At 61.6% G+C, this 57109-nt stretch carries 58 protein-coding genes and 1 riboswitch (2 of these 59 cut by a window edge); of the genes, 30 read left to right on the plus strand and 28 right to left on the minus strand.

Annotated features, from left to right (window positions below):
- On the minus strand, positions 1–961 hold the 5' portion of the coding sequence (locus tag R4P64_RS12070; RefSeq protein WP_033232541.1) for a LacI family DNA-binding transcriptional regulator. 128 nt of this gene lie to the left of the window's left edge; 961 of the gene's 1089 nt are visible here — the first part of the coding sequence; it begins with the start codon at positions 959–961; its stop codon lies off the left edge, out of view.
- 138 nt (positions 962–1099) lie between these two features.
- On the opposite strand from R4P64_RS12070, the gene R4P64_RS12075 reads away from it, so the two are divergent.
- The 6 genes from R4P64_RS12075 (at position 1100) to R4P64_RS12100 (ending at position 6251) form a co-directional block, all read left to right on the plus strand.
- On the plus strand, positions 1100–2047 hold the full coding sequence (locus R4P64_RS12075; protein WP_116104123.1) for a metal ABC transporter solute-binding protein, Zn/Mn family: 948 nt from the start codon (positions 1100–1102) through the stop codon (positions 2045–2047).
- 38 nt (positions 2048–2085) lie between these two features.
- Positions 2086–2970 (plus strand): metal ABC transporter ATP-binding protein, encoded by an 885-nt coding sequence (locus R4P64_RS12080; RefSeq protein ID WP_116104124.1) that lies wholly within the window; start codon positions 2086–2088, stop codon positions 2968–2970.
- A complete protein-coding gene (locus R4P64_RS12085; protein ID WP_033232545.1) occupies positions 2967–3848 on the plus strand; it encodes a metal ABC transporter permease in 882 nt (293 codons plus the stop codon). Before R4P64_RS12080 ends, R4P64_RS12085 begins: the two co-directional genes overlap by 4 nt.
- A complete protein-coding gene (locus R4P64_RS12090) occupies positions 3845–4606 on the plus strand; it encodes a 5-oxoprolinase subunit PxpA (protein WP_317820956.1) in 762 nt (253 codons plus the stop codon). The genes R4P64_RS12085 and R4P64_RS12090 overlap by 4 nt, the downstream gene beginning before the upstream one ends.
- Before the next feature lie 39 nt (positions 4607–4645).
- The gene (locus R4P64_RS12095; protein ID WP_317820958.1) at positions 4646–5506 is read left to right on the plus strand and encodes a biotin-dependent carboxyltransferase family protein; all 861 of its coding nucleotides are present in this window, start codon (positions 4646–4648) and stop codon (positions 5504–5506) included.
- Between the two features lie 73 nt (positions 5507–5579).
- Entirely contained in the window at positions 5580–6251 is a 672-nt protein-coding gene (locus R4P64_RS12100; protein WP_033232551.1) for an LpqN/LpqT family lipoprotein, read from the plus strand.
- Positions 6252–6311: 60 nt separating this feature from the next.
- Here the strand turns inward: R4P64_RS12100 and rlmB are convergent, their stop codons facing one another.
- The 5 genes from rlmB to R4P64_RS12125 are packed head-to-tail and all read right to left on the minus strand — an operon-like array spanning position 6312 to position 10363.
- Positions 6312–7283, minus strand: coding sequence for a 23S rRNA (guanosine(2251)-2'-O)-methyltransferase RlmB (gene rlmB, locus R4P64_RS12105; protein WP_033232555.1), 972 nt, complete (start codon positions 7281–7283; stop codon positions 6312–6314).
- Positions 7284–7285: 2 nt separating this feature from the next.
- Positions 7286–8680: a cysteine--tRNA ligase gene (cysS, locus tag R4P64_RS12110; protein ID WP_033232556.1), complete on the minus strand. Its 1395-nt coding sequence runs from the start codon at positions 8678–8680 to the stop codon at positions 7286–7288.
- Between the two features lie 11 nt (positions 8681–8691).
- Entirely contained in the window at positions 8692–9168 is a 477-nt protein-coding gene (ispF, locus tag R4P64_RS12115) for a 2-C-methyl-D-erythritol 2,4-cyclodiphosphate synthase (protein WP_033232559.1), read from the minus strand.
- A gap of 13 nt (positions 9169–9181) precedes the next feature.
- A complete protein-coding gene (gene ispD / locus R4P64_RS12120; protein WP_317820961.1) occupies positions 9182–9850 on the minus strand; it encodes a 2-C-methyl-D-erythritol 4-phosphate cytidylyltransferase in 669 nt (222 codons plus the stop codon).
- Between the two features lie 24 nt (positions 9851–9874).
- On the minus strand, positions 9875–10363 hold the full coding sequence (locus R4P64_RS12125) for a CarD family transcriptional regulator (RefSeq protein WP_033232561.1): 489 nt from the start codon (positions 10361–10363) through the stop codon (positions 9875–9877).
- 264 nt (positions 10364–10627) lie between these two features.
- Here R4P64_RS12125 and R4P64_RS12130 point away from each other — a divergent pair, with 264 nt between their 5' ends.
- Together R4P64_RS12130 and radA are read left to right on the plus strand one after the other, a co-directional pair.
- Positions 10628–11260 carry an LpqE protein gene (locus R4P64_RS12130; RefSeq protein WP_033232562.1) on the plus strand — a complete coding sequence of 211 codons (633 nt, stop codon included), beginning with the start codon at positions 10628–10630 and terminating at the stop codon, positions 11258–11260.
- 97 nt (positions 11261–11357) lie between these two features.
- Positions 11358–12791: a DNA repair protein RadA gene (radA, locus tag R4P64_RS12135; protein ID WP_116104130.1), complete on the plus strand. Its 1434-nt coding sequence runs from the start codon at positions 11358–11360 to the stop codon at positions 12789–12791.
- 23 nt (positions 12792–12814) lie between these two features.
- Here radA and R4P64_RS12140 read toward each other — a convergent pair whose 3' ends face one another.
- Positions 12815–13375 (minus strand): PaaI family thioesterase, encoded by a 561-nt coding sequence (locus tag R4P64_RS12140; protein WP_045068397.1) that lies wholly within the window; start codon positions 13373–13375, stop codon positions 12815–12817.
- A 97-nt stretch (positions 13376–13472) separates the two neighbouring features.
- Between R4P64_RS12140 and disA the strand changes: the two genes are divergently transcribed.
- A complete protein-coding gene (disA, locus tag R4P64_RS12145; protein ID WP_033232701.1) occupies positions 13473–14558 on the plus strand; it encodes a DNA integrity scanning diadenylate cyclase DisA in 1086 nt (361 codons plus the stop codon).
- Between the two features lie 58 nt (positions 14559–14616).
- On the opposite strand, the gene R4P64_RS12150 is transcribed toward disA, so the two are convergent.
- Positions 14617–15348, minus strand: coding sequence for a DUF4232 domain-containing protein (locus R4P64_RS12150; RefSeq protein ID WP_045068394.1), 732 nt, complete (start codon positions 15346–15348; stop codon positions 14617–14619).
- A gap of 93 nt (positions 15349–15441) precedes the next feature.
- Positions 15442–16059, minus strand: a complete 618-nt coding sequence (locus R4P64_RS12155) for a carbonic anhydrase (RefSeq protein ID WP_033232570.1) — start codon at positions 16057–16059, stop codon at positions 15442–15444.
- 158 nt (positions 16060–16217) lie between these two features.
- Between R4P64_RS12155 and R4P64_RS12160 the strand changes: the two genes are divergently transcribed.
- On the plus strand, positions 16218–16865 hold the full coding sequence (locus R4P64_RS12160; RefSeq protein WP_317820964.1) for a TetR/AcrR family transcriptional regulator: 648 nt from the start codon (positions 16218–16220) through the stop codon (positions 16863–16865).
- 3 nt (positions 16866–16868) lie between these two features.
- Here the strand turns inward: R4P64_RS12160 and R4P64_RS12165 are convergent, their stop codons facing one another.
- From R4P64_RS12165 to R4P64_RS12175, 3 genes are all read right to left on the minus strand, one after another.
- Complete coding sequence (locus R4P64_RS12165; protein ID WP_317820965.1) at positions 16869–18425, minus strand: long-chain-fatty-acid--CoA ligase; 1557 nt, start codon at positions 18423–18425, stop codon at positions 16869–16871.
- A 67-nt stretch (positions 18426–18492) separates the two neighbouring features.
- The gene (locus R4P64_RS12170) at positions 18493–19272 is read right to left on the minus strand and encodes an SDR family NAD(P)-dependent oxidoreductase (RefSeq protein ID WP_116104133.1); all 780 of its coding nucleotides are present in this window, start codon (positions 19270–19272) and stop codon (positions 18493–18495) included.
- Complete coding sequence (locus R4P64_RS12175; RefSeq protein ID WP_317820967.1) at positions 19272–20984, minus strand: thiamine pyrophosphate-binding protein; 1713 nt, start codon at positions 20982–20984, stop codon at positions 19272–19274. Before R4P64_RS12175 ends, R4P64_RS12170 begins: the two co-directional genes overlap by 1 nt.
- Positions 20985–21086: 102 nt before the next feature.
- On the opposite strand from R4P64_RS12175, the gene R4P64_RS12180 reads away from it, so the two are divergent.
- The 4 genes from R4P64_RS12180 to R4P64_RS12195 all read left to right on the plus strand — a co-directional run bounded on the left by R4P64_RS12180 (position 21087) and on the right by R4P64_RS12195 (position 25681).
- Positions 21087–22022: an IclR family transcriptional regulator gene (locus R4P64_RS12180; RefSeq protein WP_045068383.1), complete on the plus strand. Its 936-nt coding sequence runs from the start codon at positions 21087–21089 to the stop codon at positions 22020–22022.
- Between the two features lie 66 nt (positions 22023–22088).
- Complete coding sequence (locus tag R4P64_RS12185) at positions 22089–23495, plus strand: 4-hydroxyphenylacetate 3-hydroxylase N-terminal domain-containing protein (RefSeq protein ID WP_033236366.1); 1407 nt, start codon at positions 22089–22091, stop codon at positions 23493–23495.
- A 35-nt stretch (positions 23496–23530) separates the two neighbouring features.
- Positions 23531–24514 (plus strand): NAD(P)H-dependent flavin oxidoreductase, encoded by a 984-nt coding sequence (locus tag R4P64_RS12190; protein ID WP_033236365.1) that lies wholly within the window; start codon positions 23531–23533, stop codon positions 24512–24514.
- A 15-nt stretch (positions 24515–24529) separates the two neighbouring features.
- The gene (locus R4P64_RS12195) at positions 24530–25681 is read left to right on the plus strand and encodes an acyl-CoA dehydrogenase family protein (RefSeq protein WP_317820971.1); all 1152 of its coding nucleotides are present in this window, start codon (positions 24530–24532) and stop codon (positions 25679–25681) included.
- 60 nt (positions 25682–25741) lie between these two features.
- On the opposite strand, the gene R4P64_RS12200 is transcribed toward R4P64_RS12195, so the two are convergent.
- The 3 genes from R4P64_RS12200 to R4P64_RS12210 form a co-directional block, all read right to left on the minus strand.
- Positions 25742–25993, minus strand: a complete 252-nt coding sequence (locus tag R4P64_RS12200; protein WP_033236363.1) for a WhiB family transcriptional regulator — start codon at positions 25991–25993, stop codon at positions 25742–25744.
- A gap of 25 nt (positions 25994–26018) precedes the next feature.
- On the minus strand, positions 26019–26558 hold the full coding sequence (locus R4P64_RS12205; protein WP_317820973.1) for an HNH endonuclease: 540 nt from the start codon (positions 26556–26558) through the stop codon (positions 26019–26021).
- 363 nt (positions 26559–26921) lie between these two features.
- Positions 26922–27701 (minus strand): enoyl-CoA hydratase, encoded by a 780-nt coding sequence (locus R4P64_RS12210; protein ID WP_033236361.1) that lies wholly within the window; start codon positions 27699–27701, stop codon positions 26922–26924.
- Between the two features lie 129 nt (positions 27702–27830).
- Between R4P64_RS12210 and R4P64_RS12215 the strand changes: the two genes are divergently transcribed.
- Positions 27831–28637, plus strand: a complete 807-nt coding sequence (locus tag R4P64_RS12215) for an enoyl-CoA hydratase/isomerase family protein (protein ID WP_092806076.1) — start codon at positions 27831–27833, stop codon at positions 28635–28637.
- Between the two features lie 50 nt (positions 28638–28687).
- Here R4P64_RS12215 and R4P64_RS12220 read toward each other — a convergent pair whose 3' ends face one another.
- The 3 genes from R4P64_RS12220 to R4P64_RS12230 are packed head-to-tail and all read right to left on the minus strand — an operon-like array spanning position 28688 to position 32341.
- On the minus strand, positions 28688–29782 hold the full coding sequence (locus R4P64_RS12220) for a CaiB/BaiF CoA transferase family protein (protein ID WP_045068371.1): 1095 nt from the start codon (positions 29780–29782) through the stop codon (positions 28688–28690).
- On the minus strand, positions 29779–31326 hold the full coding sequence (locus tag R4P64_RS12225) for an acyl-CoA synthetase (protein WP_317820975.1): 1548 nt from the start codon (positions 31324–31326) through the stop codon (positions 29779–29781). Before R4P64_RS12225 ends, R4P64_RS12220 begins: the two co-directional genes overlap by 4 nt.
- A 46-nt stretch (positions 31327–31372) precedes the next feature.
- Positions 31373–32341: an NADPH:quinone oxidoreductase family protein gene (locus R4P64_RS12230; protein ID WP_033236357.1), complete on the minus strand. Its 969-nt coding sequence runs from the start codon at positions 32339–32341 to the stop codon at positions 31373–31375.
- Between the two features lie 100 nt (positions 32342–32441).
- Here R4P64_RS12230 and R4P64_RS12235 point away from each other — a divergent pair, with 100 nt between their 5' ends.
- On the plus strand, positions 32442–33248 hold the full coding sequence (locus tag R4P64_RS12235) for a crotonase/enoyl-CoA hydratase family protein (protein WP_141486568.1): 807 nt from the start codon (positions 32442–32444) through the stop codon (positions 33246–33248).
- A 73-nt stretch (positions 33249–33321) separates the two neighbouring features.
- Here R4P64_RS12235 and R4P64_RS12240 read toward each other — a convergent pair whose 3' ends face one another.
- On the minus strand, positions 33322–34188 hold the full coding sequence (locus R4P64_RS12240) for a crotonase/enoyl-CoA hydratase family protein (RefSeq protein WP_116104143.1): 867 nt from the start codon (positions 34186–34188) through the stop codon (positions 33322–33324).
- Between the two features lie 156 nt (positions 34189–34344).
- Between R4P64_RS12240 and R4P64_RS12245 the strand changes: the two genes are divergently transcribed.
- From R4P64_RS12245 to R4P64_RS12275, 7 genes are all read left to right on the plus strand, one after another.
- Positions 34345–34932, plus strand: coding sequence for a TetR/AcrR family transcriptional regulator (locus R4P64_RS12245; protein ID WP_033236354.1), 588 nt, complete (start codon positions 34345–34347; stop codon positions 34930–34932).
- A 260-nt stretch (positions 34933–35192) separates the two neighbouring features.
- A complete protein-coding gene (locus R4P64_RS12250; RefSeq protein WP_045068361.1) occupies positions 35193–36272 on the plus strand; it encodes a phosphotransferase family protein in 1080 nt (359 codons plus the stop codon).
- Positions 36273–36310: 38 nt separating this feature from the next.
- Complete coding sequence (locus R4P64_RS12255; protein WP_317820980.1) at positions 36311–37537, plus strand: acyl-CoA dehydrogenase family protein; 1227 nt, start codon at positions 36311–36313, stop codon at positions 37535–37537.
- 25 nt (positions 37538–37562) lie between these two features.
- Complete coding sequence (locus tag R4P64_RS12260) at positions 37563–38921, plus strand: MFS transporter (RefSeq protein ID WP_317820982.1); 1359 nt, start codon at positions 37563–37565, stop codon at positions 38919–38921.
- 152 nt (positions 38922–39073) lie between these two features.
- The gene (locus tag R4P64_RS12265; RefSeq protein ID WP_033236392.1) at positions 39074–39955 is read left to right on the plus strand and encodes an A/G-specific adenine glycosylase; all 882 of its coding nucleotides are present in this window, start codon (positions 39074–39076) and stop codon (positions 39953–39955) included.
- Between the two features lie 276 nt (positions 39956–40231).
- Positions 40232–42832, plus strand: coding sequence for a helix-turn-helix transcriptional regulator (locus R4P64_RS12270; protein ID WP_317820984.1), 2601 nt, complete (start codon positions 40232–40234; stop codon positions 42830–42832).
- A gap of 27 nt (positions 42833–42859) precedes the next feature.
- Positions 42860–43276, plus strand: a complete 417-nt coding sequence (locus R4P64_RS12275) for an HIT family protein (protein ID WP_045068355.1) — start codon at positions 42860–42862, stop codon at positions 43274–43276.
- On the opposite strand, the gene R4P64_RS12280 is transcribed toward R4P64_RS12275, so the two are convergent.
- Complete coding sequence (locus tag R4P64_RS12280) at positions 43267–44004, minus strand: alpha/beta hydrolase (RefSeq protein ID WP_317820985.1); 738 nt, start codon at positions 44002–44004, stop codon at positions 43267–43269. The genes R4P64_RS12275 and R4P64_RS12280 overlap by 10 nt on opposite strands.
- A gap of 44 nt (positions 44005–44048) precedes the next feature.
- Here R4P64_RS12280 and mhuD point away from each other — a divergent pair, with 44 nt between their 5' ends.
- From mhuD to R4P64_RS12295, 3 genes are all read left to right on the plus strand, one after another.
- On the plus strand, positions 44049–44357 hold the full coding sequence (gene mhuD / locus R4P64_RS12285) for a mycobilin-forming heme oxygenase MhuD (protein ID WP_033236389.1): 309 nt from the start codon (positions 44049–44051) through the stop codon (positions 44355–44357).
- 74 nt (positions 44358–44431) lie between these two features.
- A riboswitch (cobalamin riboswitch) is annotated at positions 44432–44553 on the plus strand.
- A 25-nt stretch (positions 44554–44578) separates the two neighbouring features.
- On the plus strand, positions 44579–44773 hold the full coding sequence (locus R4P64_RS12290; protein WP_033236349.1) for a CbtB domain-containing protein: 195 nt from the start codon (positions 44579–44581) through the stop codon (positions 44771–44773).
- The gene (locus R4P64_RS12295) at positions 44764–45528 is read left to right on the plus strand and encodes a CbtA family protein (RefSeq protein WP_045068352.1); all 765 of its coding nucleotides are present in this window, start codon (positions 44764–44766) and stop codon (positions 45526–45528) included. Before R4P64_RS12290 ends, R4P64_RS12295 begins: the two co-directional genes overlap by 10 nt.
- A gap of 54 nt (positions 45529–45582) precedes the next feature.
- Here the strand turns inward: R4P64_RS12295 and R4P64_RS12300 are convergent, their stop codons facing one another.
- Both R4P64_RS12300 and R4P64_RS12305 read right to left on the minus strand, forming a co-directional pair.
- Entirely contained in the window at positions 45583–47430 is a 1848-nt protein-coding gene (locus R4P64_RS12300) for an NAD(P)/FAD-dependent oxidoreductase (protein WP_317820987.1), read from the minus strand.
- A 115-nt stretch (positions 47431–47545) separates the two neighbouring features.
- Positions 47546–47740, minus strand: a complete 195-nt coding sequence (locus tag R4P64_RS12305; protein ID WP_317542756.1) for a hypothetical protein — start codon at positions 47738–47740, stop codon at positions 47546–47548.
- On the opposite strand from R4P64_RS12305, the gene R4P64_RS12310 reads away from it, so the two are divergent.
- The gene (locus R4P64_RS12310) at positions 47739–48404 is read left to right on the plus strand and encodes an MFS transporter (RefSeq protein ID WP_051730703.1); all 666 of its coding nucleotides are present in this window, start codon (positions 47739–47741) and stop codon (positions 48402–48404) included. The genes R4P64_RS12305 and R4P64_RS12310 overlap by 2 nt on opposite strands.
- A 42-nt stretch (positions 48405–48446) precedes the next feature.
- Here the strand turns inward: R4P64_RS12310 and R4P64_RS12315 are convergent, their stop codons facing one another.
- Positions 48447–49592 carry a hypothetical protein gene (locus R4P64_RS12315; protein ID WP_317820990.1) on the minus strand — a complete coding sequence of 382 codons (1146 nt, stop codon included), beginning with the start codon at positions 49590–49592 and terminating at the stop codon, positions 48447–48449.
- 209 nt (positions 49593–49801) lie between these two features.
- On the opposite strand from R4P64_RS12315, the gene R4P64_RS12320 reads away from it, so the two are divergent.
- Both R4P64_RS12320 and R4P64_RS12325 read left to right on the plus strand, forming a co-directional pair.
- Positions 49802–50581: an acetoin reductase gene (locus R4P64_RS12320; protein ID WP_141486580.1), complete on the plus strand. Its 780-nt coding sequence runs from the start codon at positions 49802–49804 to the stop codon at positions 50579–50581.
- A gap of 37 nt (positions 50582–50618) precedes the next feature.
- On the plus strand, positions 50619–51872 hold the full coding sequence (locus R4P64_RS12325) for a GAF domain-containing protein (protein ID WP_095888653.1): 1254 nt from the start codon (positions 50619–50621) through the stop codon (positions 51870–51872).
- Here the strand turns inward: R4P64_RS12325 and R4P64_RS12330 are convergent.
- Genes R4P64_RS12330 through R4P64_RS12350 form a run of 5 tightly spaced genes read right to left on the minus strand, consistent with a single transcriptional unit; the run spans position 51862 to position 56477 of the window.
- Complete coding sequence (locus tag R4P64_RS12330) at positions 51862–52224, minus strand: nuclear transport factor 2 family protein (RefSeq protein WP_317820993.1); 363 nt, start codon at positions 52222–52224, stop codon at positions 51862–51864. The two genes, R4P64_RS12325 and R4P64_RS12330, sit on opposite strands and share 11 nt — an antisense overlap.
- 44 nt (positions 52225–52268) lie before the next feature.
- Complete coding sequence (cysN, locus tag R4P64_RS12335; RefSeq protein WP_317542761.1) at positions 52269–54170, minus strand: sulfate adenylyltransferase subunit CysN; 1902 nt, start codon at positions 54168–54170, stop codon at positions 52269–52271.
- On the minus strand, positions 54170–55075 hold the full coding sequence (gene cysD, locus R4P64_RS12340; protein WP_317820996.1) for a sulfate adenylyltransferase subunit CysD: 906 nt from the start codon (positions 55073–55075) through the stop codon (positions 54170–54172). The genes cysN and cysD overlap by 1 nt, the downstream gene beginning before the upstream one ends.
- A complete protein-coding gene (locus tag R4P64_RS12345; protein WP_080711833.1) occupies positions 55072–55854 on the minus strand; it encodes a 3'(2'),5'-bisphosphate nucleotidase CysQ in 783 nt (260 codons plus the stop codon). The genes cysD and R4P64_RS12345 overlap by 4 nt, the downstream gene beginning before the upstream one ends.
- 11 nt (positions 55855–55865) lie before the next feature.
- Complete coding sequence (locus R4P64_RS12350; protein WP_138871700.1) at positions 55866–56477, minus strand: TetR/AcrR family transcriptional regulator; 612 nt, start codon at positions 56475–56477, stop codon at positions 55866–55868.
- Between the two features lie 78 nt (positions 56478–56555).
- On the opposite strand from R4P64_RS12350, the gene R4P64_RS12355 reads away from it, so the two are divergent.
- Positions 56556–57109: the 5' portion of an SDR family oxidoreductase gene (locus R4P64_RS12355; RefSeq protein WP_317821000.1), read on the plus strand. 238 nt of this gene lie beyond the right edge of the window; only the first 554 of its 792 coding nucleotides appear in the window; it begins with the start codon at positions 56556–56558; the stop codon falls past the right edge of the window.

Genomic DNA, 57109 nt, shown 5'->3' on the forward strand with positions numbered 1-57109 from the left:
GCTGGCGCACGGTGGTCAGCGATTCACGAAGCGCCTCGCCCACGCCGTCGAATCCGGTGATCGACAATTGACCAGGCACGTCGATGCCCTGCCAGCGTGCCCAGTCCAAAGCGCCGAGGGCAAGTACGTCGGTGGTGCAGATCAGTGCCGTGATCTTCGGATTGGTCGCGAGCGCCTCCGCTGCCGCGGAGTGCCCGGACTGCGTGGTGTGGACGTACCGCTCGATCACAGTCAGAGAAAACGGATCAATCTGCGCCGTCGACATCGCGTCGCGCACTCCCTCGATCCGCTCACGCTGAACGTGGAAATGCGGCGACTTCAGGCGCTCCTGACTGACAACACCATCCATCCGGTCTCGCCCCAGCCGCATGCAAAGCACACCGATCTCGGTGTGGCCCAGACCGATGAGGTAATCGGCAACCTTGCGCATGGCAGCGCGGTCATCGATGCCCACGAGAGACGCTCCGGGAATCTCGCGCGGCTGATCGCACACCACGATCGGGATGTGACGTTCGAGGACGGCGGCAAGATACGGGTCGTCGTCGGCAACCGAATAGACGACAAAACCGTCGACGCCGGCTTGCTGCACGACCGCGGCGGCATCCACGTCGTCTCGCCCTGGTCCGGCAGGAATCAGGAGCAACCCCTGCCCAGCTTCCTCGCAGGATTCCGAGAGGCCTGCCAGGAAGCTCATGGCAGCCGGGTCACGGAAGCTGTAACTGAGCGCTTCGGTGAGGAGAAGTCCTACGGCACCGGCTTTGCGGGTACGTAGGGAACGGGCGACCGGATCGGGTCCGGGATATCCGCGTCGCTTGGCCGCTTGGAGCACTCGATCCCGAAGCTCGACGGAGAGCTGATCGGGTCGGTTGTACGCGTTCGAGACTGTTGTTCTCGACACATTGAGCTCGGCGGCGAGCGACGCCAAAGTGGCTTGACGGCGTGGCTGACGGGACCGGGGCATAGACGGACGTTATCGGTACCCGTCAAAGTCGGCACGACGGGGCTGAACCGAACATGACCTACCAGCGACTATGCGCTAATGTGTAACGGTAACGGTTTCCAATAGCATTTAGCCCACCCTTCGTTCAGGAGAAAATTCGTGCGCTCGTCGTCCAAAATCCGCATCGCCGCCCTCGCCACCATCTCGGTCGCAGCGGCCATGGCACTGACGGCCTGCGGCTCCGAAAAGACCGGGGACGATGGCATCTCCGTCGTCGCCTCCACAAACGTGTGGGGCAACGTTGCGCAGGCCGTCGCAGGTGACGTTCTCACCGTCACCTCCATCATCGACGAGCCGTCCGCGGATCCGCATTCCTTCGAAGCCACCCCGGCTCAGGCTGCCAAGATCACCGACGCATCGCTTGTCGTCTACAACGGTGGTGGCTACGACCAATTTGTCACCGACATCCTCGACGCAGGCAAGGGCGACCAGAAGACCGTCAACGCGTACGACCTGCTCGACGGTGGAATCCACGCAGGCGAGACCTCGGGAGAATCGCACGACGGTCACACGCACGGTGCCGTCAACGAGCACGTCTGGTTCGACATCCCCACCGTCGACGCAGTGGCCCACTCCGTCGCCGACCAACTCAGTGCCCTCGACCCCGACAATGCGTCGACGTACGAGGCAAACGCGCAGGCATACAGCCAGAAACTGGCCGGCGTCACCGCTGTCACCGATTCGATTGCCGCTGCCCACGGCGGCGAGTCGGTCGCGCAGACCGAACCCATCGCGCACTACCTGTTGGTTGCCGCCGAACTGAAGGACGCAACCCCCGAGGAATTCACCAGCGCAATCGAAGACGGCAACGATCCGTCACCGGCCGCGATCGCCGCAACGCGCCAATTGCTGTCGGACAAGGCTGCCAGGGCCCTCGTCTACAACACTCAGACGCAGGACAAAGTGACGCAGGACATGCGCTCCACCGCCGAGAAAGCAGGCGTGCCCGTCGTCGAGGTTACGGAGACTCTCCCCGAAGGCCTGGACTACATTCAGTGGCAGACGCAGACCGCGGAGTCGCTAGCCAACGCCCTCTCTGCCCAGTAATTTTTTCCCACTCAATTCCGAGAAGAACCGATCGGCTTGTGACAGAAACCTCCGCGAATACAACGGCGCCGGCAACAAACTCCGTGCCAGCAGTCGCCCTGAAAGACGCCCGATTGTCCTTCGGCGCCCGCACCCTCTGGGACGGCCTCGACCTCGAGGTTCAGCCCGGCGAGTTCATCGCCGTGCTCGGCCCTAACGGCTCCGGCAAGACCTCACTTCTGAAGATTCTGCTGGGGCAGCTACAACTCAGCGGCGGCAGCGCAGAAATCGCCGGAACCCCGGCCCGCGCCGGAAACTCGCACGTCGGGTACATCCCGCAGCAGAAATCCATCGACGACGGACTTCCGCTGCGCGGGCGCGACCTTGTCGGTCTCGGGGTCGACGGACATCAGTGGGGCACCGGCCTGCTTCGGCGGGGGCGTCGGCGCGCGATTGTCGACAACGCCATCGCGCAGGTCAGCGCCGAAGCGTTCGCGGACGCCCCCATCGGATCCATGTCCGGCGGTGAGCAACAGCGATTGCGTATTGCGCAGGCACTGGTCGGCGATCCGAAGATCCTGCTGTGCGACGAACCGCTGCTCAGCCTCGACCTCGCCAACCAGCATCTGGTGTCCACGTTGATCGACAAGCGTCGACGCACCCACAACACGGCCGTACTGTTCGTGACCCACGAGATCAATCCGATCCTTCCGCTGGTCGATCGGGTGCTGTATCTGGTCGACGGCAAGTTCCGCATCGGAACGCCGGCCGAGGTGATGACGTCCGAGGTTCTCTCTGATCTGTACAACACCGACGTCGAGGTACTGCAGGTTCGTGGCCGCCTGGTTGTCGTCGGCACCGGCGACGCCATCGACGCTCTCGGCAGCGCGGGCGGCCTGCGTCCGGGCGAAGGCGTCCACCACAGCGATGAGGATCACGCGTGAGCAACAAATTCACCGATGCGATGTCGCGGATGTTCGACGTGTCCGCCACTGTCGACCTTCTGCAGTACGACTTCGTCCAGCAGGCATTGATCGCCGGGGCGATTCTCGGATTGCTGGCCGGCATCATCGGCCCGCTGATCGTGAGCCGGCAGATGTCGTTCTCCGTTCACGGGACCAGTGAGCTGTCACTGACCGGCGCGTCGGCTGCCCTGCTGGTCGGAGTGAGTGTCGGCGCCGGAGCAATTGTGGGTTCGGTGGTCGCGGCAGTTCTCTTCGGACTACTGGGAGCCAAAGCGCGAGACCGCGATTCGGTGATCGGCGTGATCATGGCCTTCGGGCTCGGACTGTCGGTGCTGTTCCTCTGGGCGTACGACGGCCGCACCGGAACCAGCTTCTCGTTGTTGGTCGGTCAGATCGTGGCACCTGGCAACAGCGGACTCGAACTGCTTCTTCTGTGCGCAGTCATCGTGATCGGCACGCTGGGATTCATCTACCGCCCCTTGCTGTTCGCCAGCACCGATCCCGAAGTGGCTGCGGCCCGCGGTGTTCCGGTACGCGCGCTGTCCATCGTCTTTGCGGTTCTGGTCGGCATCACGGCCGCTCTGGGTGTGCAGATCGTGGGCGCGCTGCTGGTGATGTCGTTGCTCATCACGCCCGCCGCGGCGGCCGCGTACGTCACCGCAAGCCCGCTCAAGGCCACCATCTTGTCCGTGGTCTTCGCGGAACTCGCCGCTGTCGGCGGCATCCTGCTCTCCCTCGCACCCGGAGTTCCGGTGTCCAGCTTTGTCACCACGGTGTCGTTTGTCATCTACCTGGTGTGCCGCCTCACCGGTTCTGCGCGACGCAAGAATGCCGGACGGATTCCGGCGCACGCATGACGATCCGCGTCGACCTCAACAGCGACCTCGGCGAGGGATACGGCGCCTGGACGCTCGGTGACGACAACGCCATGCTGACCGTGGTCACCAGCGCCAATATCGCGTGCGGGTTTCACGCCGGTGACCCGACCACACTGTTGGTGACCTGCCGCTCCGCTGTGGCGCAGAACGTACGGATCGGCGCGCAGGTCGGATACAACGATCTTTCGGGATTCGGCCGACGCTTCATCGACGTCTCACCCACCGATCTCGCGGCCGACGTCATTTATCAACTAGGGGCACTCGACGGACTGGCCCGTGTCGCCGGCTCCCGCGTCACGTACGTCAAACCTCACGGCGCGCTCTACAACGCGATAGTGCATCACCGTGAACAAGCGCGCGCCGTTGTCGACGCCGTTCGTAGCTACGACGCGTCCCTCCCCGTTCTCGGGCTCCCGGGTTCGGTGTTCCTGGCCGAAGCGGAAGCGGCCGGTCTGACAGTTGTGACCGAGGCCTTTGCCGACCGCGCGTACACGCCGGAGGGGACGTTGGTGCCCCGAAACCAGCCAGGGGCAGTGCTTCACAACCCTCTTGCCATTGCCGAACGCGTGCGCCGGATAGTGCTCGAGGGCGTCGTAGACGCCATTGACGGCAGCCGCGTGACGGTCCGCGCCGACTCGGTGTGCGTCCACGGTGATACCCCGGCCGCCGTCGACATGGCCACCGAAATCCGGAGACTGCTCACCGCGTCCGACGTGACGATCACGCCCTTCACCTGATTCCTGCGCCCGCACTCCTCGCTGAGGGACAATGGCTTCATGGCATGGCTCGATGTCGTTCGCCCCGGCCCGTTGACCACCGTCCAGGACCATGGACGGGTAGGTTGCGCGGCCAGCGGCGTCGGCCGCTCCGGCGCGGTTGATCTGATCTCCCACGACGCGGCAAACAGGCTGGTAGGAAACGCACCTCATGCCGCCACGCTCGAAATCACGACAGGTGGATTCGCCGCACAGGCCGTCGGGCCGCTGACCGTTGCAGTCACCGGCGCGAGGGCACCGGTGACAGTCAACGCACGTCCCGTTGCCGACTACTCGACCCTCCGACTCGATGGCGGCGACCTCCTCGAAATCGGCTACAGCACAACCGGACTGCGCACCTATCTCGCTGTCCGCGGCGGCATCGACGTCCCGGAAACTCTCGGCTCTCGCTCCACCGACACACTCGCCGAACTCGGCCCAGCGCCCGTCCGCGCGGGCGATCACCTGCTCGTCGGAGTTGGCGAAGCCGAGTGGCCGATCGAGGATTTCATCCCACCGCCGGCGCCCACCCCATGCCCCGTTCCGCTCGGCATCACCCTCGGACCGCGCGACGACTGGTTCACACCCGCCTCCGTCCACGCATTGCTGCACCACGCCTGGACCGTCACCGAAGACACCGATCGAGTCGGCGTTCGGCTACGCGGCCCCGGACCGCTGCATCGCTCACGTACGTGCGAATTGCCCAGCGAAGGCGTCGTCTCCGGCTCGGTTCAAGTGCCCCCGAACGGTCACCCCGTGATATTCCTGGCTGATCATCCCGTAACCGGCGGGTATCCGGTGATCGCAGTGGTCACCGACCCCGGAATCGCCACGCTGGCGCAAATGAGACCGGGAAGTTCGGTTACCTTCCGGGTGGCGTAGGCGGCGCTGATAGTCTCAGCCACTGCTGGCGTCGGCGCACGGCCGTCGTGAATAAGCCGAAGGAAACTGACATATGAGTATGAAGAGCAGCACAATCGCTCTGAGCGCAGCCAGTTTGATCACCGCAGCACTTGTTCTCTCGGGATGCAGCAGCTCCGACGACGGCGAGGCTGTCTCGGAGGCCACCTCGGTAGCGACCTCCGCAACTACCTCGGCCGCCGCGGCAACAACGTCGGATGACAGCATCAGCTTCAGCGGCGAACGTGTCACCCTCAACTCCGGCACCGACGCCGACGCACCGGCCATCAGCGTCAGCCTTCCGGACGGATGGTCGCAGACCCAGAAAGTCACCACCGGAAGCGTCACGGACATCCTGTCCAGCAACCAGGCCGATGCAAACGGCTTCATGCCGAACACGACATTGACGGTGGAAAGCCAGGGCACCGCAAGCCCCGACGACGTTCTTGCCGGCGCCCAGGCGTCGCTCGGCATGCTCAACGGATGGACCGAGGTGAACAAGGTCGACCTCGACATCGACGGACAGAAGGCGATCCGCATCGCCGGAACCTGGTCGCCGCCGAACGTTGACGTTCCCCTGTTGGCGGTCATGACCGTCATCGCCTACCAGGCTGACGAATCGTCTCCCGTGTACCTGGTGAGCTTCGCGAATCAGTTCACCGATAAGGAAGACATGGCGCTCTCCGACCAGGTCGAGGAAATCAACACGTCAATCGAATTCGGCTAAGCCCCCCGTGCGCGTTTCTGGTCGTTCCCACTACCGGAAACGCGCACCGGGCCGAAGGCCCTAGCTGCTACGGCGACGACGCGCGATGTCGGCCAACACAACTCCGGCAGCAACCGAAGCGTTGAGCGACTCGACCGGTCCAGCCATGGGGATGGACAGAATCGCGTCACAGTTCTCGCGGACGAGACGTGAGAGTCCCTTGCCCTCCGAACCGACCACGATCACCACTGGACCGCTGCCGTCGAAATCGTCGAGAGTGGTGTCGCCACCGGCGTCGAGGCCCACAACCTGTACACCCTTGGACGCCCAGTCCTTGAGCGTGCGAGTGAGGTTGGTGGCGCGAGCAATCGGCAGACGAGCAGCAGCACCGGCACTGGTACGCCAAGCGACGGCACTGACACTGGCGCTACGACGCTCGGGAATCACGACGCCGTGTCCACCGAAAGCCGCGACCGAGCGCACGACGGCGCCCAGGTTGCGGGGGTCGGTGATGTTGTCCAGCGCGACGAGCAACGGCGGCTCGGCGTGCTTACGCGCCTCGGACAGGAGATCGTCCGGATGTGCGTAACGGTACGGCGGAACCTGCAGCGCGATGCCCTGGTGAAGACCGTTGGCACTCAGGCGATCCAGATCGGTACGCGGTACTTCGAGAATGGAGATTCCGGCATCAGCGGCAAGCTGAACGGATTCCTTCAGGCGGTCGTCGCTCTCGGTGCCGACGGCAACCCACAGCGCCGTCGCCGGAACGCCAGCGCGCAGGCACTCGACCACCGGGTTGCGTCCGAGCACTGTCTCGGGACCGTCGAGAACCTTGCGGCCCGGACCCGGACGGCCACCACGACCCTGCTTCTCGTCGGCCCGTGCGGCGCGCGCTGCACGCTTCGCCGCTGGATGCTTGGTGCGTGCCTCGGCGGGCGGCGTAGCGCCACGCCCTTCGAGACCGCGACGGTGCTTACCGCCGGAACCGGCAACCTGGCCCTTCTTGGTGCCGCCCTTACGGACTGCGCCGCGCCTGCTCGAGTTTCCAGCCATTGTTACTGCCCTGCCTTCAGGGACCATTCGGGTCCGTCGGGAGTATCGGTTACTTCGATACCCGCCTTGATGAGGCGATCACGGACTTCGTCCGCCACCGCCCAGTTCTTTTCCGTCCGTGCCTGCTGCCGCCGATCGAGATCGGCGCGCACCAACACGTCCAAAGCTTCCATTGCCGCCTCGGTGTCGCCACCGGACTGCGACCAATGCGCGTCGAGGGGGTCGACGCCCAGGATCGCGAGCATCGCTCGCACCTGACCTGCCGCCACGCGCGCCGCGCCCAGGTCTCCCGCTGCGAGCGCGGTATTGCCCGCACTCGCCTTGCCGTGAATCTCGGCCAACGCGATCGGGACCGACAAGTCGTTGTCGAGCGCTTCCGCGAAACCTTCTGTCCACGTCCCGAGTTCGACGCCACCTGCGCGCTTGTGCGTACGCAGGACAAACGCCTCGAGTCCTTGGTACGACTTGGCACTCTCTTCGAGGGCTTCGTCCGAGTACTCGAGATTCGAACGGTAGTGAGCACTACCGAGGTAGTACCTAAGTTCTTGCGGGCGAACCTTTTTCAAGACATTCGGCACCGACAGCACATTGCCGAGCGACTTGGACATCTTCTCGCCACTCATCGTGACCCAGCCGTTGTGCAGCCAGTACTGAGCAAAATCGTCGCCGACGCACTTTGCCTGGGCAATCTCGTTCTCGTGATGCGGGAAGACCAAATCCCTTCCACCGCAATGAATATCGAATGCGGCGCCGAGATAGAACTCCGCCATGGCCGAGCATTCGAGATGCCAGCCGGGACGGCCGGGTCCCCACGGAGTCGGCCACGAGGGTTCGCCAGGCTTGGCCGTCTTCCACAGCGTGAAGTCACGCGGGTCACGCTTGCCCTCGGCAGCACTCTCACCCTGATGGACGTCGTCGAGCTTGTGCCCGGAGAGTGCGCCGTATTCGGGGTAGCTCTGCACGTCGAAGTAGACGTCGCCGCCCGCGGCGTACGCATGACCGTTCGCGATGAGACGCTCCATCATCGTGACCATCTGCGTGACGTGACCGGTGGCCCGCGGTTCGATCGACGGCGGCAATACACCCAACTGGTCGTACGCCCACGTGAAGGAACGCTCGAACGTCGTGGCCCACTCCCACCAGGGACGGCCGGCGTCGGCAGCCTTGTTCAAGATCTTGTCGTCGATGTCCGTCACATTGCGCACGAATGCAACGTCGTTGTCGTGCGCCAGCAACCAGCGGCGCAGCACGTCGAATGCGACGCCGCTACGCACGTGTCCGATGTGAGGATCACCCTGGACTGTCGCCCCACACAGGTACACCGATGCATGTCCGGGGACCAACGGAACAAAATCCCGCAGGGCCCGCGTACCGGTGTCGTATAGGCGCAGGGTCACGACCAGCGATCTTACCTGTCGTTGCCGGTTGTCATGACCAACGCGGTGGCCATGGCGGCGATCCCCTCGCCGCGCCCGGTCAAACCGAGTCCATCGGTGGTGGTGGCGGAGACCGAAACCGGGGCACCGAGAACCTCGGAGAGGACCCGCTGCGCCTCATCGCGACGCGGACCGATCTTGGGGCGATTCCCGATGACCTGAACTGCGGCATTGCCGACCGTGAACTGGTTTTCCTCGAGCAACCGCCGAACCTCGGCGAGCATCCGGACGCCACTCACTCCGTCCCATTCCGGCCTCCCGGTACCGAAGACGGATCCGAGGTCGCCCAATCCCGCCGCGGAGAGAAGAGCGTCACACAACGCGTGAACGGCAACATCGCCGTCGGAATGCCCGGAGCAGCCGTCAGCATCCTCGAATAACAAACCGGCCATCCAACACGGCCGTCCTACCTCGATGGGATGAACATCCGTCCCCAGACCGACTCGCATCTAGTTTCCGTCCTTACGAATCCGCATCCAGAAGTGCTCGGGCAAGTACAAGGTCGAGTGGCGTCGTGATCTTGAAGGCATGAGCTTCACCGGCGATGGTCTGTACGGAAACGCCGAGTCGCTCGACCAACGACGCGTCGTCCGTTGCCGCCAGATCGCCGGCATCGTAGGCCTCGCGCAATACCTGCGTGGAAAAGCCCTGGGGAGTTTGTACCGCACGAAGTTCGCTGCGAAGCGGAGTACCGGTAACCATGCCGAGAACATCGACGGACTTGATGGTGTCCGTGACCGGCAGCACGGGAATGACCGCAGCGCTGCCCGCCTTCAGTTCTGCGACAACCCGCGCAATCATCGCCGGCGGAGTCAAAGCTCGCGCAGCATCGTGCACGAGTACGAACTCTGCGTCTCCGGCCACCTCGAGCCCGGCCCGCACGGAATCCGTGCGCTCTGCTCCACCTGCAACCACGTCGACGTCGTCGCTACGCCCGAGATCAGCCTTGACTGATCCGAGAAGTTCAGGCGGCACAATCACAACAACGCGGTCGACCGCTCCGGATTTCCGGAGCCCGTCAACCGCGCGTGCAAGCATGGTGCGCCCACCGAGTTCGACGAATGCCTTGGGTATTTGCTCACCCAAGCGCAATCCCCGACCTGCGGCAGGAACCAGTGCGACTACCGACACTGTCAGCTTTGTTGTGGTGTTGGTTCAGGACGCGGTCGCGAGGACCTCGTCGAGAATGATCTCAGCCTTTTCGTTGTCAGTGCCCTCGGCGAGCGCGAGCTCCCCGACGAGAATCTGACGAGCCTTGGCAAGCATGCGCTTCTCACCAGCAGAAAGCCCACGATCCTGCTCACGACGCCACAAGTCACGAACAACCTCGGCGACCTTGTTCACGTCACCTGAAGCAAGCTTCTCGAGGTTCGCCTTGTATCGACGAGACCAGTTGGTGGGCTCTTCGGTGTGCGGTGCACGCAGAACCTGGAAAACCTTGTCGAGGCCTTCCTGGCCGACGACGTCGCGAACTCCGACGTATTCTGCGTTGTCTGCGGGAACTCGAACTGTCAGATCGCCTTGAGCAACCTTCAGAACGAGATATTCCCTCTGCTCACCCTTGATGGTGCGGGTTTCGATAGCTTCGATCAGCGCCGCACCGTGATGGGGGTATACGACGGTGTCTCCGACCTTGAAAATCATGTGTCCCGTGCCCCTTTCGATTCCACTAGTTTAACACGTCGAAGAACCAGCCATGCATCAACGGCGCAGGTCAGGGGCATCCTTGCTCGAGCGTAGGGGTTGACAGTGCCTGTTGGACGTGCATTCAACCAGCGTCGACGGCCTGTTCACGGCGGCGTGAAAGCCCACGCGGACAACCGTTGTGGCTACCCAGCGACCGGCCCGCGAGAGCTGACTACTACTCTGCCTAGTGGAGTGCGAACCTGACGCCCTGGAGGACAAACCGTGACTGCTATCCGCAAGCCGACTCGCCGAGTCGCTACCGCCATTGCACTGGCTGCAGGCGCAGCCATCGCGCTGTCCGCATGCGGCTCGGGACAGGTGAGCCAGACTGCCGTCCAGCAGGCCGCCGTGAACGGCAACAGTGCCACCGTTGGTGACATCGCCCTGCGCAACGTGCATATTGCTTACCCCTCGTCCGAGGAATACAGCATCGAACCCGGCGGAAAGGCCGTGCTGGCCTTCACGATCGTGAACGAGAGCACGGAGACGACCGACAAGCTGGTGAGCATCACCACTGACTACGCTGCAAGCGTTGTCGCCGGTGAAGAGGTCGCCGGATTGGTGCTCAAGCCGCAGACATCCCTGCAGGCCGGAGAGCTTCCCGCGGGCGAGTCCGCCGAGGCCGAAGCCGAGAAGCAGATCGAGAACAAGGACCAGAACACAGACGCTCCCGCAGCGCTCGTGCTCGTGGTCCTCGAAGACATCAAGGCCGGCGTTCGCCCGGGCCTGACCATCCCGATCACCTTCACCTTCGAGAAGGCCGGCCCCGTCACGGTTCAGGTTCCTGTCGATGCGGGCCCACAACTCGAGCGTGACGTATCCGAGAAGTCACCGGTCGAGGGCTCAGGACACTGAGCTTGTAAACCTCAGGCGGACACTGCGTTTCGCCAAGGTCACGAATTGCCACACTAGAGGCGGGGTCCATGTCGGACCTCGCCTCTAGTCTGTTCCGGTGGCCAAAGCGAAATCGAACTACCGGTGCTCCGAATGCAAATCCGTCGTGCCCAAATGGGTCGGCCGCTGCCCCGAGTGCGACACGTGGGGCTCCATGTCCGAAGTGTCCGTCGTCGCTCCGGTCGCCAGTCGCGCGGGGGCATCGCTCGCCAAGGCCGGATCGGCCGCTGTCCTGCCCACCACACCCGCCACTCCGCTCACCCAGATCGACAGCCAGAGCACCAAGGCCAAGCCCACCGGGATCGGTGAACTCGATCGAGTTCTCGGCGGTGGTGTTGTTCCCGGGTCGGTCGTCCTGCTCGCCGGGGAACCTGGCGTCGGCAAATCCACGCTGCTGCTCGAGGTCGTCTACCGGTGGGCGATGCGGAGTCCGCAAGACCGCGCGCTGTACGTCACCGGAGAGGAGTCGGCCGGGCAGGTCAGGCTCCGGGCCGATCGCACCAATTCCGTCCACGAACGGATGTATCTGGCTGCGGAAAATGATCTCGCGACCATCCTCGGCCACGTCGAGCAGGTCAAACCCACCCTGGTGATCGTCGACTCCGTGCAGACCATGCTCGCGGCCGACGTCGACGGCGTTGTCGGTGGCGTCACACAGGTCAAAGCGGTCACCAGCGCACTCACGTCGTTGGCGAAGTCCAGCGGAATCCCCGTACTCCTTATCGGCCACGTCACCAAGGACGGAGCCGTGGCCGGCCCACGGTCGCTCGAGCATCTCGTCGACGTTGTCCTACATTTCGAAGGAGACAAACACTCCACGCTTCGCATGGTTCGCGGCGTGAAGAACCGATTCGGAGCAGCCGACGAGGTGGGTTGTTTCGAACTCACCGAACAAGGCATCAACGAAATCAGCGATCCGTCCGGATTGTTCCTCCACCATCGGGAAGAGATGGTGGAGGGCACTGCTGTCACCGTGATGATGGACGGCAAACGCCCGCTGCTCGGCGAAGTACAGGCGTTAGTGGCTCCTACCCCACTCCCCACTCCCCGCCGCGCTGTGAGCGGCCTGGACACCGCGCGCGTCGCCATGGTTCTGGCGGTACTCGAGCGACGCGCCGGAGTATCGATCGCCAAAGCCGACGTCTACGCGGCAACCGTGGGAGGCATGCGAATGACGGAACCAGGTGCCGATTTGGCCCTCGCCATTGCCGTCGCCTCCGCGGTGAAGGGAAAGCCAGTTCCCAAGGGAATGGTGATCCTCGGCGAAGTCGGACTCGCCGGTGAGGTTCGCCGAGTTGCCGGCGTCAACCGACGACTGATCGAAGCTGCCCGATTGGGATTCACGAGCGCAATAGTGCCGGTCGACTCCGGGCCGAACATTCCCGGCATGCGAGTCAACGAAGTGACGAACATCGCCGAAGCTTTGACCTACGCCGGTTTGCTCGGCGGCAAGCAGGGCGCGCCTCGACCCAAACTCACCCCCGTCAAATGACGGAGGTGAGCAGCGCAGGGCAATCAGACAGACGAGGTGCCGAACGGCGAGGTCGGAACGCCGTCCACAAATTCCTGGGTCTTGGCAAAATGCTCGGCCGTGATGGTCAGGAACAGTCCACGCGACGTTCCGACAATGACGTCCGGATCAGCCGCCGGACCTTCGACGATGACAGCTTCTGCGCTGGTGTAGACCTTGCGGCGAACGGTGCCCTCGACGCGAGCCCGGAACTCGAGAACCGAACCAAGCGGAATCGGCCGAGCAAAGTCGATCTCGAGGTGACCGGTCACCACCGGAGTGCCGAGGACCATGCATGCCACGCCCTGCACCTCGTCGAAAGCGGTGGAGAGAATTCCGCCGTGAATGACTCCGGGTCCACCCTGGTACTTCTTCGCGACTTCGAGGCGTCCGGTCACTTCGAGGCCCTCACCCGCCTTGAAACTCATCGCCATCCCGGCCGGCTGATCGTCGCCGCAACCGAAGCACTTCGACCAGTGCTGAGGCAACTTCTCACCCGCCGCCGGGAAGAATTCGACGGGCACGGGCACGGTCAGGTCGTCAGGCAAAGTCCAGGAGCTACTCACGGATAGGTAATCTAATCGAAGGATCTGCCAGTACCAGCTATCGGACCCGGACTTAGTGACATCGACCTCAGCAGGGAGTTTCTCAATGATCAGTGCGATGGCGGATCCCCAGTCGTCGCCGGCGTTGAGAGAAACCATCGCCAGATTGGCCCCAGGAACCGCGCTGCGCGACGGCCTCGAACGCATTCTTCGAGGTCGCACCGGCGCCCTGATCGTCCTCGGTTACGACGACGAGATCGAAGCGCTCTGCGACGGTGGTTTCAACCTCGACGTCGAGTTCGCGCCCACCCGCCTTCGGGAACTCTCGAAGATGGACGGTGCCGTGGTGCTGTCCACGGACGGCTCGCACATCGTCCGCGCAAATGTTCAACTCGTTCCGGACCACAAAATCCCGACCGTCGAATCCGGCACTCGGCACCGGGCAGCGGAACGCACGGCAATCCAGACCGGATACCCGGTCGTGTCGGTAAGCCAGTCGATGTCGATCGTGAGCGTCTACGTCGGCGGCATCAGACACGTCATCGAAGGTTCCGCCACGATCCTTTCCCGGGCAAATCAAGCCGTTGCGACACTCGAGCGATACAAGGCACGCCTCGACGAGGTCACCAGATCGCTGTCTGTCGTCGAGATCGAGGACTTCGTGACGCTGCGCGACGCACTGACAGTGGTGCAGAGACTCGAGATGGTTCGACGCGTATCGCTCGAAATCGAACAGGACGTCCTCGAACTCGGCACCGACGGTCGCCAGCTCGCCCTTCAGCTCGAAGAACTGGTCGGCGACAACGACATTGCGCGTCAGCTCATCGTTCGCGACTACCTTGCCGGCCCCGAGCCGGTCGGAACCGCCGCGATGGACAATGTGCTCGCTGCCCTGGACCGTGTCACCGATGCCGATCTCCTCGACCTGACAACACTCGCCCGAGTGCTCGGTTACCCGGGCACGATCGAAGCCCTCGATACCCCGATGACACCCCGCGGATACCGGGTTCTCATGCGGGTACCGCGGCTTCAGTTCCATCAGATCCACCGATTGGTCGGATCATTCGGCACCTTGCAAGCTCTGTTGGCTGCTACTGCGGCCGACCTTCAATCAGTCGAAGGTATCGGTGGGCTGTGGGCCCGTCACATCCGCGAAGGTCTGTCACGGCTCGCCGAATCTTCGATCACCGGTTCGTTCAACTAGGCGATATTGAACGGCTCCGCGCCGCTACTAGGCGATATTGAACGGCTCCGCGCCGCTACTAGGCGATATTGAACGGCTCCGCGCCACTACGTAGTGCACCGAGCTGGCCGACCACGGTGTACGCGCCGGGACCCACGGGATTGCGCTGCGGATTCTGCGAAGTGGCGCAGTCCGGAGTCGACGTCGTGGCGGACCAGGCAACCTTGAAGGCGGCCTGCTCACCCGGTTCGAGGTTGCGCACATCCGGAGCAGGCTGCGGGTAGCAGTCGACGTTGGACCACAGTCGGTTCTTACCGTCGATGCTGTAGACAAGCACCTGCTGGAGTCCACCGGCCAGGTCGCGATCACACGCGGCGGAACCGATGTTCGTGATGACAATCGTGAAGGTCGGTTCCTCACCACCGGCGAAGGTCGGCTTGTCTGCGGTTGCCTTGACTGCGAGGGACGAGTCGGCACACTGCCCAGCAGGCACCGGAGCCGCACTGGTCGCCGAGGTTGTCGAACTCGCAGCAGCGGACGTCGCAGAACCATTCGAACCGGAATCACCACTGCCGCCGCCACCGTTGCCGCCGGAGCTGTTGCTTCCTGACGGGTTCGGCGTGAACGACACCTCCGACGTCAGTGAGGAAGTCACGGCCGCGGCATCTGCTTCGGCAGGATCGTCTCCCCCACCGACCAGTGCGGAAATCGCCCAGATCAGCAACACCAGGGCGATAACGGCAGCACCGATGGCCAGAGCCCGGCGACGCCAGTAGATCTGAGGGGGCAGTGGTCCATTCGGTTCCAACACGGTCTCAACGGTAGTTGGCGAAAGGCTCACAAACGGTCAGCTGAGACGGCGTGTCGGCACCGTGTGACGAAGGACTGCGGGGATTATCCCGGCCTACTCGCCGATTTCACCTACTACGCCCTGCAGGCGCATGTGTCCGTCGGACAGCGTGTAGGTGACACCTGCGATCGCGCACTCTCCCTTGGCCACCTTGTCGGCAATGATTCGTGACCGCTGCATGATGAGCGAGCCCGTCTCGACAACGTGCCGGCCCTCGAGTTCGTCGACAGTCTTCAGGCCTTCGTTGCGTCCCATGAGAATGGAAGGCGCAACGCGTTCGATCACACTGCGAATGAAACCGTCTGGCACTGCGCCCTTGTCGAGAGCGTCGAGCGTGGCTTTGACGGCGCCACAGCCGTCGTGCCCGAGCACAACGATGAGAGGCACGTTGAGAACATGGACGGCGTACTCGATGGAACCGAGAACAGAATCGTCGAGCACGTGACCTGCAGTGCGGACGACGAACATGTCACCCAACCCCTGATCGAAGATGATCTCGGCGGCAACACGTGAATCACCACAACCGAACAGCACGGCGGTGGGGTGCTGTTCGTTGACCAGCTTCGCGCGATCCGCGATTCCCTGGCTGGGATGGATGGACTCGCCGCCCACAAATCGCTCGTTTCCCTCACGGAGGGACTTCCAGGCGGACTTAGGACTTGAATTCGGCATTTCAATATTGTGCACCCGCCGCGATTTTCCGACACATCGGGAAGGGCCTGGTCGCGGAAACCAACCGCCTTGTCCGTAGTCCGGCGCCCGAAGGAGCGCGGACCTCCGCAGCGTACGATCCCCCCAGGCCTTATCGAACGATAGCTAATGGAGAAGTCATGGTCACGAAGAATTCGGCGAAAACCGCCACCACCGAGGCCAGTTGGCGACTGATCGAGCCACTCGAACTGAGCCCCATCCTCCAAGCTGCCCTCGAAGGATTCTACGACAACGGCTTCCACGGCACCTCCGTGCGAGACATCGCGCGTCGCGTCGGTGTCACGATTCCTGCGCTGTACTACCACCATCAGAGCAAGGAAGGGATCCTCCTCGCGCTCTTGGAGATCTCGACCGGCGACGTGCTCGCGCGTGCACACACCGCATCGGCCGACGGCGGTGACGACCCGTGCGATCAGCTCACGAATGTCGTCGAAGCAATCGTGCTGCGCATGACAACCCGATCGCGCCTGGCGGCCCTCGAAGGTGAGGTGCGGTACCTCAGCCCCGAGAACCGGCAGCGATACCGCGTTGTCCGCAAGGGCATCGAGGAACTCGCCCTCGGCATCGTCAGCGATGGCGTCGAACGAGGAGTGTTCTCTGTCGCCGACACAGCCGAGACCACTCGCGCACTACTCGCCATGTGTCAGTCCATTCCGCGGTGGTACCACGCGGAAGGCGAACTCAGCCCGGAGGAAGTCGCCAAGAAATACGCAGAGATCGCCCTGAACACGGTGGGATACAAGCCTCGCCGCAAGCGGACTCGCTAGTTCTCACAGTGCTGCGTACTGCGCTCGAAGTTCGCGCTTGAGTATCTTTCCGGTAGCGCCAAGTGGAAGTTCAGCAACGACGTCGATCGATTTCGGGCACTTGTATCCGGCGAGACGTGCTCGCGTGAATGCGAGTATCGCGGTGGCATCGAGTTCGTGACCTGCAGCAGCGACCACCACCGCCTTGACTGCCTCACCCCAGACCGGATCCTCCACTCCGACAACGGCAACCTGTGAAACGCCGGGATATTCGGCGATCACAGATTCGACCTCGACGGGGTACACGTTCTCGCCACCGGAGATGATCATGTCTTTGATCCGATCGGTGATGTAGACGTATCCATCGTCGTCGATCCGTCCGACATCGCCGGTGTGAAACCAACCGTCTGCATCGATCGCAGCCGCCGTCTCAGTCGGACGTTCGTAGTAGCCCTGCGTAATCTGCTCGGATCTGATGCAGATCTCCCCCGACTCTCCAAGTGCTACTGACTCTCCAAGCATTCCTTCGGATGTTCCCGCGCCCACAACCTTCAACTCCACCCAGGGGTACGGCTTGCCCACCGACCGCAACAGCGAGACTCTCTCTCCGTCAACCGAATGGTCGGCCGCATCGAGTTGTGTTACAGCTCCGTGCGTTTCGGTCAAACCGTAGACCTGAAACAGCGGGGTGTCGAATGTGTCGAGAGCTCGCCTCAACACTGCCGGTGTGATCGGCGAGGACCCGTAGGCGATAGATCTGAGCGCTGCAAAATCTCGGTCTCGCGCGCCCGGTACTTCGACCATCATCCCGATCACGGAAGGCACCAGGAATGTATTCGTGATGCTCATGGTCTCCAACACGTCCAGCAGGTCAGGCGGCGTGAACTCCGACAGGATTACGTTGTGCGCGCCGTTCGCGAGACCGACGAGGACCCAACCCAATCCACCGATGTGGAACAGCGGCATCGCACACAAGCTGACGGATGATTCGTCGAATCCCCACGGGCCACCGGTCTGTGTGCACGCCCCGAGGTTCCGGTTCGACGTGAGAACACCTTTGGGCTTTGCCGTCGTACCGGACGTATAGAGTTGCAGAACAACGTCATCCGAGCCTCCACGCCAACCGGGATCCACCGCGCTCGCACCAGCCAATCGAGCTTCGTAGTCCAATGGGCCGGTGCCGTCGATCTGAACCAACCGCTGCATCGGCGCTCCGGATTCCCGGACTGCGGAGACCACCCCGTCGAATTCACTGTGAAAGAACAACACTTGCGCTTCCGAATCGGCGAGCACCTCGGCGGCCTCCACACCGGACAATCGCCAATTCACCGGGATGGTCACTGCCCCGATCTTCGCCGCGGCCAGCACTGCCTCGACCACCTGCGTGGAACTTCTGTCCACGACCGCCACCCGAGAGCCCGGACCACAACCGAGCGCGATCAGAACATTCGCAAGCCTGTTTGTTCGAATGTCCAACTCCGCGAAAGTGATCGAACCATCACGGCCAGTCAGAGCAAGGGCGTCGGGGCGAGCAAGAGCATGACGACGACTCTCGTCGGCGAGGCGGTACTCCGTAATCATGTGAGTAGATCTTTCTCAGTTCGAAGGAGCGGATTCATGTGCGGCAGGGCAGCCTCGAAGCTTGCCGCTACGACAGGGCCCCGAGGTGTTTCATGACATCGGGGTACCGACGCAAATGCGCACCGCCATTGACGTCGAGAACCTCCCCCGTTGTCCACGACGACGCGTCGGAGGCCAGGTAGAGCACAGCTTCCGCAACATCGCGCGGCGACCCGTTACGTCCGAGCGGGGTGTTCTCCGTGAAATCTGCCTGGATGACCGGGACAGATGTCAGCCCCTCGACAAGGGGTGTCTCGACCAGACCGGGTGAGACGGCGTTAACCCTGATTCCGCGCTCACCGAGCTCGAGCGCTGCAACCTCGGTGAGCATGGCGAGACCTGCTTTGGCGGAGCAGTATCCCGCAAACCCTGCGGCAGCCTGGCGTGCGTTCAGAGAGGTGATCGAGACGATCGCTCCCCCGGCCTCCATCGCTCGGGCAGCATGTTTGATGACGAAGAACCCACCGGTCAGGCAGATATCCACCGTGCGCCTCCACGTATCGGCGTCCAACTCGGTGATGAATCCGGGCAGATTCAAGCCGGCGCAGTTGACCGCAATGTCCACCCGACCGAGCCTCGCCCGAGTTTCTTCGAAGACCGTGCGAACCGATTCCTCGTCGACAACATCGACGCACACGGCTTCGGCTCCCCTGCCGAGTTCGACGGCGCGGGACCGTCCACCGTCGACATCGATGTCACCGATCACGACAGTTGCGCCTTCTGACGCCAGCAATTGCGCTGTTGCCCAACCGATGCCGGATGCTCCGCCGATGACAACCGCTACTTTCCCCGCAACACGTGTCGACATCAGCGAGGAATGTTCTCGTAGTAGGGGACCACGATTTCGTCCGTGCTGGTGACGTCGCCGAGCATCATTGCCGTAATGGGGTGGACGACGTGTGGATCCACCTCGACGTTGATGCACGCGGGCACCCCGGCATCGAATGCGCGCTTCATCGCGTCGGCGATGGATGCAACATCCTTCACTCGCTCGCCGTACCCGCCGAAGGCCTCGGCAACCTTCTCATATGCGCTGTCCGCGAGCTCTGAGACGACGATACCTTCATCCCCGTACACAGCTTCCTGACCATGGATCGACATCCCCCACACTGCGTTGTTGAATACCACTGTCACAACGGGTATTCCGTGACGGGCCATGGTGTCGAATTCCTGGATGTGGAATCCTGCAGCACCGTCGCCGGTGATCAGCACGACGGGCGATTCCGGGCGCGCACGATGTGCGCCGATGGCAAATCCCGGCCCGATTCCCAGACAACCGAGATATCCGAGGCGCAGAACGCCACCCACTTGTTCTGTCGTCGTGAAGAATTCACCCCATGACGGCGCCTCGGCACCGTCCATGACAAAGGTCGTGCCGGGAGGGCACGCCTCTACGATCGCGCGCGCCGCAAAGTACGGATGCGCCTTGCCGGTCTGCGTCTGCTCATCCGTGAATCCATGACGATGTGCGTGCTTCGCACTGGTGGCGGCCTCGACCCAGGTCCTCCAGTCAGGCCATTGACGTTGATCAGCAGCAGTTTTCAACGCAACGAGCGCCTCGCGGCAGTCGGCGAGGATCGGAACCTCGACATCCTGCATACGTCCGATTTCGGACGCGTCGACGTCGATCTGTATCAACCGCGCGCCAGGGAACAAACTGGTGCGCCCGCCGGTGAACATTCCGGCCCGGGCTCCGACTATCAGCACTACGTCGGGAGTGAGCTGTCCGAGCGCAGGGAAAGACCCGATCGCCAACAGTCCACCGCCGGCGAGACGATGACTTGCGGGTATCGCTCCATCCGACTTTCCCGGGTAGAACACAGGTACATCCACTGCTTCCGCGAACGCCACCAGAGCCTCGCCGGCGCGGGAGAACGTGACACCACCGCCGATGACTATCGCAGGATTGTTCGCTTCGCCAAGAACATCGAGTGCGGCTTCGACGGCCGAGGCAGTTGGACCGGGCCGGGCGTCGACTGTGTAGTTCGCGGGGAATCTCACGGCGTTTTCGTCGGCCTCGCCGAACATCACGTCGATCGGAACTTCGAGCAGTACCGGACCCGGAATTCCGGTCGTAGCCTTACGAATAGCCAGAGCAACGATTTCGGGCACGCGTGCGGGGTCGGTGATGCGATAGGCCCACTTGGTCACCGGTGTGGCCGCTGCTATCTGATCGAACCCACCTTGCAGCGGATTCGTCTCGGTCTCGCGCATCGGCGGAGCCCCCACAACGAAGATGGTCGGGGTGCGATCGAGGAGCGCATTTGTCAGCGCGGTGTAGACGTTGGTAAAGCCAGGACCGGACGTGACGACACAAACGCCGTACGTCCCGGTCACCCGCGCGTAGGCGTCGGCGGCATGTCCGGCAGTGGCTTCGTGACGGGTGTCGGTGAGGCGAATGCCGTTTCGCCGACAGGCAACGAGGAAAGCATCCAAATGCCCTCCGTGCAGGGTGAATACCTCGGTAGTTCCAGCTTCGGCCAGGGCTCTGGCAAGTAGTTCGCCACCATTGACAGTCATGTGTTGTCCTTCCGGAAATCATGGCGCTTGATTAACGATCGCTAAGTATCTGAACAGTAGCGTGGGTCACAGTGCGGCGCCAGAGTGGCATTATGCGAACACATGGCACGTAACTCACCGCAAACCGATCGCATCGTCATGCTCACCGAACTGTTGGCATCCGATCCCAAAACGGGGCGAAGCCTCGCCGACATTGCTCGGCACCTAGGGGTCGCAAAGGCAACCTGCTATCCCATGGTCGTCGCGCTGGCGGAGTCGGGCTGGCTCGTCCGCCATCCCGTTCGCAAGACGTACCAACTCGGCCCCGCCCTGGTCCCGATCGGTCAGGCCGCCTCTCGCGCAACCGATGTCGTCGATCTCGCCCGAACCGTCATGCATGAATTGGCCGACACGTCAGAACTGGCATGCCTGGGATTCATCCGGTCAGGCGCCGATCTGGTTGTCGCAGAAGTTGTTCAACCGATCTCCGGACGCAGCGGAACGCTCGGACTACGCGTCGGCGACAAGGTGTTGATGGCACCACCATTAGGCGCCGCACTGGCAGCTTGGTACGGGCAGGATCAACTCGACGAGTGGCTTCAACTCGGTACAAAAGCCCTGAGCACGGAGACCGACTTTTTACAGGCAGAGTACGAACCGATCCTCGACACTGTCCGGGAGCGCGGATTTGCCGTGGAATGCCTTTGGCAACAGGACCGTTCGATCTCCGATGCGGTCGCAGAGTTGCGCACACCGGGGGTTGGCGGACAGCGGGCCGCGCTCGCACTGAGAGAGGCACGTCGACTGCTGTCCGCGGACGTTGCCGTGGGAACAATCGACCCGAACGCGCACTACCAACTGCTGTCCGTGAACGCGACCGCATTCGATCAAGACACATCACCCGCACTGATTCTCTGCCTGGTCGACGCACCGTCATCCGTAACCGGGGAACGCATTACCGAACTCGGCGTACTTGTGCGCGAAGCCGCCGAACGGGTCACCACGCTGATGCATGGCCGTTCACCCAACCCATTGACATCTGAAGACCGTGCAACATAGCTTATATAGCGATCGCTAAGCTATGTTCAGAGCAATAACCGCGACCGAAGAGCAAGGAAGTATCCCGTGGGCATACGGTCCAGTGACCAGTACCGAAAAGGCCTCAACGACGACCGTCGGGTCTTCTACCGAGGGAAGAAGATATCCGACGTCTACGCGGAGCCTGAACTGACTCTTGCAGTGGATCATTCGGCACTGTGCTACGACATCGCCGACGACCGACCCGACCTCGCGATCACCGAAGTGGATGGCGAACCAGTCAGCGCGTTCTACGTCGCACCGAACTCCGCCGAAGACCTCGTGCGCCGCGGAGCACTCATCGAAGAGGTATCACGACGCGGCGGCGGAACCATCGTCCTCAAAGAGGTCGGCAGCGACGCATTGTTTGCACTCCTACGCGCCACCACCGGCGAAGGGCTCGACAACGCCCGCGCCTTCTACCAGCGGGTGTGCGAAGGCGACCTGTCCCTGGCCGTCGCCCAAACCGACGTCAAAGGCGACCGTTCACTCGCGCCGCGTCAACAGGCCGACCCCGACCTCTACCTGCACATCGTCGACGAAGACGCCGACTCCATCACCGTGCGCGGCGCCAAATGCCACACCTCGTTCTCCGCGAACGCCGACGAGCTCATCGTGCTACCCACCCGCGCCATGGGACCCGACGACGCCGACTACGCGGTCTCCTTCGCCATCCCGATCGACACGCCGGGCCTCGAACTGTACGTCTCCCCGTACGCTGCCGGGGAACGCAACTCGTTCGAGTTCCCGATCTCCACGAAGCACAAGCTGCTCGAATCGCTCACCGTCTTCAACGACGTACGCGTACCGAAGAATCGGGTCTTCCTCAACCGCCAACCCGAACTCGCCGGCCCGCTCGCACTGGCTTTCGTCGACTACCACCGCTTCACCGCCATCAACTACAAACTGCCACTGCTCGACATCATGGTCGGCGCGGCATCGCTGATCGCCGAAGCCAACGGCATCAGCAAAGCCGGCCACGTCAAAGGCAAGATCACGGAACTGATCACCTGGAGCGAAACCGTCCGTGGGCTGGCGCAACTGGCCGCCGTCCGGTCCAAGCCGGGTGCGCACGGCGTTCAGCAGCCCGATCCGCTCGCCGTCAACATGGCCAAATACCACTTCGCCCACGGATTTCACAACGCGGTCGCAATACTCACCGACCTCTCGGGTGGCCTGCTCGCCACCGGTCCCGGAGGCGAGGACTGGGACAACCCCGACATTCGCGCAGTACTCGAAAAGTATTACGCTGCAGCAGTTCCTGCCGAAAAGCGTTTGAGGCTACTCAACTTCATCGCCGACCTCACCGCCCGCGACTACGGCGGATACCAATCCGTACTCGCAACCCACGCAGAAGGCTCACTAGAAGCCGAGAAACTGCAGATCGCACGCTCCTTCGATTCCACGAAGGCACGAAACTACGTCAGCGACCTGGCCGGAATCAGCCACCTCTGACCGACTTCCACTCCGACGCAACAGCAAGGACCCTCATGATCTCAACAGCATTCACGGAAACGTTCGGTGTTCGCCATCCCATCGTGCAGGGCGGTATGCAGTGGGTAGGGCGAGCGGAACTCGTTGCTGCCGTAGCCAATGCCGGCGCACTCGGATTCATCACCGCATTGACACAACCGACACCCGCGGACCTGGCCAACGAAATCGCCCGCTGCCGTGACCTCACCGATCAGCCCTTCGGCGTCAACCTCACGATCCTGCCGTCCATCACACCGCCGCCATATGACGAGTACCGCCAGGTGATCGTCGATTCGGGCGTGAAGATCGTCGAGACCGCCGGCTCCAACCCCGGACCGCACCTGCCGATGTTCCACGACGCCGGAATCAAGGTGCTCCACAAGTGCACCACCGTGCGCCACGCGGTGAAGGCTCAGGACCTCGGTGTCGACGGCATCAGCATCGACGGCTTCGAATGCGCCGGTCACCCCGGCGAAGACGACGTAGCCGGGTTGGTTCTGATCCCCGCAGCGGCAGAGAAGATTTCGATTCCGATGATCGCCTCCGGCGGATTTGCCGACGCCCGCGGACTCGTCGCCGCCCTTGCTCTCGGCGCCGACGGCATCAACATGGGCACACGCTTCATGTGCACCGTCGAATCGCCGATTCATCAGAACATCAAAGAAGCCATCGTCGCCGCCGACGAGACCCAGACCGAACTCATCTTCCGGCCACTGCGCAACACCGCTCGCGTCGCCAGCAACACGGTCAGCCGCGAGGTGGTCGACATCCTCTCACGTGGAGGACAATTCGAAGACGTCCGCGAACTGGTCGCCGGCGCCCGCGGACGCACCGTCTACGAGAAGGGCGATCCCGACGCCGGCATCTGGACCGTCGGAACCTCGCAGGGACTGATCCACGACATCCCTACCGTCGACGACATGGTGCAGCGCATGGTCTCCGAAGCCGAGGACATCATCGGAGCGCGTCTGCGCTCGATGACCGAACGCGTTTCCGTCTAGGACAGGAGGGGAAGTATGCGTCGCACACTCTTCACCGAAGATCACGAAGCCTATCGAGATTCCGTCCGCGAGTTCATCGCCCGTGAGGTGAGCCCACACTACGACGACTGGGAAGAAAACCGTCTCGTGGACCGATCGGCATGGCTTGCCGCCGGTAAGATGGGCATCGTCGGCTTGGCCGTACCCGAACAGTACGGCGGGTCAGGAGAACTCGACTACCGCTACCGTTACATCGTTGCCGAAGAGATCGCCCGTAGCGCCACCACTTCGTTCGGCGCCGGGCTCGGACTCCAGGACGATATCGTCATCCCGTACATCGCCGATCTCGGTACCGACGAGCAGAAACAACGCTGGCTTCCGGGAATGGCTGCCGGAGAGATCATCTGCGCCATTGCGATGACCGAACCGGGAACCGGTAGCGATCTGCAGGGCATCAAGACGACTGCCGTTCGTGACGGAGACGACTGGATCTTGAACGGCCAGAAGACATTCATCACGAGCGGTATCCATGCCGACATCGTGATCGTCGCTGCCCGTACCGATCCCAGCGCAGGATCGCGCGGCTTCAGCCTCCTGGTCGTCGAACGTGGGATGGAAGGGTTCACCCGCGGTCGCAAGCTCCACAAAGTGGGTCTTGCAGGCCAGGACACAGCCGAATTGTCATTCGAGAACGTCCGTGTTCCGGCAAGCAACCTACTCGGCACAGAGGGCGGCGGACTCATCCATTTGATGGAACGACTTCCCCGCGAGCGACTCTCGATTGCGGTCAGCGCAATCTGCGTGGCACGTGCAGCCTACGAATGGACCAAGGCCTATGCCTTCGACCGCCGTGCCTTCGGAAAGCCCATCGGCGACTTCCAGAACACACGATTTGCGCTCGCCGAGATGCTCACCGAAATCGACGTGACACAGGCGTACGTCGACAATGCAGTCCTGGCGATCAACGACGGGGAACTCTCCGCCGTCGAAGCGGCGCAGGCAAAATGGTGGGCAAGTGAACTACAAAAGCGTGTCGTGGACCGATGCGTCCAATTGCACGGCGGGTACGGCTACATGATGGAATACCCGATTGGGCGAGCTTACGTCGACAGTCGAATTCAAACGATCTACGGTGGGACCACCGAGATCATGAAGGAGATCATCGGTCGGGACATCGCCAAGAACTGACAGGCGTTGAGACGATCGAAACCGTCGGACCCACACCACTGGTATGGGTCCGACGTGCACTCAACGGACAATCTTGCCCTGCCGGTACTCACAGCCGCCCCAGACCCCGGTCTGCGCAGTATCGGCCGCGTAGGCGCCGCACGCGATGGTGATGGGGCACCGGGCGCAGGTCTCGGCCGCGTAGTCGAACGCCTCACTCGGGTGGGGGAACCACCGGTCTGGGTGCCGATCACCTCGGCAGGCGGCGACGGCCCAGTCTCCGACCTCCTCCGAGACAGGCAGCAGGTCAGCCAAGGTCATCATCGTCGTCATGGGATGTGCCTCCTTCCAAGGCGATTCAGAGATGAGGAGTCAATTCACGCCAGATCGTGTGTTGGCGTTTGCGGTCGGTGCGAGGCGTTCGAGGTACCCAGAGGAGCGGCATGCCTGACTCTTCCGGGGTCTGATCGGACTTGGCGTTATTGCAGGTCAGGCAGCACGCTACGAGGTTCGACCAGCTGTTGTTTCCGCCTCGGCTACGTGGGTACACGTGGTCGACCGTCGTCGCCCCCGCCGCGCCGCAATACGCGCACCGATAGTGGTCTCGCGCCAGAACGCCGGCGAAACTCGCGCGGGTGTCGTCGTCGATCGTCGGACGTGGCGGGGTGTGCACGTACTCGAACAGTTGGATGGTCCGCGGCAGCGGGATTGCCACATGCTGGGAGCGCACGACGAAGCGCGGAGAGTGCTCGACCAGAGTGAGTGCAAGATCCTCGACGAGCAGCACGACCGCGCGAGCGGCTGGTACGAGGTCGAAGTCCTCGTAGGTGGCGTTGAGGACTCGCACGTGCGCGTTCATCCAGGTGCGGGTGGTGATGGCGATAGGTGGGCGAGGCATGACAATCGACAACCTTGTTCTCTCACAGAGGGAGTGGTGGTTCTCGAGGTGTGACGTCCGGGGTGGCCGAGGTCGGCCGTGAGGTCACCCGTTGGGTGAGCTGGTATCGGGACGCGCACGCCCCGAGTGGTGGGGCTTCAGCACATGCGGAATCCGGCGGCCGTGCCGGAGTTTTCCGCCAGCCGGTCCAGGAAATGAATCATCGACTGCGACTTGCGGTACGAGTACAAGCTGGCGTGCATTCGAGCGTCCTTCCTGATCGTGTGCGTCGGCTGTGAGTCACCCAGTGTGCCACGTCAAAGCTGAGATGTATTGCAAATATTCACGGACGGCAACCCGTCCCTCAGTTCACCCGGCCTACTGCTACCCGCCGAACACCGCCGCCCGCTTGCCTTGGAACGCCGCGACACCTTCCGCAAAATCAGCACCGGCGAGTAGTGAGATCTGTCCGGCACGCTCACGCTCGAAGGCAGAGTCCAGTTCGGTCAGGGTGGCGTCGTTGATCGCGTCCTTGGTCTGCTGGAATGCCTTGCCCGGCCCGCTACCCAGGCGACGAATCAGCTCCGCAAGCTCGTCGTCGAATGCGTCGTCCGGGCAGACCTGCGAGATCAGTCCACTGTCGAAAGCGTCTCGTGCCGAAAGTTTTTCCGCCAGGAGTGCCATTCGCATGGCCCGAGCCCGGCCGATCGAAGCCGCAACAAGAGCTGTTGCACCGCCGTCAGGCATCAAGCCCACCTTGGTGAAGGCGAGCAGGAGGTAACTGGACTCCGCAGCTAGGGTGAGATCACACGCCAATGCCAGTGAAACACCCACTCCTGCAGCGGGACCTCGCACCGCTGCGATCACGGGGGTGGGGAACGACCTGATGGCACGCGCCAGGTCGTTGGCGGCATCGATGGTGTCCGCGGAGGGCGGACCCGACAACACTGCATCAGCCAGGTCCGCCCCGGTGCAGAATGCTCTGCCTGCTCCCTCGAGTACCGCTACCCGTACGTCGCCGCGACGCGCGTGATCGTCGAAGATCGTAGAGAGATTCTGCAACGCTTCGGTGTTCACCGCATTCATTCGATGCGGGCGGTTGATCACAACACGAAGTACGCCGTTGTCATGGGTCGAGTAGACGTCTGGTCGTGTTGCAGTCATGTCGGGTCCTTGTCGTTCAGGCAGTCGTCCGGTCGCGGCAGGAAGCGGCGACGGAAGGGTCTTGCCGAAGTAAGCGATTCACTGATATTCATACCTTAGCGAGCGATAAGTAACAAGGAGAAACAGACTATGTCCGACCTACTCGAAATCAGTACACCGACGCCGGGCATTGCCCTGCTCACTCTCAATCGACCCGAACGACTCAACGCGCTCGACGTCCATCTGGTCGCGGCACTAACTGCAGCGCTGGACGACATCGCGTCGGATAGAACATGTCGTGTCGTGGTCATCACCGGTGCGGGACGAGCGTTCTGCGCTGGGCTCGACCTCAAGGGCTACGGCGACTCCGAGCGAGACGAGGCAGAAGGCAGAACCCTTGCGGCGTTCGGACGACAGCAGGACATTGCACATCTGACCGAGCGAATCAATTCACTCCCCCAGCCTGTGATCGCCGCGGTGAACGGGCCGGCGGCGGGTGGCGGACTAGCACTCGTCTGCGCCAGTGACATCCGGATATCCGCACCCGAGGCAGTATTTGCGGTCTCGTTCATTACCGCCGGATACTCGGCGTGCGATATCGGCGTCTCGTGGTTGTTGCCACGCATCGTCGGGGCCGGCAATGCACACGAACTGATGCTGACCGGGCGTCGATTCGACGCCGCGCATGCGCGATCCATCGGGCTCGTTTCCCAAGTTGTCGACTCGGAAAACCTTCTCACCGAAGCACTTCGAATCGCCGGTGAGATCCTGAACAATCCGCCGGTCTCGGTCGAGATGACAAAGAAGGGCATGTGGTTGGCACTGGAAACCCCGACCCTGCATGCGGCGATCGAGTTCGAGAACCGCCAGCAGGTCATTACCGCTCTCACCGAGGACGCTGCAGAAGCTACTGCGGCATTTCTCGAGAAGCGGGCTCCGACCTACCGGCGGCGTTGACGACCTGGGGGGAACCTGCCTTCAGGCCCCCATTTCAGGTGCCCACCACTTCAGGCCCCAAGCCAGTCGCTCAACACGGCTGCTGTATCCGCGCCGGGTTTGGGCGCCCCCGCGGGCTGAGTCGTTGCTGTCCGGGAGAATCGCGGTGCCGGCGCCGACTGCACTATTCCGTCGGCTTCGACCAAAGTTCCACGGTGCGCCAGGTGTGGGTGAGTTGCAGCTTCCGCCGGACTCAGCACCGGCGCAACGCACGCATCCGTCGATTCGAAGAGCGCCGTCCACTCGTCACGTGTACGTGCGGCAAACGCTTCTGTGAATCGCTCGCGCAGTTCAGGCCAGCCATCCTGATCCATCTGTTCGGGCAATGACGCGGGATCGAATCCCAGACCGTCGAGCAGCGCTCGGTAGAACTGCGGCTCGAGTGCACCGACAGCAACGAACTTGCCGTCCGAGCAGCGATACGTGTCGTAGAACGGAGTCGAACCGTCCAGCAGATTGGTTGCGCGAGAATCACTCCACTGCCCGCTGCCCCGCAGCGACCAGATCATCTGTGCCAGTACTGACGTTCCGTCGACTATGGCCGCGTCGATCACCTGGCCTTTACCGGACTTCTCGCGTTCGTACAGCGCGGAGACGATTCCCAGGATCAAGAACATCGAGCCACCACCGAAGTCGCCCACGAGATTCAACGGGACCACGGGCTTGTCGGCTGGGCCGATCGTATGGAGGACACCGGTCAGCGCAAGGTAGGTGATGTCGTGCCCCGCGCGCTGAGCGAGTGGGCCGTCCTGCCCCCAACCCGTCATGCGGGCGTAGATCAGTCGGTCGTTGATCTTCCTGCAGTCGTCCGGACCGAACCCCAGCCGTTCAGTAACGCCGGGGCGGAAACCTTCCACCAACACATCGGTTTTCGCAATGAGGGCCCTGACGAGTTCCCGTCCCGCGTCGGTCTTGAGATCAGCCTCGATCGAGCGGCGACCGCGCAACAATTGGTCCTGATCCTTGGGCGAGATTTCCAGCCCGCCCGACGGACGTTCGACGCGGACGACATCGGCTCCTAGATCGGCCAGCATCATCGCAGCGTGCGGTCCCGGCCCGAGGCCGGCGAACTCCAGTACGCGCACTCCATGCAACGGGCCGCTCATCGTGCGCCGGCATTGTCTGAATAACGAGCACGCAGTGTGCCTTTGACAAGTTTTCCGGTAGGGGTGCGCGGAAGATCGGTGCTGAACACGAGCCGCTTCGGCAGCTTGTACTTCGCAATCTGCCCCCGCAGATGATCGAGCAATTCGTCGCGAAGCGCATCATCTGCTTCCAGTCCGGGAACAGGCTCCACAACTGCCATCACGATCTCGCCCATCTCGTCGTCGGGAACACCGATCACTGCCGCATCCAACACCGACGGATGTTCGATCAGCGCGTTCTCGATTTCCTGCGGATAGATGTTCACACCACCGGAGATGATCATGAACGACTTACGATCAGTCAGGAACAGATAACCGTCCTCGTCGACATACCCGACATCACCCGTCGTTGTCCACGTCGGATGCGCGGGATGCTGTGCCTCCCGGGTCTTTTCAGGGGCATTGTGGTAATTGAAGGGAAGTGCATCACGTTCGAAGTACAGGGTGCCCACCTCCCCCGCAGGCAGATCCTCACCGTTCTCGCCGCAGATATGCAGAACACCCAAGGCCGCCTGGCCCACCGTTCCCGGTTTACGCAACCATTCGTCGGAATGGACGATAGTCATACCGTTCAACTCCGTCGACGAGTAGTACTCGTCGAGAATCGGGCCCCACCACTCGATCATCCGACGCTTCACGTCAACCGGGCACGGCGCCGCAGCATGCACCGCCAGACGCAACGACGAAATGTCGTAACGCTCTCGCGTTTCCTGTGGAAGTTTGAGCATCCGAACAAACATCGTCGGAACCCACTGGCTGTACGTCACGCGGTACTTCTCGATGTACTCGAGTGCCTTCTCTTCATTGAACCTGTTCATCACCACGACGGTTCCGCCCAACGCCTGTACCGATGCACAGGTACGAAGCGGCGCAGCGTGATACAGCGGAGCCGGCGAAAGATAGACATCGGAATCCGTAACGCCCCAAGCAGTCTGATTCATCACCGTCATCTGATCACCGGCATCCTGAATCTGACGATCAGGCAACGCAGGCTTGATCCCCTTGGGCCGACCGGTCGTTCCCGACGAGTACAACATGTCGGCACCACGAGGCTGATCCGGCAACGGCACATCGGACTCGAGCGCCGCCGCCGCGTCGAGCGAGGCATATCCCTCGAGCTCGCCGCCGAAGGACAACCGAATCACATTCGCCGGAATGAGATCGGCCAATGTTCCCGCCAATTCGGGTAGCGCTGAATCGACGATGACAATCTTGGCGTCACAATCCTCGACAATGTAGGCACCCTCGGGAGCGGTCAAATGCCAGTTCACCATCGTGAGATAAACACCCGACCGCATGGCGGCCCAGTAGATGTCGAACACTTGAATGTTGTTGGTCGCGAGTACCGCCAGATTGTCGCCGCGCCGCAAACCCAATTCGTGCAGAACACGCGCGATGCGAATCGAATTCGCTTCCAACTCCGCAAACGTCACCACCGCACCGGTCTCCGCGACGATGACAGCAGCTTTGTCCGGGGTTGTTGCGACATAGGCTCCGGGGTACATGGTTTTCACTCCAAGGTTTCGTTCACGAAAGATGAATGGTTCCAGCTCATTCGAAGGACAGAGCCACTTTTCCGACAGCAGACCGGTCTTTCAGGGATGTCAACGCATCCACGGCACGATCTGACGGATAGAGAGTCGGTTCGGGCACTCGCAGAACTCCGGACTCGAGCAAAGGGTAAAGCACATTCCATTGACGGGCAAGGTATCCGGGATCGGTTCGCAGATACTCACCCCATCCGGCGCCCATCACCGAAATATTGTTCAGCAGAAGTCGATTGACCTTGACAGTCGGTATCTCACCGCCAGTGAAGCCCAAGACGATCAGGCGACCGTTGGGAGCGAGACTGCGCAAGCTGTCCGTGAAACGATCACCACCGACGGGGTCGAGAATGATATCGACGCCGCGACCGTTCGTGATCTCGCGAACTTGATCTTTCCAGCCGTCAACCAAGACGACATGCGATGCTCCCGACTCGGCAGCCAGTGCGGCCTTCTCCGGCGTGCTCACGACCGCAATGGTTTCGAGCCCGAGCGCGGCAGCGACATGCAATGCGGCAATACCCACTCCACCTGCAGCGCCGTGAACCAACACCGTCTCACCAGCTCGATACCGAGCTCGCTCGTCGAGCGCGAAATGCACAGTCAGGTAGTTGACCAGAAATCCGGATCCTGCTGTGAGAGAAACGGAATCAGGGAGCGGGAAGACCGAGGACGGCTTCACGACCACAGTACGCTGCCAGGATCCGTCCTCCGTGGACAACACAGCTACGCGGTCACCCGGGGACAGATCCGACCCTGCCGGCACACTACGAACAACTCCCGCGCCTTCCAACCCGAGAACACATGGCAAGTCACGCGCCATCTGATAACTGCCGGTGGTCTGCAGAAGATCCGGAAAACACACTCCGGCGGCATGCAGATCCACCACTACCCGCGTCGGGTCTGTCGGCTCGGCGATATCCACCGAACGCAACCCTTCCGGTCCGATCAATTCGGCTAGCTGGACCGCGTGCATACATGCTCCTCGTGGTGATCCGACATCTTTGACTGTTCGGGCACGCCCGTGATAACAGTTTAACGAGCGCTAGGTAAGACTTTACGACGAGAGGCAGTCCATGGCAATCACGCCCGAGCACCAGACATCCGAAGCAGCAGCACTGTACGAGGTTCGTGGGCAGGTTGCGATCATCACCCTGAATCGGCCGCGGGCCCTGAACGCGGTGAACGCGGCTCTGTCGACCGCGGTCGGCACCTTGCTGGAACAGGCCGAAGCCGACGCCGACGTGCGCGTCGTCGTGATCACCGGCTCCGGCCGCGCGTTCTGCGCCGGCGCGGACCTCAAGGCGCTGTCGGCGGGAGAGAGCACCGACGCCGACGGCCATCCCGAATGGGGTTTCGCAGGTTACGTACAGCACTGGATCAGCAAGCCGACCATAGCCGCGGTCAACGGATTTGCACTCGGCGGTGGCACCGAACTGGTGCTCGCGAGCGACCTTGCAGTGGTCGACGAGAACGCGCAGCTCGGCCTGCCCGAGGTCAAGCGCGGATTGTTCGCCGCTGCCGGCGGTGTAATCCGGCTGCAGCAACAAGTCCCACGGAAGGTGGCGCTCGAAATTGCCCTGACCGGCGAACCGATCACGGCCGCTCAGGGCAAGGAACTCGGCCTGGTCAACCGAGTGGCACCGGCGGGAACCGCACTGGACATTGCACTCGAATTGGCGGAGCAGATTGCGGCAAACGCGCCGCTGTCGGTGCGGGAGTCGAAGTCGATGATCCATCGAACCGCAACGGCATCGGACTGGGAGCCTGATGTGTGGGCAGCCAACGCCGCTGCAATGAAGGTGGTCTTCACCAGCGCCGACGCACAGGAAGGCCCGCTGGCCTTTGCACAGAAGCGCCCGGCTGTCTGGACCGGCCGCTGAGCCGTTCCCGATGCGCCACCGGAATCCTCGATTCCGGTGGCGGGTACGGGTTTCCGTCACCACTGTGGTTCCATCACCACTGCGGTCGCGGGAGATGTTCCGAGAACAGGTCAGGCATCGCGTCGCTGCACCGATCCGGGAAGTTCGCGTCACGCTTGCCGAGGAAGGCGCTGATGCCTTCCCGGACGTCCTCTTGCGCCCCTCTGGCGTTGATCCCGATGCTCTCGATCCGATGCGCCACCATGGGATGTGGGGCGCCCAGCAGGCGCCAGACCATCTGACGCGAGAGAGCAACAGAAACCGGAGCGCTGTGGCGAGTAAGGCTGCGCGCGAGAGCAATAGCCTCGCCAAGCAGATCGTCGGCAGAATAGAGCTGGTAGACCAATCCGGCGGCGTGGGCTTCGGTAGCCGGAAAGATGCGCCCGGAGTAAATCCAGTCGAGCGCTCGTTGCAGCGGAACCAACTTCGGCAGCAGCCATGAGGAACAAGATTCCGGCACAAGGCCTCGGCGATTGAAGACGAACCCCATCCGGGCGTCGTCGGCCGCCAATCGGAAGTCCGCTGCGAGAGTCATGGTGATACCGACGCCGACCGCAGGACCATTGATCGCCGCGATAATCGGCTTCAGCGAGTCGAACATCCGTAACACCACACGACCGCCGCCATCGCGCCGTTCGCCGGCACTACTCTCCTCTGCGCCGTTCTGCTCGGCGCTCCATTCGGTGAAGGTATCCGGCCCGGAGGACAGATCGGCGCCGGCACAGAACGCTCGGCCTGCTCCGGTCAGAATCACGGCGCGTACGGAATCGTCAGCGTCGGTGATGTCGAACGCCTCGATCAGCTCGTTTTCCATGATTGTGGTGAAGGCGTTCAGCTTGTCCGGTCGATCGAGAGTAATGACGGCAATGCCATCGTCCACGGTCAGCGATATGTGCTGCACAGGCAATTCTCCTCTTGTTAACGAACGATAAGCTCACAGGACGTGGATCTTCACAGTTCACGGCGGATATTTGCTGCCCGTCGAACCTTGTGATCGTTCGGCTACTACGCTGTGTCCGGATACCGGAAGACGTGCAGAACGCGAGGAGTTCGAAAAATGAGCGTGGCAAAAACTGCCGCAGTCCGGCAGCTCATTCTCGATTCCGCCGTCCGAAACATGAACGAACGCGGCTACCACGGCACATCCATGCGCGACATCGCTGCAGGCGCCGATCTGACAGTCGCATCCATCTATCACCACTTCAAATCCAAGCAGGACATTCTGCAGGAAATAATGCTCCAGGCACTGCGAGACGCTCACGGCATGACGCGTAGCGCGCTGCTCCGCTCGGGCGGAGAGCCGAAAGACCAACTGCAAGCGCTGGTTCGCGCCTGGGTCATGTTCCACACGACGCGGCGCGAAGACGCTCTTGTCGGAGCAACCGAGCTGCGCAGTCTCGATGAGCCGGGGCACCGCCTGGTAGTCGCATTGCGCGACGAGCAGGAGAACATCTTCCGGGATGTCATCGAACGCGGAGTGGAAGAAGGCGCGTTTCGCACCGAGTATCCGCGTGATGCCGTTCGCGCCATCATCAACATGGGGCAGCAGGTCTGCGTGTGGTGGCGTGCCGACGGGCCCCTGAGCGCGCAGGACATCGCGGATCGCTACTGCGCTTTGGCCACTGCGATGGTCGAACCGGCCTGACCGGCCCGAACAATCCTTCCTTTGCACGCGTTTCACCGGAATCCACACCTCCACCATCCGTGAGACCTGCGTCACTAAATCCCCATAATGTCAGGCGAACGATCGTTTGGCAAGCGGTTCGATCGTCGTTGCTCCCGCACCAATGTTCGCAGGAATTTCGACATTTATTCATGGTTGACATTTGTCGATCGTTCCATTGATGATGATCCACAGCCGAACGATCGTTCGGCTGTGTTTCCATCGAAAGGAGCGTGCATCGAATGTCCGCGGCATCATCGACGACGTCCGACGCAGGCCGCGTCGTCTCCGGACTCGACCTCGACGCACTCTCCACGTACCTGTCGACGCATCTCGCTGGCGGGATCGACGGAGAGATCACGGCGTCACTCATCAGCGGCGGGCGATCCAACCCCACCTATCGCGTCGCAGACGGCTCGAACACCTGGGTATTACGCCGTCCGCCGTTCGGTCACGTACTTCCGAGCGCTCACGACATGGTTCGGGAATTCACCGTCATCGACGCGCTCGCATCCACGTCGGTGCCGGTACCTGAGGCGTTCCTTCTCTGCGAGGACGAAGACGTACTCGGCGCGACGTTCTATCTGATGGAACTGATCGACGGCAATTCCATCGGCACCCCGGAATCCGCCGCCGCCCTGTCTCCGGCCGATCGAGAACGCGCCGGACTTGCCTTTGCCGATGTCCTCGCCGACCTTCATTCTGTCGATCCTGATTCAGTGGGACTCAACACTTTCGGGCGAACCAACGGATACCTGGAGCGACAACTGGACCGATGGTCGCGGCAATGGGACGCCTCTCGAACCACTGATCGCCCCGAGGTCGCGGCACTCCTCGACAAACTTCGCCGTGCCGTTCCCACCGCATCCCTACCCGGGATCGTGCACGGGGACGTCAAACTCGACAATGTTCTCTACTCCCGCTCCGATCCCGGAAAGATTGTTGCCCTTCTGGACTGGGAGATGGCAACACTCGGAGACACACTCGCCGATGTCGGCATCATGCTCAGCTTCTGGGATCAACCCGGAGCCGTCGACAACCCGATCACTCGCGGACTTGCTCGATTGGACGGATTTCCCAGTCGCGCTGCGTTACTCGAACGATATGCCGACCGCCGGAACATCGATCTGCCGGATATCGACTGGTACACGGTGTTCGCCGACTTCAAGATTGCCGTCATCCTCGAGGGCATCAATGCCAGACACGCCAAGGGCGACACTGTCGGCGAAGGATTCGACGACGTCGCCGACATGGTCGGCCCGCTTCTACAGCGTGCGCTCGATCTGACCCGCACTTCCTCTGTTCACGAACTGCGCCGCTGAATTTTTGTGCGACGCGCCCCGAGATTGGAACCACCGACGTGGATTTCGAATACAGTCCGAAAGTCAAAGAGCTGCAACAGAAGCTGACGGCTTTCATGCAAGAGCACGTCCTACCCGCCGAAGCCGTTGCAGCGCAGCAACTGGCGGCAGACCCCAGCCACTGGGGCGCACCACCGATCATGGCCGAACTCAAGGCAACGGCCAAGGAATCGGGCCTGTGGAATCTCTTCCTCCCGGCCCGCGAGGGCGCCGGCCTGAGCAACCTCGAATACGCACCGTTGGCGGAATTGACGGGCTGGAGTCCGTTGATCGGTCCCGAAGCCGTCAACTGCAATCCACCGGACACCGGCAATATGGAACTGCTCCATCTCTACGGCACCGAGCAGCAGAAGGCCGAGTGGCTGACCCCACTTCTCGACGGCGATTTCCGATCGTGCTTCTCGATGACCGAACCCGAGGTCGCGAGTTCCGATGCAAACAACGTGTGTCTCGATATCGCGGAGGACGGTGACGAGTGGGTGCTGACCGGACGCAAGTGGTGGTCCACTGCCGCTCTTCGCGAAGACTGCAAGGTTGCGATGGTCATGGGCGTGACCGACTCCGATGCTCCGGTCGGTAGCCGCCACAGCATCGTGCTGGTACCCATGGACACCCCCGGCCTGCAGATCGTCGGTTCCACAACGGTTCTCGGTTTCGACGACCGCCACGAGGGTGGACACGGCGAAATCGTCTTCGACAGTGTTCGTGTCCCCAAGGAAAACCTGCTCGGTCCCCGCGGCCGGGGTTTTGCAGTCGCTCAGGCGCGCTTGGGTCCAGGACGCATTCATCACTGCATGCGGTTGATCGGTATGGCAGAGCGCGCAATCGCACTGCTCACCGAACGTGCCAGGACCAGAGTCGCTTTCGGGTCTCCCCTCGCCGATCTCGGTGTTGTACAGGCCAACCTTGCTGATTCCAGGATCAAGCTCGACGCCGCCCGGTTGCTCATTCTGCGCGCCGCCTGGCGGATGGACGTCGAGGGGAACAAGGCTGCGCGCCATGACATTGCAGCGGCCAAAGTTCTGGTTCCACTGACAGTCAAGGACATCATCGACAACGCCATTCAGGTGTTCGGCGGCGCCGGGCTGTCGCAGGACACCATTCTTCCGGTCCTGTATGCGCAGGCACGGTTCCTGCAGATCGCGGACGGCCCGGACGAAGTCCACCGTCGCTCGCTCGCTCGCGCCGAATTCGCCGCAACTCCAGTCCTCAACGAACCCAAGTGAACGATCCCACAGAGAGTGAATCGTGATGACCAACAACACCGAATCAGCGGTGCAGCGCCAGGGTAGGTCCCGGCGCGCGTCCTTCGCAGCGGCCATCTCCACTTCCCTGGAGTGGTACGACTTCTTCATCTACGCGACTGCTGCGGCACTCGTGTTCAACTCGACGTTCTTCGCCACCGACAGCGAGGTGGTTGCAGCAATGAGTTCGTTTGCCACCGTTGCAGTCGGTTTCATCGCTCGCCCCATCGGCGGCGTGCTCGCGGGACATTTTGGTGACCGCTACGGCCGCAAGCCGGTGTTGGTGGCCGCGGTTGTCCTGATGGCCATTGCCACGTCGCTGGTCGGCTTCGTCCCGAACACCAATGTGATCTGGCTGGCCCCGGCTATCCTTGTCACTCTGCGAATCTGCCAGGGCTTGGCCGTCGGCGCACAGTGGGGCGGCGCAGTGCTGCTGGCAACCGAGAACGCCCCAGCCGACCGTCGTGGATTGTTCGGAAGCTTTGCGCAACTGGGCGTTCCGATTGGCGTCGTGCTCGGAAATATCGTCTTCCTCATTCTTACAGCCACTCTCGCCGCGGATTCGTTCCTCGCCTGGGGCTGGCGCATCCCGTTCTGGATCAGTTTGGTGATGCTCCCGGTCGCGTTCCTCATTCACCGTTATCTCGAGGAGACGCCTGAATTCAAGGCTATTGCCGAGAAGCTCGCAGAATCGCCGGTTGTCCGCAAGTCCCCCATTCTCGAGGTCCTCAAGAAGAACCCGGGCACGGTTCTTGCCGCGGCAGGCGCCAATGCAATCGGTGTGATTTTCTTCTACACGATGATCACCGGATCCGTGCAGTTCGCGACGACGTATCTGGATATCCCCCGGTCGACGGTATTGACGTACATCCTGATTGCCTGCGCCATTCAGATTCCCCTGGTCCCGCTGGCCGGTTACCTCTCCGATCTGTACGGCCGCAAGCTCGTCTTCGGCCTCGGCACCGCGGCGATGATGCTGTGGGGCATTCCGATGTGGCTGATGATCGGCGGCTCCAGTCCGGACACGATCTGGCCGTTCGCCGTGGCCGTGATCGTCGGCGTCGTTGCGATGTCGCTCCAAACCGGCACTCAGGGAACACTCTTCGCAGAATTGTTCCCGCCGGAGATCCGATTCTCGGGAGCGTCGCTCGGCTATCAGATCTCGGCCATCATCGGCGGTTTTGCGCCGATGATCATGGTGATGCTGATCAACGGTAATCCGGACAATGCGTGGAAGGTCGGTTCATTCCTTGCCGCTGCCGGAGCGATCGGACTGATCTGCCTCTACATCATCGTTCGCCGGTACTCGGGAACGTTGACGCCCGCGTCGACCGCGACACGAACGGATGCACAGTACGCGTCCTGATCGAAACGACGAGGTGGGTGGGCGGTTCTCGATACCGCCCACCCACCGTTTTCTCTGCATCAGGTGCGCATGTTGGATGTCGGAGCGTAACGATAGGGTCTTGGTGAACGTCGCCGAGCGCGTAACCAGGCCCTAGGAGTGTGTCAGTCAAGGTGGCAGTGGAATCTTCGGTGCTGCTGAAGTGGTATGCCGATAGCGCCCGTGATCTTCCGTGGCGACGCGACGGAGTCAGTGCCTGGCAGATTCTGATGAGCGAGATCATGCTCCAGCAGACGCCGGTGGTACGGGTCGCGCCGATCTGGGAGGAATGGGTCCAGCGCTGGCCGGTTCCGTCGGCAATGGCGGCGTCGAGCCAGGCTGAGGTACTGCGGGCGTGGGGCAAGCTCGGTTACCCACGCCGCGCACTGCGCCTGCACGAGTGTGCCGGCGTCCTGGCCACCGAACACGGCGACGTGGTCCCCAGCGACGTGGACACTTTGCTGTCACTGCCGGGTATCGGCTCCTATACGGCGCGTGCCGTGGCGTGCTTTGCTTACGGACAACGAGTTCCCGTCGTCGACACCAACGTTCGCCGCGTTGTTGCCCGTGCCGTGCACGGCAACGCAGAGCCGGGCAATCCGTCGAACACGCGCGATCTCGCGGACGTCGCCGCACTGTTGCCCCGCACCCGCGCACGAGCGGCAACCTACAGTGCTGCGCTGATGGAACTCGGCGCCGTGATCTGCACGGCGCGTACACCCAGCTGCGACAACTGCCCGCTGCCCAATTGCGCTTGGGTTGCCTCCGGAAAACCGGCACACACCGGTCCACCGAAGAAAGTGCAGAAATTCGCCGGTACCGATCGCCAGGTCCGCGGCAAGTTGATGGCCGTTCTTCGAGAGACCCACCATCCCGTCGAACGTGCGCGCCTCGACATCGTCTGGCTCACCGACCCCGGTCAACGCGACCGCGCACTGCATTCACTGCTTGTCGACGGATTGGTGGAACAAACCGAAGACGGCCTGTTTGCACTGGCCGGTGAGGGCAACCGCTGACAGCGGGTTAAGCGCTAACACTCCGGCGAATCTCGAGCTATGGCCCTACGTCCTCACTCTCTGGGCACAAAAGCCCGTGGTGAGGCTGGATTATCGGCCGGACACCGCATTCCCTCGAGAAGAATTGTGCCCGAATTGCCCTAATTAGGGCATCAATTCTCCGTACCAGTTACTATTTCGGAAGCACACGAAGAATTGGACATTTCACCCAATCTCTCTGTGCCTGTCGGTCCGAAGATTGCAAGCACGAGCACAACGGGGATTAGGAACACAAGGATGTCGGGGCGGGAGGGGGACGCAACTGTCGAGGGCGTCAATCACTCTGCCATCGCCAGACCATTCCCCCGTCAGGCGCTCTTTGCAAAGTTGGATCGCCGGACTCCCCTGACAATTGTGCGCGCCCCGAACGGATACGGTAAATCCGACCTCCTGAAATCCTGGCTCGAATCTTCCGACACCTCGGACCACGATCTCGTGTGGGTTCCGGCTCCACCGCTCAATTCGAGCGCATCGGAATACCTCACCACGATCCTCCGCCAGAGCAGGCAGTCCGGCATTGTTGCCCCACACGTATCCGGCGATCCGTTCACCGACCTCGCCGCCGCATTCTCCGCCGTCACCAATCCAGTTCTCCTGGTATTGATTCGGCCGGATCTCATCCCGAACCACGCACTCGAAGAGCAACTTGTCGAACTAGTCACCCGCTGCCACCAGTTGGACATCGCCGTGACATTGTCGGGACTCACCCTGTTTGCCGAACCATATTTCCTCGAGGTGGATCACGAACTGATCCGTGCCGAGGAACTACTCTTCAACTCGGCCGACACAGCAAACCTACTGACGTTCATCGGGTCGAATCCCCTTCCCGGCGAAGCCGAGAAGATCACGACTATGACCGGCGGCCTACCAACTCTCGTACATGCCGGCGCCGCGGTCGTCGAATTACTACCCACACGACATGATCGAGATCGACTCCTCGAGCTGAACCTGCAACAGACGATCGACGAGTACACCCGGCGCACGACCCTCGATAACACCGACATCGCTGACCATCGGGACTTCCTCGTATCCTGTTCTACAGCGCGAACCCTCGATGTGAGCACTGCAGCGCACCTGTTCGCCTCCCCCGAATCCCGTGACCGGATTCGTGAACGTCTACTCGAGCTGGAATCGGCCGGCACACTCTCCCGGATCGAAATCGGAACTGACGAAAGCTGGGAACTTCCAGCGGCAGTTCGCGCGTCACTGATGGCAACGCAACCACAGCTCGGACTTGATCCGACAGAGCAATTGTCCTCGCTGGCACATTTCCGACTCGATTCCGGCCAACACGCGTCGGCGCTGAAGTACGCGACCGAAGGCGGCGACTGGGATCTTGCCATCAATATTATCGAAAATAATTGGGTAACAATGCTTTCCGAAAGCTTTGATATCGTACGCCGCGCATTGCAACAGATACCGCCCGCAACGGCGAAGAAGAGTTCGATTGCTCTGGCGGGCCGCGACCTGTTCACCATGCAGCCGGGCGACATCCCCAAGCCGATCACCGCGCTGCCTCGCTCTGCCGAGGAACTCCGAGCGATCGGTGCAAGCAAGGACGCCCGCGACGTACTCAATGTCGGCTGTGTTCACTCGATCATGCTGCGCGTCGCCGGAAAATACGGGCCTGCAGCCGAAACGACCCGCCGCCTGGCCCAGATCAGCAGAAGCGCTCTCGCTACGAACCCCGACGACGTCAGCCCGCAACTCCCGTTGATGCGCGTGCAATGGGGTATCACCTTTCAACTGAGCGGACGGTTCACCGAATCCACCACCGAGATGCGCATGGCGTACTGGGGCGGTGAATCACAAGGCATCGACTTCATCGCCCGCAATGCGGCGGGAGGTGTAGCCATGAATTGGGCGATTGTCGGGGAACCCACTCTGTCACAGGGATGGTCACGGCTCGAGCGCAAACATCCGAACACATATGGATGGCTCCACTCGATGGTACGAACGCCAGGACTGGTAGCCCGTGCGTTGACTGCACTGTGCACTCTCGACCTCCAGGATGCACGTGAGGCCGTCGCAACCCTGGGAGAGCCCGACAACAACGAGGAACTGTGGGCATTTGTCCTCTACACGCACTGCCAGTACGCACTCGCCTGCCGTGAAGAAGCCGCAGCTATCACGTTGCTGCGCAAGGCAATTTCCGACAACCCCACAAAGCTGAAACCCGATTCGTTTGCGCTACCGTTGTTGCGCTCCACCAAAATCGATCTCGCCCTCGCGCTCGGGGACGGAAACTTGGCAATGGCACTGTCGTCGGACATTGCCGAGCCGGCCGCCAACCCCTGGACACTGGTTTCCGTCGCGCGCCTGTATCAGCGGGCCGGTCAGAATGAATCTGCAATCGCGCTGTGCCACCAATTCGATTGGGCGCGAGAGTCGTACCCACGCCCACAAATCGAGGCACTCCTGATTCAAGCCGTCGCGCATTCACGAGGTGGCGAGCCGCGACGCGCCGCCGAAGCCTGGTCGAATGCCTGCAGCATCGCAGACCAAACCGGCAATCTCCGATCGTTCTCGACCATATCTCGACACGACGTCGATCACCTTGAATCCATAGCGGGTACCGGATCGAGCGCACTTGCCAAATTCCTGAAACTTGCTCCAGAAGAGACATTTCCACACGAACTGAACCTGGTCACCTTGACCGAGCGCGAAAGACAAGTTCTTGATCTGATCGCGTCCGACGCCAGTTTGACGGAGATGGCAAACGCACTCTTCATCTCCGTCAACACGGTCAAGACGCAGGTGCGCACGCTGTACCGAAAGCTTCAAGTCCACAATCGACGCGAAGCACTCGCACGCGGACGGGAGCTACGTCTGCTCTGATCCACCGACGGGATACATTCTGTAGTCATGAGCCATACCTGCGTCTTCTGCAACATCATCTCGGCAGACGAGCCCGCAATTCGTGTTTTCGAAACCGAAACCGTGCTCGCTTTTCTCGACGCCCGCCCGGTCAGTCGCGGACACACCCTTGTTGTGCCCAAACGCCACGCCACCAACCTCGACGGACTCGAAAACCACGAGGGCGCAGAGATGTTCCGGGTAGGCACACTCATCGCCGGCGCGCTGCGGAGGTGCGACATCGCTGCAGACGGCGTCAACATCCTGGTCAACGACGGTCGTGCTGCCGGTCAGACCGTCTTTCACTCCCATCTGCACGTCGTGCCGCGACACAGCGGAGACAAAGCCAAGTTCGCAGCCGGGCTCCTGGCGAGGCGAGCCGTCGAACTCGAAGAAGCGGGAGCGTCGATCCGAAGTCAGCTCTGATCAACCAGGAACGCCGTCACTTCGTCGCGGTACCGCTCTGGTTGATCATCGTGGACAAGGTGACCGGCGTCGGCAATGCGCACATACCGAGTCCCCGGACGCTCTGCCATCTCGCGCATCTGGCCTTGCGGGGTAATCGTGAACTCACCTTCGACGAGAAGCGTGGGCACCTCGATTGCACTCCACTGATCCCAGAAATGTCGCGTGCCCCATTCTTCCGAGATATCGCGGAAGGTCGACACGTCACCGTGCAGGTACCACCCGTCGTCGCGACGGTCGAACGAATCCAGAAAGTATTGTCCTGCAACCGGACCGAAGAATTCCTTCACCGCGTCATCGGTGGCAAACGGTTGCGGCCACGACGACACCATCTGAGCCCAGTCCTCCGCAGTGCGCCCGCGGAAATCCGGTGCCATGTCCTCGAGAACCAACGCACGCACTCGGTCCGGATGTGCGGCGGCAAAACACCACGCGTGCAGGGCACCCATCGAGTGCCCGATCACGATCATCGGCTCGTCGATGATCGTGACGGCCGACGCAAGGTCTTCGACAAAGGCCTCGGTCGTCAATTCTGCGGGCGCCGGCCGTCCGTGACCGGCCGCGTCGAACGTGTAGACGTGGCCGAACTCGCGAATCCAGGGCACATGCCGGCGCCACGTCCGGGCACTACCCATGAGGCCGTGCAACAACAGAATCGGCTGGCCGGTACCACCTTCGTCATGCAACACGATTGTCACCGTACGCGGTGGAGCCGCGCGGTAATGTCGCTTACATGGCAGTCGTGAAGATCAATGCAATCGAAATCCCCGAGGGCGCGGGCCCCGAACTGGAAAAGCGCTTCGCAGCACGCGCTCATGCCGTGGAGAACTCTCCCGGATTCCTCGGATTCCAGCTCCTGCGCCCCACCGCCGGAGAGAACCGCTACTTCGTGGTCACGCAGTGGGAAAACGAGGAGGCGTTCGCCGACTGGCGTGACGGCCCGGCCCGCGCGGCGCACTCAGGTGAGCGCGCCAAGCCCGTCGCCTCGGGAGCGTCGCTGCTCGAGTTCGAGGTCGTTCTGGACGTCCCCGCCAAGAGTTGATCCGTGATCGTGAAGGATTTTGCTCGCCTAGCGAACAAAATCCTTCACGATTTTCGTGTGTTCACTGCTAAAGTGCGCTCTGTACACGCGATGGTCGACAGGAATCCGGTGAAAGCCCGGAGCGGTCGCGCCACTGTAATTCGAGGTGAAACCACCTCGACAGCCAGACACTCCGGCCATCGCATTTGACCTAGGGGACGCGAAAATCCCAGGAGGCTTCGATGGCACTCGCCTACTCTCCCGACTCGTCGATCGATTCGACTCGTCTTGCCTTCCTCGCCGCAGCTGTTGTGCTGTTCGCGATGCTGGCTCTCTACCTGGTCGGATTCGACCAGGGCGCAATCTCACGCACAGGCATGTACATGCATGAGCTGATGCACGACGGACGCCACTTGATGGGCCTCCCGTGCCACTAGTCGACAATTTCACGAAGCTTCTGATTCGTGGCTTGTTGGCTGGTTTGATCGCAGGCATCCTTGCCGGCGGAGTTGCATTTGTGCTGGGTGAACCGCACGTCAACGCTGCCATCGCGATCGAAGAAGCCAACAGTGCCGCCGGCGAAACTGCCGGACACTCGCACGGCGACGAAGAAGCTCCACTCGTCAGTCGTGACGGTCAACGCGCTGGACTCTTCCTCGCAACGTCGCTCGCGGGCTTGGCCCTCGGTGCCATCTTCGCTGTAGTCGCCAACTACGCGCGGCGGATCACCACCATGTCCGGACCGTTGTTGGTGATGGCCATCGCACTGGGAGGCTGGCTCGCCATCGAGGCGGTGCCCTTCTTCAAGTACCCGGCCAACCCACCAGCCGTCGGCGATCCCGACACGATCAACCAGCGAACCTGGCTGTGGCTCGCGACCGTGATCCTCGGACTGCTGGCCGTCACCGCGGCCGCCGCGGCGGCAAAAGCTGTATCCGCCCACGAGTTCCTCAGTGTGCGCGTCGCCGCTCCGGTGGCTGCGTTCCTTGTCATCGTGGCAATCGGTTACCTCTCGCTGCCCACGATCAACGAGGTGGGCGACGACTTCCCGGCAACTCTGCTGTGGGAGTTCCGCCTCTCGTCCCTCGCTACACAGGCAACCTTGTGGCTTGCACTCGGATTGGCATTTGCCTTCCTCACCGAGCGCGCGACCAAGGATGCCGACGTCGCGAAAAAGTTCGCCCTGCGCTGACCTGCTGTGCGCCTTTTAACCGCGGGCGGTTAAAAGGCGCACAGCAGTTTGTTTTCAGCTCAGATGATGCACTTCCTGCAGCCCGTACACCGGCGTCGGAATGCCCTCGTAGCGCGCCTTCAACTGCAGCGCCAGATACAGCGAGTAGTGGCGAGACTGATGCAGATTGCCGCCGTGAAACCACAGCGCTTCCTGCTGCGTCGGCTTCCACATGTTGCGCTGCTCGCCCTCCCACGGTCCTGGATCCTTGGTGGTGTTCGACCCAAGACCCCAGACCTTGCCCACCTTGTCAGCAGTGTCCTGACCGATCAGATCGGCCACCCAGCCGTTCATCGAGCCGTAGCCGGTTGCGTAGACCACCACGTCGGCCGGTAGTTCCGTTCCGTCTTCGAGAATCACGCTGTTCTCGGTCAGCTCACGAATGTTGCCGTGCGCGAGCTTGATGTCTCCGTTGGCAACCAATTCGGCAGCGCCGACGTCGATGTAGTAACCCGAGCCGCGTCTTAGGTACTTCATGAACAGGCCAGAACCGTCGTCGCCCCAGTCGTGCTCGAAGCCGGCCTTCTCGAGGCGATCGTAGAAGTCCTTGTCGCGCTCACGGATTGCGTCGTACACCGGGATCTGGAACTCGTGCATGATCCGGTACGGCAGCGAACCGAACGTGAGGTCGGCCTTGTGTGTCGTCATACCGGCAGCGAGTGCGCGTTCCGAATACAGATCACCCAAGCCCAGATCCATCAGCGAATCCGACTTCACGATATGCGTCGAGCTGCGCTGCACCATCGTGACGTCGATGCCGTTCTCCCACAGAGCGCCGCAGATGTCGTGCGAGGAGTTGTTCGCCCCGATGACCACAACCTTCTTACCCACGTACTGATCCGGGCCGGGGTGCTTGCTCGAGTGGTGCTGATCGCCCAGGAACTTGTTCTGACCGGGGAACGTCGGAACGTTTGCCTTGCCGGACATCCCGGTTGCCATCACCAACTGCTTGGGACGCAGGGTCAGCTTCTCGCCGTTGCGGTTGACCTCGACGGTCCATTCCTGGGCCTTCTCGTCGAATGACGCCGACGTGCAGGTAGTGGAACTCCAGTACGGAACCTCCATGACCTTGGTGTACATCTCGAGCCAGTCGCCGATCTTGTCCTTGGGCGCGAACACCGGCCAGTTGTCGGGGAACGGCATGTAGGGCAGGTGGTCGTACCAAACCGGATCGTGCAGGCACAGGGACTTGTAGCGTCCGCGCCACTGATCTCCCGGCCGCTCGTGGCTGTCGATCACGATGGCCGGAACTCCGAGCTGACGCATGCGCGCTCCGAGCGCGATTCCGCCCTGACCGCCGCCGACGATCACGACGTAAGGCTGTGTGGTGTAGCCGAGTTCGCGGTCCTCGATCTCCTTCTGTTCGGCCCAGGTGATGCGGTCCGGGTCTGCCCCGTGCTTCGCGCCGCGTGGCCGGCGGGTGCCCTTGCCCTCTTCGTGTCCCTTGAGTTCCTGCAATGACGTCAGCAGTGTCCAAGCAACAGGCTCGCCGAGTTCGTCCTTAAGCCGAAGGTGTCCGTGCGCGCGGCCCGTCGAGGTCTCGAATTCGATCCAGGCCGACGTGACGCCGTCGGCTTCGTCGGGGGTCTCGGTGGTCCGGAATCCTGAAGGATCAGTGTCGTCGAGACGCTCGGAAAGCATGTCGGCAATCTGCTCGCGACCTTCGACGGTCTTGATGTTCCAGGTGAACGAAACCAAGTCTCGCCAGAAGCTGTCGAGGGCGAATTTTGCTGCGACCCGTTCGATGTCACGAGCGGCGAGCGCCGACTCGAAATCCGCCAGCCAGGCGTCGACGCGCTCCTGAGGTGTCACAGCCGTCGAGCTTTCCGCGGCTACGACTGCGGAATCGATGGTTTGCGTCATCACTTCTCCTTCTTTGGGAATGTGATACACAGCACATCGCATAAGTGGCCCGGGTCACAAGCGTTGCAATCCGTTGCAATCCCCGGGCCGTTGAAGTTCTCCCGGGCTGTGCCCGCTACGTTCGCGGCCAGGGACGTCCGGCTAGTTTCTCGACGTCGGAATTGAACCTCCGAAGCCACATCGCAAACGTCGCCACATCCTCAGGTTCCCAATCGGCCACGACCCGATCCAGGCCGTCCACGTTGCCAGCCCGATCCGCACCGAGTCGGCGCATCCCTTCGTCGGTGATGCGGAAGGTGATTGCCACCATGCTTGTACTGCGGCGGATGGAGGCCGACGTGTCGCCCGAGCAGCATGGTTTCGAACTCGATCAAATGCGTGGGCTTGTCCATGCCAGTCCTTCTACCGATCCATTCTCGATCCGCGCACCGAATCTCGACACGACGGTACGCACGACTAGATGCTCTCAGCGTGATCATCGCCGTGCTGATCTGGTCTTCGTTCCCGCCACCCCGGTACACAACACCGGCGGACGCTTCGATCTGATCGGGGCACTCGGACTGGGAGTCGGATTGGTCTCGCTTCTGCTGGCTGTGTCCAAGGGCGCGGACTGGGGCTTGCTGATCGTGAGCTGCATCTGCAACGCCGGAATCGGCCTTGCCTACGGCTCGATGCCCGCCCTCATCATGGGCGCGGTTCCGCCGTCCGCCACGGCGTCGGCCAACAGCTTCAACACCCTGATGCGGTCCGTCGGCACCTCGATCTCCGCCGCTGTCGTTGGCGTTGTCCTGGCTCAGATGAGTATGGACTTCGCCGGTCACACCCTCCCGACGGAAGCCGGGTTCCGTACAGGTCTGCTCATCGCCTGCGGTGCCGCACTGATCGCCGGTGCAATCGCGCTGCTGATTCCCGCACGAAAGAACGCGGCGCAGAAGGAAACTGCCGCAGAGTCAGCACCCCTCACGAAAGTCTGACCTACGCGATTGGTTGCCCGCATGCATTTGCGGGCAACCAGTTCACGCGGATCCAGGCTTCAATCGGCCAAGCCCCAGCGACTGGAAACCGACAACGTAGAACAACGTCCACAGCACCGCCCAGTCCACGAAACCCAGTGCATTGCCGTGCAATCCGTCGGCCACTGCGGGTTCGTGAAGAATGTGCTCGGCAGCAAAACGGTAGTAGAAGAGGAACGTCACCACTGCCAGCCCCAACGTGAGCACTGCGCGGATCAACAGGTTCACCCCGTCAGCGAACCCAGTCGGCTTGTTTCCGAATGCATTGGCCCAGAAGATCATCCAGAAGGCCCAGCACACACCGAGTTGGGCCGGAAACTGATTCACGACGCCACCCAACTCGGCAACCGCAGCACTTCCCAGCACAACCTTCACAACAGACAGTGCCACGAAGTACAGCCCGGTTCCCAGTGCAAAATTGCCCACCGTAGCCGCGAGTGCGGTTTTCCCTCCACCACCGAACAGCCGCCACGGCCAATTTTCCAGAGTCTGACCGGTCAAGATCACGACCACCACAACGCAGTAAAACCACCCGAGCACGGTGTCGACGGTCATCAATGGATTGGTTGCGGACAGCGATACGGACGGCAGCCCGAAAACGAAATACAGGGCAAGCGTCGGCACCGCGACAAACGCGATCTCGCACAGACCCACCAACGGCTGCTTCATCCCGATGGAGACCCACGGCCAATGCTGCCAGTTCAGCACCACCATCACCCAGGTTCCGAACCCGAACAGCACAAACAGCGCACCGGCGAAGTAGCCGAGACCGCCGGCGCGGTCTGCCGCGAAGTCCGGATACAGACTCCCGATTCCGTTGGCGAGCAACCACGTCACCACAACCGCGAACACGGCTGTCGCTGCCATGATTGCAACGCCCCTGGCCGGCTGCGGCAGTCGATCGAATCCAGCAAACTCGCAGTTGAAGCCGATGAACACCACAAAAAGTATGGCCCAGAACAGCGCTGCATTGAACGGCAACGGATAGAAATTCCAGGGGCTGGTCACCGGATCGGCCAGAAGATACCAACTCGCCAGAGCCAGAACCAGAACGATCACAAGATTTGCAGCACCGAACGGAATCCAGCGGCGCGAGGGTCGACGGCTCGGCGTCGCCGAACCCTTCGGAACATCGACTGTTGCAGTCATATCTTCTTCTCCCGGTTTGTGCCACAAAGCAATTCGCGAAGTGGTCGCGCAACTATGAAGGCGCCGAACCGGACACAGGGAGAGTTGCCGACAGTTGCAATCGATGTCCGATTGTTCGGGTTTGCAACGCGATGCAACCCTTCTATAGTGTGGTCGTCATCACATATAACTCACTCATCGGCTTACCCGCCAACGAGGAGACACTGAATATGAGCATCACCGGCAAAGTTGCACTGGTCACCGGAGCAGGCCAAGGGATTGGACGTGGAATCGCACTCCGGCTCGCCCACGACGGCGCAGACATCGCGCTAGTCGATCTCGACCAGACCAAGCTGGACGCCGTAGCCAACAAGATTCGCGAAATCGGCCGTCGGACAACCACGTTCATCGCGGATGTCAGCGACCGCGACCAGGTGCAGGCAAGCATTGAACACGCACATTCAACGTTGGGCGGCTTCGACATCATCGTCAACAATGCCGGAATTGCACTGGTAGGCCCCCTGTCCGACGTCACCCCCGAGGAAGTCTCCAAGATTTGGAGCGTCAACGTCGACGGCGTGGTGTGGGGTATTCAAGCCGCGGCCGCGAAGTTCAAGGAACTCGGTCAGCGCGGGAAAATCATCAACGCATCGTCCATTGCCGGCCACGACGGTTTTGCCATGTTGGGTGTGTACAGCGCAACAAAATTCGCCGTCCGGGCACTCACTCAAGCTGCGGCCAAGGAATACGCATCAGACGGCATCACAGTCAACGCGTACTGCCCCGGAGTAGTGGGAACCGACATGTGGGTCACCATCGACAAGCGATTCTCCGAACTCACCGGGGCGCCGGAAGGTGCGACCTACGAAAAGTTTGTCGGCGGCATTGCTCTGGGCCGAGCCGAGACTCCCGACGACGTGGCAGGGTTTGTCTCCTATCTGGCCGGACCGGATTCTGATTACATGACCGGCCAAGCCGGACTCATCGACGGAGGGTTGGTATATCGCTGACATGGCCACACCCACAACGCGGTTGCCCGAGCCCGCGATGCCACCCGGTGAGGATCCTCGCAACTACGCGAGGACCCTCGCCGCGGTGTACGACGCCACGATGGCCGGTGATCGATCCCCCGCTCGTCCCCGCGACGTGATCCGCAAGTCCTGGCAGCGGCTGAGAGAGCTGGGAGTCGATCCTGAACAGAGCCGAATCGAACCGTCGATGGATGTGGCAGAACTCGACCTACGTCGCCGTGAATCGGGCCTGTACGACGTACTCGACGACGTGACCCGCGGACTCGAATCGGTGACTGCGAGCGGCGAGAACATCATGGTTGTCGCGGACATACGTGGAACAGTGCTGTGGCGCAGCGGATCCAATCGGGTACTGGATCAGGCGGGGCGGCTCGGATTTATCGAGGGTGCAAACTGGGCCGAGGACTCTGTCGGCACCAATGCCATCGGTACCGCATTGGTGTCGCATCAAGCCGTTCAGATCTTTTCGGCGGAACACTATGCGCGCAGCCATCACCCGTGGACCTGCGCGGGTGCACCTATTCGAGATCCACGAGACGATCGGGTAATCGGCGTGGTCGACATCAGCGGGCCGGCCAAGACCATTCACCCCACCACACTCGCCTTGGTCGACGCCGTCGCACGTCTTGCCCAATCACACCTGCGTGACAAGCACCGCGACAACCTCGACCAATTACGTTCTGTTGCAGCGCCGATGCTCGCACGCGGCGGATCACCCGCACTGGTCACCGACGCTCATGGCTGGGTTGCGGCGGTCGATTCTCTGCCACATCGCACTCGAATCCTGCTGCCCTCGGCGCTGGCTCCCGGTCGGACGTGGTTCCCGGCCCTCGGGGTGTGCGAACTGGATCCACTACCAGGAGGTTGGCTGATCAGGCCGACCTCCACCGGTAGCAACGTCGCCGCTCCCACAGTGCACGTCGATCTGCGCGATTCCGAGAACATGTCGGTAACAGTGTCTTCGGAGTTGGGCGAATGGACATACTCCCCCACTCAGCGCCATGCGGAAATTCTGTTTCTCCTGGGATCGGAGCGAAGAGGGCGCACCGCGTCGCAATTAGCTCAGGACCTGTTCGACGACCCAGCCCGCACGGTGACCGTACGGGCCGAGATGTCCCGCCTACGCAAGAATCTTGCTGGAGTAGTTGCAGCACAACCGTATCGGTTTGTCGATGCAGCGCAGGTCACGCTCTCCTGCCCCGACATCGGTGCACATCTGCTCCCGTTCTCGAACGCTCCAGCCGTCCGGGCCGCCCGAATCAGGGAATGAGGGCCTTGATGTCGGGGACTGCAGTGATCGAGAGAATCTTGCAGTTGTCATCGAACTCGAAGAGATCTGTAGACGCAAAATCCTCCAAACCTTCGCGCTCGACACGCATTTGCATCGCAGCAAACTTGCCCACAACAGTGACAGGGGTCAGCAGACTCACGGTGAACGGCGTGTCCTCACTCTCGGCGAAGAATGCCCGAATCTCGTCAAAACCCCGATTGGTGCGAACACCGACGGGCTCGTGCTGCACAGCACCCTGATGGAACAATTCCATCAACTCATCGATCTGGTGCGATCCGAGCAGCTTGACGTAGCTGTCGACAGCGGCGCAGATCTCGTCACGAGAAGGCATGTAGGACTCCTTAATTGAGGGTTGAGTTATCAGCAGATCGGAAATCAGTGAATGATTCCGCGTTCGAGCAGATGCCGGATTATCTGATCAGCGGCATCGAGAGTCGACGATGACGTCGTATCGATACGAATATCCGGCGAGACCGGAGTTTCGTACGGCGAGTCGATGCCGGTGAAGTTCTTCAACGCACCACTGCGCGCCTTCTTGTACAACCCCTTGGGATCTCGCTTTTCGGCGACAGCCAGCGGGGTGTCGACGAATACCTCGAAGAACTGATCGGCGCCGATGGTTTCCTTGGCGGATTGACGTTCGATCTGAAACGGCGAGATGAACGAAGCGAGGACGATCAGTCCGGCATCGGCCATAAGTTTAGCGACTTCTGTTACGCGGCGGATGTTTTCGACACGATCAGCTTCGGTGAATCCGAGATCACGGTTGAGTCCGTGCCGAACGTTGTCGCCGTCGAGAAGATAGGTATGGCAGCCGAGCGCATGGAGTTTACGCTCCAACTCGTTGGCAATAGCGGACTTGCCGGAGCCGGACAACCCGGTGAACCACACTACGCACGGTTTGTGACTGTTGAGCGTCTCGCGCGCCTTCTCGTCGATATCGACGGCCTGCCAGTGAATGTTGTCCGAACGCCGAAGAGAATGCTGGATGAGTCCGGCGCCGACGGTGGTGTTCGTCAACCTGTCGATGAGGATGAATCCACCGGTATCACGGTTGTCGGCGTACGGGTCGAATGGCACCGGACGGTCGAAACTCAGGTTGCAGACACCGATTTCGTTCAGTGCAAGCGTGTCGGTCGCCGTCTTCTCCATAGTATTGACATTGATCTTGTGCTTGGGCTTGGTGATTCGAGCCTGGACCGTCATAGTGCCGATCTGGCAGAGGTACGGCCGCTCCGGGAGCATCTCATGCTCACCCATCCACACCACGTGGGCTTCGAACTGATCGGCTACCGGGGGCAGCGCATCCGATGAAGCGAGCATGTCGCCGCGGCTGATGTCGATCTCGTCGGTCAGTGTGATGGTCACGGATTGGCCAGCGATGGCTTCGATGAGATCACCGTCCATCGTGACGATGCGCGCGACGGTCGATTCCTTTCCGCTGGGAAGCACTCGAATCCGATCACCCGGGCGGATGATGCCGGAAGTGACCTGGCCGGAGAAGCCGCGGAAATCGAGGTCGGGGCGGTTGACCCATTGCACCGGCATACGGAACGGGCGTTGCTGCACATCATCGTCGATCTCGACGGTTTCGAGGTGATCGATAAGTGTCGGACCGTCGTACCACGGGGTATTCGCGCTGCGCTCGGTGAGGTTGTCCCCCATATATGCCGACATGGGAATCGGAACGACGTTCTTCAAACCGATTTCGTCTGTAAAAGCACGGTATTCGGCGACAATGTTGTCGAACACCTCCTGCGAGTAGTCGACAAGATCGAGTTTGTTGACGGCGATGACTACATGTCGAATACCGAGCAGTGAAACCAAGTACGAATGGCGGCGGGTTTGAGTGAGCACACCTTTGCGAGCATCGATGAGGATGACCGCGAGGTCAGCTGTCGATGCGCCGGTGACCATGTTGCGGGTGTACTGCTCATGACCAGGAGTATCGGCGACGACAAATTTGCGACGCTCGGTCGTGAAGTACCGGTACGCGACGTCGATAGTGATGCCCTGCTCACGTTCGGCAGCCAGTCCGTCGACGAGGAGCGCGAAATCGAGACCTTCGCCCTGTGTGCCGACCTTGCGTGAGTCGTTTTCCAGAGCCGTAAGTTGGTCTTCGAAAACCAATTTCGATTCGTAGAGAAGGCGACCGATGAGCGTGCTCTTGCCGTCGTCGACACTGCCGCAGGTGATGAAGCGGAGCATCGTCTTGTTGGCATGACGTTCGAGATACTGTTCGATATCGTCGGCAATCAGATCCGAGGAAACGGTCATCAGAAGTACCCCTCTTGCTTCTTCTTCTCCATCGACGCGCTCGAGTCGTGGTCGATGACCCGGCCTTGGCGTTCGGATGTGGTGGTCAACAACATCTCTTGGATGATGTCGGTCAAGGTTGTCGCGGTCGATTCGACAGCGCCGGTCAGCGGATAGCACCCGAGGGTTCGGAAACGAACACTCTTGAGTTCCGGTGTTTCACCCGGCAGCAACGGCATCCGGTCGTCGTCGACCATGATCAACGCGCCGTCACGTTCGACGACGGGACGCTTGGCGGCGAAGTACAGCGGGACAATCGGAATCTGTTCCTGGCGTACGTATTCCCACACGTCGAGCTCGGTCCAGTTCGAGAGCGGGAACACGCGCAAGCTCTCCCCCGGCGATTTGCGGACGTTGTACATCCGCCACAATTCCGGGCGCTGTTGCTTGGGATCCCAGCGGTGCGCTGCCGATCGGATCGAGAAGATCCGTTCCTTGGCGCGGGATTTTTCTTCGTCACGGCGGGCGCCACCGAATGCGGCGTCGAACTTGTAGTGATCGAGGGCTTGCTTGAGTCCCTCGGTTTTCCACATGTCGGTGTGGACGGCACTGCCGTGGGTGAAGGGGTTGATTCCCTTCTCCACACATTCCGGATTCTTGTACACGAGGAGATCGAGGTCCGGCGCCGCTGCTGTCTCGTCGCGAAGGCCGTACATCTCGCGGAACTTCCACGTAGTGTCCACGTGCAGCAACGGAAACGGAAGCTTCGACGGGTAGAACGCCTTGCGCGCCAAGTGCAGCATCACGGCGGAGTCCTTGCCCACCGAATACAGCATCACCGGATTTTCACTCTCGGCGACCGCTTCTCGCATGATATGGATACTCTCGGCTTCGAGCCGTTCGAGATGCGTCAGCGTGGTAGTCATCGGTTCAGCACCTCCAGTGCGGTAGCAGCAAGTTCAGGGCGGCAGATCAACAAGTCGGGCAACCAAGGGTTCTCTTGGTTGTAGTGCAGAGCAGAGCCATCGATTCGTGAAACATGCAGGCCGGCAGCCTGAGCCACGGCAACCGGGGCGGCAGAATCCCACTCGTACTGTCCGCCGGCATGGGCGTAGATGTCAGCGTCGCCGCGCACTACCGCCATGGCTTTGGCTCCAGCCGAGCCCATCTCGATCAACTCGGCATCCAACGCTCGGGCCAGTGCCATCACTGGCTCCGGCCTCCGAGTGCGACTTACGACAACCCGAGGGTTGGACGGCACGACGTTGTACAGCGGTACCGGGTCTCTACTCGAGTGCGTTATTCCCAGACCCGGGAGCGCCACGGCTCCTGCTGTGAGAGAGCCGTTTTCGAACAATGCAACGTGCACAGCCCAGTCACCGCGGCCGATCTCACCGAACTCGCGGGTTCCGTCGAGTGGGTCGACGATCCAGACACGCGACGCACCGAGCCGCACAGCATTGTCAGGTGATTCTTCCGAGAGCACCGCGTCGCCGCTGAATCGGCGAGCCAGTTCCCCAGCGATGAATTCCTGACTGACTCGGTCTGCACCCTTTCGGAACGCGACGGGATCGACATCGTCGGGAGTCAACGCTTCGCGATACCGGAGGAGCAGTTCTCCTGCGGCAGTGCTGATATCGATGGCAGCGGTTGTATCGCACGTCGCTTCGGGTGGGTCGTCATGATGCGTGGTAGTTCGCGTCATCGATACTCCAGTCAGTGTGTAATTGCCCTCGCTAGCCCGTCTGCCGAGTACGTGATGTACTCCGTCGGATCGAGGTCTTGGGCCCAGTTGTTGACGATGGTGTCGGCCAGCCCCATGAGGCCGGCCCAGACGAAGGGGATCAGGGAAGGTCCCTCACGGAGTGAAAGCCCCTGTGCACCCGCTGCGTCTTCGAGAGCTGTCCGCAACTCTGCGAATTGTGCTTCGGTGGAATGTCGTAAGTCTTGGACCGCTTGCCCGTCGGAGTTCGAAGCGTCTTCGGTCGTTCGCCACACAGATGCCACGTGCCCGACTCGGGCCCATTGTTTGGTGGTTTCAGGCACGATCGCTGCGATCAGGGCCGATATGCCTTGATCGCGTGGCAATTCGGCAATGAACGCGGTCAACTCCTGCTGACTCTCGAAGAGGAGAGCTGCAAAGATGTCGCGTTTGTCGACAAAGTACTGGTAGATGAGTCCGGGACTCATACCGGCTTCTTTGGCGACGCTCCGAATCGTCAGTGCGGCGTAGCCACCCACATCCAGGATGGCTGCTGCAGCATCGAGGATCCCTCGGCGCCGTGCTTCCGTATCTCCGCGGACAGACGTGGTGTTCGTTGCGTTCATCCACACACACTAGCTGCCCGCTAAACAATGTTCAACAGCTATTGAACATTGTTCACAAACTGGCTACTGTCACACCTCATGACATCAAGCACCGAAGACAGAGCAACTGATGCTATTGCGAAAAGTGTTGTGGCATTCGACTTTTCTTCCTCCCGAGTTCTCGTAACCGGAGGGTCCAACGGCCTCGGACTTGCGATTGCCCACCGCTTCGTCGACGCCGGCGCACACGTGACGATTACCGGAACCAAAGCGTCGGCCGACGACTACGAGCACGACCTCTCGGCATTCGTCTACCGCCAGTGCGTCATGACTGATCGCGAACAGATCGCCGACGTAGCCGCAGGACTGTCCACGCTGGACATCTTGGTCAACAACGCAGGTCAAACGCTTACCCAGAAGGGCGAATGGAACCCGGAGGTATTCGAGGAATCGCTCGCGGTGAACGTCGTGAGCGGATTCCGGCTGTCTTCCGCGGTTCTCCCACTACTCAAGGAAAGCACCCAGAGCGGCGGCGCTTCCATCATCAACGTCGCGTCGATGGCGTCGTACTTCGCCGTCGACGTCGTGCCCGGATACGGCGCATCGAAAGCTGCCGTCGTCCAGATGACCAAGACGATGGGATCGAGCTGGGC

The organism is Rhodococcus sp. IEGM 1366, assembly GCF_033142425.1.
Classification (GTDB): Bacteria; Actinomycetota; Actinomycetes; order Mycobacteriales; family Mycobacteriaceae; genus Rhodococcus_F; species Rhodococcus_F globerula.

Bases quoted from the DNA above. Each gene is read 5' to 3' on its own strand.
- R4P64_RS12155 (WP_033232570.1), bottom strand. From the start codon at position 16,059: ATGCCGAATTCAAGTCCTAAGTCCGCCTGGAAGTCCCTCCGTGAGGGA.
- cysN (WP_317542761.1), bottom strand. From the start codon at position 54,170: ATGACCGTTTCCTCGGATCTGATTGCCGACGATATCGAACAGTATCTC.
- R4P64_RS12175 (WP_317820967.1), bottom strand. From the start codon at position 20,984: ATGACTGTCAATGGTGGCGAACTACTTGCCAGAGCCCTGGCCGAAGCT.
- R4P64_RS12235 (WP_141486568.1), top strand. From the start codon at position 32,442: ATGGCAATCACGCCCGAGCACCAGACATCCGAAGCAGCAGCACTGTAC.
- disA (WP_033232701.1), top strand. From the start codon at position 13,473: ATGGCGGATCCCCAGTCGTCGCCGGCGTTGAGAGAAACCATCGCCAGA.
- R4P64_RS12215 (WP_092806076.1), top strand. From the start codon at position 27,831: ATGTCCGACCTACTCGAAATCAGTACACCGACGCCGGGCATTGCCCTG.
- R4P64_RS12205 (WP_317820973.1), bottom strand. From the start codon at position 26,558: ATGCCTCGCCCACCTATCGCCATCACCACCCGCACCTGGATGAACGCG.
- R4P64_RS12095 (WP_317820958.1), top strand. From the start codon at position 4,646: ATGGCATGGCTCGATGTCGTTCGCCCCGGCCCGTTGACCACCGTCCAG.
- R4P64_RS12300 (WP_317820987.1), bottom strand. From the start codon at position 47,430: ATGACGCAAACCATCGATTCCGCAGTCGTAGCCGCGGAAAGCTCGACG.
- ispF (WP_033232559.1), bottom strand. From the start codon at position 9,168: ATGCGAGTCGGTCTGGGGACGGATGTTCATCCCATCGAGGTAGGACGG.
- R4P64_RS12225 (WP_317820975.1), bottom strand. From the start codon at position 31,326: ATGTACCCCGGAGCCTATGTCGCAACAACCCCGGACAAAGCTGCTGTC.
- R4P64_RS12250 (WP_045068361.1), top strand. From the start codon at position 35,193: ATGTCCGCGGCATCATCGACGACGTCCGACGCAGGCCGCGTCGTCTCC.
- R4P64_RS12210 (WP_033236361.1), bottom strand. From the start codon at position 27,701: ATGACTGCAACACGACCAGACGTCTACTCGACCCATGACAACGGCGTA.
- R4P64_RS12310 (WP_051730703.1), top strand. From the start codon at position 47,739: ATGCTTGTACTGCGGCGGATGGAGGCCGACGTGTCGCCCGAGCAGCAT.
- R4P64_RS12290 (WP_033236349.1), top strand. From the start codon at position 44,579: ATGGCACTCGCCTACTCTCCCGACTCGTCGATCGATTCGACTCGTCTT.
- R4P64_RS12260 (WP_317820982.1), top strand. From the start codon at position 37,563: ATGACCAACAACACCGAATCAGCGGTGCAGCGCCAGGGTAGGTCCCGG.
- R4P64_RS12305 (WP_317542756.1), bottom strand. From the start codon at position 47,740: ATGGTGGCAATCACCTTCCGCATCACCGACGAAGGGATGCGCCGACTC.
- R4P64_RS12195 (WP_317820971.1), top strand. From the start codon at position 24,530: ATGCGTCGCACACTCTTCACCGAAGATCACGAAGCCTATCGAGATTCC.
- R4P64_RS12165 (WP_317820965.1), bottom strand. From the start codon at position 18,425: ATGATTACGGAGTACCGCCTCGCCGACGAGAGTCGTCGTCATGCTCTT.
- R4P64_RS12160 (WP_317820964.1), top strand. From the start codon at position 16,218: ATGGTCACGAAGAATTCGGCGAAAACCGCCACCACCGAGGCCAGTTGG.
- R4P64_RS12090 (WP_317820956.1), top strand. From the start codon at position 3,845: ATGACGATCCGCGTCGACCTCAACAGCGACCTCGGCGAGGGATACGGC.
- R4P64_RS12315 (WP_317820990.1), bottom strand. From the start codon at position 49,592: ATGACTGCAACAGTCGATGTTCCGAAGGGTTCGGCGACGCCGAGCCGT.
- R4P64_RS12320 (WP_141486580.1), top strand. From the start codon at position 49,802: ATGAGCATCACCGGCAAAGTTGCACTGGTCACCGGAGCAGGCCAAGGG.
- R4P64_RS12270 (WP_317820984.1), top strand. From the start codon at position 40,232: ATGTCGGGGCGGGAGGGGGACGCAACTGTCGAGGGCGTCAATCACTCT.
- R4P64_RS12220 (WP_045068371.1), bottom strand. From the start codon at position 29,782: ATGAGCGGCCCGTTGCATGGAGTGCGCGTACTGGAGTTCGCCGGCCTC.
- rlmB (WP_033232555.1), bottom strand. From the start codon at position 7,283: ATGGCTGGAAACTCGAGCAGGCGCGGCGCAGTCCGTAAGGGCGGCACC.
- R4P64_RS12350 (WP_138871700.1), bottom strand. From the start codon at position 56,477: ATGAACGCAACGAACACCACGTCTGTCCGCGGAGATACGGAAGCACGG.
- R4P64_RS12190 (WP_033236365.1), top strand. From the start codon at position 23,531: ATGATCTCAACAGCATTCACGGAAACGTTCGGTGTTCGCCATCCCATC.
- R4P64_RS12245 (WP_033236354.1), top strand. From the start codon at position 34,345: ATGAGCGTGGCAAAAACTGCCGCAGTCCGGCAGCTCATTCTCGATTCC.
- R4P64_RS12330 (WP_317820993.1), bottom strand. From the start codon at position 52,224: ATGCCTTCTCGTGACGAGATCTGCGCCGCTGTCGACAGCTACGTCAAG.
- cysD (WP_317820996.1), bottom strand. From the start codon at position 55,075: ATGACTACCACGCTGACGCATCTCGAACGGCTCGAAGCCGAGAGTATC.
- R4P64_RS12170 (WP_116104133.1), bottom strand. From the start codon at position 19,272: ATGTCGACACGTGTTGCGGGGAAAGTAGCGGTTGTCATCGGCGGAGCA.
- R4P64_RS12180 (WP_045068383.1), top strand. From the start codon at position 21,087: ATGGCACGTAACTCACCGCAAACCGATCGCATCGTCATGCTCACCGAA.
- R4P64_RS12200 (WP_033236363.1), bottom strand. From the start codon at position 25,993: ATGACGACGATGATGACCTTGGCTGACCTGCTGCCTGTCTCGGAGGAG.
- R4P64_RS12275 (WP_045068355.1), top strand. From the start codon at position 42,860: ATGAGCCATACCTGCGTCTTCTGCAACATCATCTCGGCAGACGAGCCC.
- mhuD (WP_033236389.1), top strand. From the start codon at position 44,049: ATGGCAGTCGTGAAGATCAATGCAATCGAAATCCCCGAGGGCGCGGGC.
- R4P64_RS12345 (WP_080711833.1), bottom strand. From the start codon at position 55,854: ATGACGCGAACTACCACGCATCATGACGACCCACCCGAAGCGACGTGC.
- R4P64_RS12230 (WP_033236357.1), bottom strand. From the start codon at position 32,341: ATGCACGCGGTCCAGCTAGCCGAATTGATCGGACCGGAAGGGTTGCGT.
- R4P64_RS12100 (WP_033232551.1), top strand. From the start codon at position 5,580: ATGAGTATGAAGAGCAGCACAATCGCTCTGAGCGCAGCCAGTTTGATC.
- R4P64_RS12125 (WP_033232561.1), bottom strand. From the start codon at position 10,363: ATGATTTTCAAGGTCGGAGACACCGTCGTATACCCCCATCACGGTGCG.
- R4P64_RS12325 (WP_095888653.1), top strand. From the start codon at position 50,619: ATGCCACCCGGTGAGGATCCTCGCAACTACGCGAGGACCCTCGCCGCG.